Annotated in this window: 50 protein-coding genes, 1 tRNA gene and 1 riboswitch (1 of these 52 running past the window's edge); of the genes, 33 read left to right on the top strand and 18 right to left on the bottom strand. The window is 46.7% G+C overall.

Annotated elements, in window-relative coordinates:
* Positions 1–137: 137 nt before the first annotated feature.
* Positions 138–1,340 (top strand): VapE domain-containing protein, encoded by a 1,203-nt coding sequence (locus tag BLR73_RS07040; RefSeq protein ID WP_091860547.1) that lies wholly within the window; start codon positions 138–140, stop codon positions 1,338–1,340.
* 154 nt (positions 1,341–1,494) lie between these two features.
* The gene (locus BLR73_RS07035) at positions 1,495–1,935 is read left to right on the top strand and encodes a DUF6078 family protein (RefSeq protein ID WP_143010902.1); all 441 of its coding nucleotides are present in this window, start codon (positions 1,495–1,497) and stop codon (positions 1,933–1,935) included.
* Positions 1,936–1,995: 60 nt separating this feature from the next.
* Here the strand turns inward: BLR73_RS07035 and BLR73_RS07030 are convergent, their stop codons facing one another.
* The 3 genes from BLR73_RS07030 to BLR73_RS07020 are packed head-to-tail and all read right to left on the bottom strand — an operon-like array spanning position 1,996 to position 7,331.
* Positions 1,996–4,011 carry an alpha-L-arabinofuranosidase C-terminal domain-containing protein gene (locus BLR73_RS07030; RefSeq protein ID WP_091860542.1) on the bottom strand — a complete coding sequence of 672 codons (2,016 nt, stop codon included), beginning with the start codon at positions 4,009–4,011 and terminating at the stop codon, positions 1,996–1,998.
* A gap of 11 nt (positions 4,012–4,022) precedes the next feature.
* Complete coding sequence (locus BLR73_RS07025) at positions 4,023–6,434, bottom strand: glycoside hydrolase family 127 protein (protein WP_233456377.1); 2,412 nt, start codon at positions 6,432–6,434, stop codon at positions 4,023–4,025.
* Between the two features lie 12 nt (positions 6,435–6,446).
* On the bottom strand, positions 6,447–7,331 hold the full coding sequence (locus tag BLR73_RS07020; protein WP_091860536.1) for a PfkB family carbohydrate kinase: 885 nt from the start codon (positions 7,329–7,331) through the stop codon (positions 6,447–6,449).
* A gap of 168 nt (positions 7,332–7,499) precedes the next feature.
* On the opposite strand from BLR73_RS07020, the gene BLR73_RS07015 reads away from it, so the two are divergent.
* The 6 genes from BLR73_RS07015 to BLR73_RS06990 all read left to right on the top strand — a co-directional run bounded on the left by BLR73_RS07015 (position 7,500) and on the right by BLR73_RS06990 (position 17,866).
* Positions 7,500–8,783, top strand: coding sequence for a glycoside hydrolase family 28 protein (locus tag BLR73_RS07015; protein ID WP_369821142.1), 1,284 nt, complete (start codon positions 7,500–7,502; stop codon positions 8,781–8,783).
* 45 nt (positions 8,784–8,828) lie between these two features.
* Positions 8,829–11,822, top strand: a complete 2,994-nt coding sequence (locus BLR73_RS07010; protein ID WP_091861265.1) for a SusC/RagA family TonB-linked outer membrane protein — start codon at positions 8,829–8,831, stop codon at positions 11,820–11,822.
* Positions 11,823–11,842: 20 nt separating this feature from the next.
* On the top strand, positions 11,843–13,495 hold the full coding sequence (locus BLR73_RS07005) for a RagB/SusD family nutrient uptake outer membrane protein (RefSeq protein ID WP_091861262.1): 1,653 nt from the start codon (positions 11,843–11,845) through the stop codon (positions 13,493–13,495).
* A gap of 125 nt (positions 13,496–13,620) precedes the next feature.
* Positions 13,621–14,580 (top strand): ABC transporter substrate-binding protein, encoded by a 960-nt coding sequence (locus BLR73_RS07000; protein ID WP_028906722.1) that lies wholly within the window; start codon positions 13,621–13,623, stop codon positions 14,578–14,580.
* A 6-nt stretch (positions 14,581–14,586) separates the two neighbouring features.
* Positions 14,587–16,509, top strand: coding sequence for a SpoIIE family protein phosphatase (locus BLR73_RS06995; RefSeq protein ID WP_091860530.1), 1,923 nt, complete (start codon positions 14,587–14,589; stop codon positions 16,507–16,509).
* Between the two features lie 46 nt (positions 16,510–16,555).
* Positions 16,556–17,866: a histidine-type phosphatase gene (locus BLR73_RS06990; protein WP_233456376.1), complete on the top strand. Its 1,311-nt coding sequence runs from the start codon at positions 16,556–16,558 to the stop codon at positions 17,864–17,866.
* Positions 17,867–17,878: 12 nt separating this feature from the next.
* On the opposite strand, the gene BLR73_RS06985 is transcribed toward BLR73_RS06990, so the two are convergent.
* The gene (locus tag BLR73_RS06985; protein ID WP_233456375.1) at positions 17,879–18,880 is read right to left on the bottom strand and encodes a P1 family peptidase; all 1,002 of its coding nucleotides are present in this window, start codon (positions 18,878–18,880) and stop codon (positions 17,879–17,881) included.
* 383 nt (positions 18,881–19,263) lie between these two features.
* Between BLR73_RS06985 and BLR73_RS06980 the strand changes: the two genes are divergently transcribed.
* From BLR73_RS06980 to BLR73_RS06920, 13 genes are all read left to right on the top strand, one after another.
* Positions 19,264–20,760, top strand: a complete 1,497-nt coding sequence (locus BLR73_RS06980) for a tyrosine-type recombinase/integrase (RefSeq protein WP_233456374.1) — start codon at positions 19,264–19,266, stop codon at positions 20,758–20,760.
* Positions 20,761–20,862: 102 nt separating this feature from the next.
* On the top strand, positions 20,863–22,287 hold the full coding sequence (locus BLR73_RS06975; RefSeq protein ID WP_091860521.1) for an RNA-binding domain-containing protein: 1,425 nt from the start codon (positions 20,863–20,865) through the stop codon (positions 22,285–22,287).
* Between the two features lie 20 nt (positions 22,288–22,307).
* Entirely contained in the window at positions 22,308–23,195 is an 888-nt protein-coding gene (locus tag BLR73_RS06970) for a hypothetical protein (protein WP_091860518.1), read from the top strand.
* Positions 23,196–23,382: 187 nt separating this feature from the next.
* Entirely contained in the window at positions 23,383–23,682 is a 300-nt protein-coding gene (locus tag BLR73_RS06965; protein ID WP_028902846.1) for a helix-turn-helix domain-containing protein, read from the top strand.
* Positions 23,683–23,687: 5 nt separating this feature from the next.
* Positions 23,688–24,524, top strand: a complete 837-nt coding sequence (locus tag BLR73_RS14590) for a DUF6291 domain-containing protein (RefSeq protein WP_143010901.1) — start codon at positions 23,688–23,690, stop codon at positions 24,522–24,524.
* Positions 24,430–25,428 carry a DUF6633 family protein gene (locus BLR73_RS14760; RefSeq protein ID WP_317041175.1) on the top strand — a complete coding sequence of 333 codons (999 nt, stop codon included), beginning with the start codon at positions 24,430–24,432 and terminating at the stop codon, positions 25,426–25,428. Before BLR73_RS14590 ends, BLR73_RS14760 begins: the two co-directional genes overlap by 95 nt.
* A gap of 117 nt (positions 25,429–25,545) precedes the next feature.
* Positions 25,546–25,950, top strand: a complete 405-nt coding sequence (locus BLR73_RS06950) for a hypothetical protein (RefSeq protein WP_143010899.1) — start codon at positions 25,546–25,548, stop codon at positions 25,948–25,950.
* Between the two features lie 9 nt (positions 25,951–25,959).
* A complete protein-coding gene (locus BLR73_RS06945) occupies positions 25,960–26,433 on the top strand; it encodes a hypothetical protein (protein ID WP_091860509.1) in 474 nt (157 codons plus the stop codon).
* 262 nt (positions 26,434–26,695) lie between these two features.
* Positions 26,696–27,142, top strand: coding sequence for a plasmid mobilization protein (locus BLR73_RS06940; RefSeq protein ID WP_051522967.1), 447 nt, complete (start codon positions 26,696–26,698; stop codon positions 27,140–27,142).
* Complete coding sequence (locus BLR73_RS06935) at positions 27,139–28,452, top strand: hypothetical protein (protein WP_091860507.1); 1,314 nt, start codon at positions 27,139–27,141, stop codon at positions 28,450–28,452. Before BLR73_RS06940 ends, BLR73_RS06935 begins: the two co-directional genes overlap by 4 nt.
* A 9-nt stretch (positions 28,453–28,461) precedes the next feature.
* Entirely contained in the window at positions 28,462–28,983 is a 522-nt protein-coding gene (locus BLR73_RS06930; RefSeq protein ID WP_091860504.1) for a hypothetical protein, read from the top strand.
* A 342-nt stretch (positions 28,984–29,325) separates the two neighbouring features.
* Positions 29,326–32,394 (top strand): site-specific DNA-methyltransferase, encoded by a 3,069-nt coding sequence (locus tag BLR73_RS06925; RefSeq protein ID WP_091860501.1) that lies wholly within the window; start codon positions 29,326–29,328, stop codon positions 32,392–32,394.
* 3 nt (positions 32,395–32,397) lie between these two features.
* Positions 32,398–35,694: a DEAD/DEAH box helicase family protein gene (locus tag BLR73_RS06920; protein WP_091860499.1), complete on the top strand. Its 3,297-nt coding sequence runs from the start codon at positions 32,398–32,400 to the stop codon at positions 35,692–35,694.
* 80 nt (positions 35,695–35,774) lie between these two features.
* Here the strand turns inward: BLR73_RS06920 and BLR73_RS06915 are convergent, their stop codons facing one another.
* Entirely contained in the window at positions 35,775–36,032 is a 258-nt protein-coding gene (locus BLR73_RS06915; RefSeq protein WP_091860496.1) for a hypothetical protein, read from the bottom strand.
* Positions 36,031–36,143, bottom strand: a riboswitch (SAM-I-IV-variant riboswitch). (Overlaps the previous gene by 2 nt.)
* A 124-nt stretch (positions 36,144–36,267) precedes the next feature.
* Here BLR73_RS06915 and BLR73_RS06910 point away from each other — a divergent pair.
* The 4 genes from BLR73_RS06910 to BLR73_RS06890 all read left to right on the top strand — a co-directional run bounded on the left by BLR73_RS06910 (position 36,268) and on the right by BLR73_RS06890 (position 37,886).
* A complete protein-coding gene (locus BLR73_RS06910; protein ID WP_091860493.1) occupies positions 36,268–36,483 on the top strand; it encodes a hypothetical protein in 216 nt (71 codons plus the stop codon).
* Between the two features lie 24 nt (positions 36,484–36,507).
* The gene (locus tag BLR73_RS06905; protein WP_091860491.1) at positions 36,508–36,744 is read left to right on the top strand and encodes a hypothetical protein; all 237 of its coding nucleotides are present in this window, start codon (positions 36,508–36,510) and stop codon (positions 36,742–36,744) included.
* A gap of 28 nt (positions 36,745–36,772) precedes the next feature.
* Positions 36,773–36,976, top strand: coding sequence for a DUF1896 family protein (locus tag BLR73_RS06900; RefSeq protein ID WP_036915338.1), 204 nt, complete (start codon positions 36,773–36,775; stop codon positions 36,974–36,976).
* Between the two features lie 439 nt (positions 36,977–37,415).
* On the top strand, positions 37,416–37,886 hold the full coding sequence (locus BLR73_RS06890) for a DUF559 domain-containing protein (protein ID WP_091860483.1): 471 nt from the start codon (positions 37,416–37,418) through the stop codon (positions 37,884–37,886).
* Between the two features lie 337 nt (positions 37,887–38,223).
* Here BLR73_RS06890 and BLR73_RS06885 read toward each other — a convergent pair.
* Positions 38,224–38,297: transfer RNA gene (locus BLR73_RS06885), tRNA-Ile, on the bottom strand.
* A 135-nt stretch (positions 38,298–38,432) separates the two neighbouring features.
* Between BLR73_RS06885 and BLR73_RS06880 the strand changes: the two genes are divergently transcribed.
* Positions 38,433–39,380, top strand: a complete 948-nt coding sequence (locus tag BLR73_RS06880; RefSeq protein WP_091860480.1) for a bifunctional riboflavin kinase/FAD synthetase — start codon at positions 38,433–38,435, stop codon at positions 39,378–39,380.
* Positions 39,381–39,388: 8 nt separating this feature from the next.
* Complete coding sequence (locus tag BLR73_RS06875) at positions 39,389–40,159, top strand: CPBP family intramembrane glutamic endopeptidase (RefSeq protein WP_091860477.1); 771 nt, start codon at positions 39,389–39,391, stop codon at positions 40,157–40,159.
* A gap of 159 nt (positions 40,160–40,318) precedes the next feature.
* Here BLR73_RS06875 and BLR73_RS06870 read toward each other — a convergent pair whose 3' ends face one another.
* The 11 genes from BLR73_RS06870 to BLR73_RS06820 all read right to left on the bottom strand — a co-directional run bounded on the left by BLR73_RS06870 (position 40,319) and on the right by BLR73_RS06820 (position 50,933).
* Complete coding sequence (locus BLR73_RS06870; protein ID WP_041386297.1) at positions 40,319–40,798, bottom strand: hypothetical protein; 480 nt, start codon at positions 40,796–40,798, stop codon at positions 40,319–40,321.
* The gene (locus BLR73_RS06865) at positions 40,788–41,306 is read right to left on the bottom strand and encodes an RNA polymerase sigma factor (protein ID WP_013065037.1); all 519 of its coding nucleotides are present in this window, start codon (positions 41,304–41,306) and stop codon (positions 40,788–40,790) included. The genes BLR73_RS06870 and BLR73_RS06865 overlap by 11 nt, the downstream gene beginning before the upstream one ends.
* Positions 41,307–41,364: 58 nt before the next feature.
* Positions 41,365–42,138 (bottom strand): acetylglutamate kinase, encoded by a 774-nt coding sequence (gene argB / locus BLR73_RS06860; RefSeq protein WP_091860475.1) that lies wholly within the window; start codon positions 42,136–42,138, stop codon positions 41,365–41,367.
* 23 nt (positions 42,139–42,161) lie between these two features.
* Positions 42,162–43,211 carry a GTP pyrophosphokinase gene (locus tag BLR73_RS06855; RefSeq protein WP_052173505.1) on the bottom strand — a complete coding sequence of 350 codons (1,050 nt, stop codon included), beginning with the start codon at positions 43,209–43,211 and terminating at the stop codon, positions 42,162–42,164.
* Positions 43,211–43,513, bottom strand: a complete 303-nt coding sequence (locus tag BLR73_RS06850) for an STAS domain-containing protein (RefSeq protein ID WP_013063616.1) — start codon at positions 43,511–43,513, stop codon at positions 43,211–43,213. The genes BLR73_RS06855 and BLR73_RS06850 overlap by 1 nt, the downstream gene beginning before the upstream one ends.
* A gap of 6 nt (positions 43,514–43,519) precedes the next feature.
* Positions 43,520–43,939: an ATP-binding protein gene (locus BLR73_RS06845; protein WP_013065604.1), complete on the bottom strand. Its 420-nt coding sequence runs from the start codon at positions 43,937–43,939 to the stop codon at positions 43,520–43,522.
* Between the two features lie 72 nt (positions 43,940–44,011).
* Positions 44,012–45,904: a biosynthetic arginine decarboxylase gene (gene speA, locus BLR73_RS06840; RefSeq protein ID WP_013064814.1), complete on the bottom strand. Its 1,893-nt coding sequence runs from the start codon at positions 45,902–45,904 to the stop codon at positions 44,012–44,014.
* A gap of 23 nt (positions 45,905–45,927) precedes the next feature.
* Positions 45,928–46,455 carry a shikimate kinase gene (locus BLR73_RS06835; protein ID WP_013063930.1) on the bottom strand — a complete coding sequence of 176 codons (528 nt, stop codon included), beginning with the start codon at positions 46,453–46,455 and terminating at the stop codon, positions 45,928–45,930.
* On the bottom strand, positions 46,452–48,854 hold the full coding sequence (topA, locus tag BLR73_RS06830) for a type I DNA topoisomerase (protein WP_013064748.1): 2,403 nt from the start codon (positions 48,852–48,854) through the stop codon (positions 46,452–46,454). Before topA ends, BLR73_RS06835 begins: the two co-directional genes overlap by 4 nt.
* 87 nt (positions 48,855–48,941) lie before the next feature.
* On the bottom strand, positions 48,942–49,475 hold the full coding sequence (locus BLR73_RS06825) for an NUDIX domain-containing protein (protein ID WP_091860472.1): 534 nt from the start codon (positions 49,473–49,475) through the stop codon (positions 48,942–48,944).
* Positions 49,476–49,481: 6 nt separating this feature from the next.
* Positions 49,482–50,933 (bottom strand): sialate O-acetylesterase, encoded by a 1,452-nt coding sequence (locus BLR73_RS06820; RefSeq protein ID WP_091860469.1) that lies wholly within the window; start codon positions 50,931–50,933, stop codon positions 49,482–49,484.
* Between the two features lie 115 nt (positions 50,934–51,048).
* Here BLR73_RS06820 and BLR73_RS06815 point away from each other — a divergent pair, with 115 nt between their 5' ends.
* A complete protein-coding gene (locus tag BLR73_RS06815) occupies positions 51,049–51,897 on the top strand; it encodes an alpha/beta hydrolase (RefSeq protein ID WP_091860466.1) in 849 nt (282 codons plus the stop codon).
* A 10-nt stretch (positions 51,898–51,907) separates the two neighbouring features.
* Positions 51,908–52,195, top strand: a complete 288-nt coding sequence (locus BLR73_RS06810; RefSeq protein ID WP_013064403.1) for a DUF4491 family protein — start codon at positions 51,908–51,910, stop codon at positions 52,193–52,195.
* A gap of 39 nt (positions 52,196–52,234) precedes the next feature.
* Here BLR73_RS06810 and BLR73_RS06805 read toward each other — a convergent pair whose 3' ends face one another.
* Entirely contained in the window at positions 52,235–53,389 is a 1,155-nt protein-coding gene (locus tag BLR73_RS06805) for a TlpA disulfide reductase family protein (RefSeq protein ID WP_091860463.1), read from the bottom strand.
* A gap of 165 nt (positions 53,390–53,554) precedes the next feature.
* Between BLR73_RS06805 and pnp the strand changes: the two genes are divergently transcribed.
* The 4 genes from pnp to rpsB all read left to right on the top strand — a co-directional run.
* Complete coding sequence (gene pnp / locus BLR73_RS06800) at positions 53,555–55,897, top strand: polyribonucleotide nucleotidyltransferase (protein WP_033150323.1); 2,343 nt, start codon at positions 53,555–53,557, stop codon at positions 55,895–55,897.
* Between the two features lie 332 nt (positions 55,898–56,229).
* Positions 56,230–56,691 (top strand): 50S ribosomal protein L13, encoded by a 462-nt coding sequence (gene rplM / locus BLR73_RS06795; protein WP_013063360.1) that lies wholly within the window; start codon positions 56,230–56,232, stop codon positions 56,689–56,691.
* 9 nt (positions 56,692–56,700) lie between these two features.
* Positions 56,701–57,087: a 30S ribosomal protein S9 gene (gene rpsI / locus BLR73_RS06790; protein WP_013063558.1), complete on the top strand. Its 387-nt coding sequence runs from the start codon at positions 56,701–56,703 to the stop codon at positions 57,085–57,087.
* A gap of 120 nt (positions 57,088–57,207) precedes the next feature.
* Positions 57,208–57,671: the 5' portion of a 30S ribosomal protein S2 gene (rpsB, locus tag BLR73_RS06785; protein WP_013065523.1), read on the top strand. It continues 346 nt past the right edge of the window; the window shows 464 of its 810 coding nt (coding positions 1–464); its start codon is at positions 57,208–57,210; its stop codon lies beyond the right edge, outside the window.

The raw sequence follows: 57,671 nt of genomic DNA, 5'->3' as shown, positions 1-57,671 counted from the left end.
AATTGGGGAAACACTTGCAAATCGTGATTTTTTTTTGTATATTTGCACCATGAAACGCACGCTGTGGAAAGCGCGCCAAAAACCGGACCTAAGGAGAAAGACTAAAGGAAGAGGTTAAACATTAAAATTTTTTTCATATGTCAGAAAACTGTATTACTACCAGTGAGGCAAATAACGCTTCACAGGAGGCAACGCTCGCCATCGAGCTGTTCCTCAACGAGAATTACGTGTTCCGCCGAAACACCCTAAACGGCAAGGTGGAATATGCTGTGCTGCCTAAAGCAAATGTGTTCCGACCTCTAACCAAGGAGGCCCTGAACAGTATCGTGATTCGTGCCAAGCGCGAACAGATACTGGAAAAGGGCAGTCCTAAGACAGAGATAACGGAATATGTGGAATCTGAGGAGGTGTCTGAGTATAATCCTGCGCAGGCATTCCTGACTACTCTACCCAAATGGGATGGACAGAACCATATCGCCAGGATTTTTGGTCGCATACCTGGCATCAGTTCTGAGCAGCTAAACTATCTCACCATCTGGCTCCGCTCTGCCGTAGCCCACTGGCTGCAGATGGATATGCTGCATGGCAACGAGTGTGTACCTACGTTTATAGGCGCTCAGGGTTGTGGTAAGACCACCTTTGTGCGTCGACTGCTGCCCCTTGAACTGCGTGAGTATTATCTCGATCACCTGAACCTGAGTAATAAGTTCGATAAGGAGATGGCGCTTACCAACAATCTCATTGTGAATCTGGATGAGCTCGAGGCCATTGGCGTTAAACAGCAGTCAAAGCTTAAGCAGACGCTGTCGGTAAGTAAGGTGAATGGTCGTCCCATCTTTGGTCGTACCCAGCAGGATCGCCCTCGATTCGCATCGTTTGTGGCAACCACCAACAATCCTCACCCTCTGACCGACCCTACAGGCAGTCGCCGATACATCTGTATCCAGATTCCCGACGGGCACCTGATTAATAATGAGGGCGACATCGACTATCTGCAGCTATATGCTCAGGTGGTTTATGAGCTACAGGAGCTAAAGGCTCCCTACTGGTTCAGTAACGATGAGGTGGCCCGCATACAGCAGTTGAATCAGGACTTTATGGAACAGAAGGACCTGGGTGAGATGTTTGTGGCCTGTTTCCGCCATCCTGAAGAAGATGAGGTACCTAAGGCGATGAATTGCGACCAGATGATAGTTGTGATGCAGAAGAGCTATCCTTCGCTCACCAATACCATCGGCAATAAGGTGCGTCTGGGTAAAACCATCAAGGCGCTGGGTTTCAAGCATAGGGAGCGTGCTCATATCTCGTACTACGATGTGATGCCTATCAAGGTGGCATAGACATGTAGGGAGAGATGACATGAGAGATTAGGGAGAGATGAGGGAGGGATAAAAACCATCTCTCATCGCCCGAATCACCAGTGTTTATGCGGGTTTTGAGAGATTTGTTGAGAGATGAGAGATTTTTTGATTAATAACTAAAAAAAATATGAATATGGAAGAGAAAGAACTAAAAGCAGAAAACATCCCTGGGAGCTATGCCCTGTGTTTTAATGGCGAGTGTGGTAAAAAAGATACGTGCATGCACTATCAGGCCATGCTACTGAAGCGAGGCGAACGTGGTTGTGGCATGGCCATATATCCTACAGCCTGGCAGGATGGCGAGTGCTGCTACTATCGTGAGAAGAAACTGGTACGGAAGGCCTGGGGATTCAGTCAGCTGTACAAGAACGTGGACAAGTATCATAAGGCCGAGGCGCGCCAGAGTGTAAGCTCATTCTTTGGCCGTGGCAACGGACCATATTATCGTGCCCATCATGGCGAGCTACTGCTCACACCCGAGCAGCAGGAGGGCATTATGAACGTCATCGCCCAGTTCGGTCCTACCGACGATATTAAATTCGATCAGTACAAAACCGATTGGGATTTTGATTAGTAAAAAAAGGCTTGCTCAATATTCCAGAGCAAGCCTTTTGATTTTTATGTTTAGCTGATGTTACAGCTGGTACTGCAGCATAACCATTGAGTAGGGGGCCAGGTCGAGGGTGAACTTCTTCTGGGCCTTGATCTGCTCTTTCTTAGGAGCGATGGGCTGGGCGTCGAAGTTGTTCTCATCGTTAGGCTGACCTGCGAGGGTGGTCTTGGTGGCCAGCTTCTTGATGCCAAAGCGGCTCAGGTTGATGTTGGCCTTCTTGGCATCGGCACTGGCGTTAACCAGTTTCACGAACAGCTGGCGGGTCTTGGTGTTGAGAATCACGCTCTGACCGTAGTGCACACCCTCCATAGGCTGGATGGCATCGGCAGCATCGCCCTCAAACTTCACGCAGTCGCCATAGTAGTAGTTACCGCTCGACTGTCCGAACAGTTGCTGAACATAGTAGCTGCAGGTGAGGAATGGGCGCTCGTTGTCGTAGTAGATGAGGTCGGGATTCCACTGGGTGCCGTTCTTGCGGGCAAACAGGGGAGCGTAAGATGTCATGGCTACTACGTCACCATTGCGCTCTACGTGCAACAGATACAGACCTTCGGCCAGGGCGTCGATGAGTTTCTTGTCCTTAGCGGCATACTCGCCCAGATAGACCTTGGTCTTGCGGTCGCGGGGATAGCTGTCGTACTGGCGCTTGTTCAGGAAGTAGGTGTTGGGCTCGTAGTAGTGCTCGTCGAGGATAGGCATATTGAGTTCCTCGGCCAGCTTCCAACCGTTCTGGTAGTCGCCGTTATCGGCATGCGAGCCAGGACCGGCTGTGCCCACAATCACAATCTCAGGATGAGCCTTGGTAACACGCTCGTAGATGTATTTGAAGCGCTCGCAGAACTCGGGCGAGATGCGCTCCTCGTTACCAATACCAAGGTATTTGAGGTTGAAGGGGTTGGGATGACCTGCCTCGGCACGCATCTTGGCCCATTTGTTGGTGGCGGGATCACCATTGGCCCATTCGATCAGGTCGATGCACTCGTCAACCCACTCGTCCATCTCGCTCATGGGGACTACATCTTGAGCTTGGCCTTTCATGCCCCAACCACCGTTGGCACCCTGACAGCTTACACCAGCAGGCAGGATGGGCAGAGGCTCCATACCCAGATCCTCGCAGAACTGGAAGTACTCGAAATAGCCGAGACCTACACTCTGGTGATAACCCCAGGTGTTCTTGAGTTGGCGGCGTGTTTCCTTAGGTCCGATAGTGGTCTTCCAGCGATAGGTGTTCCAGAATCCGTCGCCACCACCGTGAACTACGCATCCGCCAGGGAAGCGCATGAACTTAGGATGCAGGTCGGCCAGTGCCTGAGCCAGATCCTTACGCAGGCCGTGGCCCTTATATGTATCTTCGGGCATAAGTGATACCACATCGATATCCATATCACCCTTGGTAAGTACCAGAATCTGCAGGGCAGCCTGCTTGCAGTCGGCATTAGGTGTGAGCACAGCCTCGAACTTCTTCCAATCGCCGTTGCTTACGTCGAAGGTTGTTTCGGCCAGCAGTTTGGGATCCTTTGGTGGCCAGCCCTTTACTGGCTCAATCAGTACCACACGTACCTGCTTGGCATCGCCTTTTACATTGCGCATAAAGGCCGAGAAATCGTACTTCTCGCCAGCCTTAACTGAGATGCCGTCGAAACCGTCGTTCTGGATACCGAAGCCAGTCCAACCTGTGTAATCGTAATACTGGTTGGCGCGCTCGCAGTGCAGGCGCATATAGGTGGCATTGTTGGCATGAACGGGGTTGTCCATGCGGGGCTGGATATAGCCGGTGGAGTGACCAGGACGGGTGATGCGCCAGGCGGTGCCGGGGCCCCATCCGTCGCGCTCAACGGGCGAGAACTCGAAGGCGCCGTTCTGAATAAGCTCGGCATAGAGTCCGCCATCGGCAGAGTTGTTAATGTCTTCAAAGAAGATACCAATGAGCTCGTTGCTGATGGCTTTGCCGCCAGCAGGGGCTTTCACTGGTTTCTGGGCGTTAAGACCCATGGTGGCTGCTGCAAGGGCAGCACAGAGAATTGAACGTTTGTACATAGTTGATAATATTATTGATTGTTACTAATTAGTCTCACTTCGTAAATCTCGCCAACTTGCTTGTGGGGCTTGGCTACGAATTTGATGCGCACCTGCTTCTTGCCCTTGAGCAACTGGGCGGGGATGGGATACTCCTCGAACTTGAACTGTGAGGTGCGATACTTGCCGACGAGATTAACGGTGGTTACCAGCGTGTCATCTACAAAGATATCGAACTCGGGATTCTTCCAATCGCCTACACCCCAGTATTTCAGGCGCAGACTCAGGTCGGTCTTGCCGCCTGTCTGCATCAGGTAGCTGAAATAGTGACCATCGCGGGCATCGCGGAAGAACACGTCGTTGGTATTGCCCATGGTCGATTGGTCAGTCTCCATAAAGTGGTCGCTCTCAGGCTGTTGCTCGCCTGGCTGCACCTTGTCGGTGGTGCGGGCCTCGAGTGCCTGGCGCTCCTGCTCCTGCTTGGTCAGGTTGGCCAGATAGTCCTTGTAGCTATCCTCGCTCAGGGCCAGCCAGTACATCATGTAACGGGCATCGTGCAGCTCGAAGAAAGGCATCAGCTCGCCCTCAATCTTATTTACCATCTTGGTGCTGAGGTTGAAGTGCAGGGGCTTGCCTGCTATGGGTTGCAGCTGGTTGGCGATGCTCTCCACATCCTTATTAACCAGGATAGGGGCCTGGTCGATAGGCAGTTTTTTGCCTGTGGCCAACTGGCCGAATCGGCTGTCGTCGGCTATCAGGTGTGCCAAATCCTCAGTACCCGTCTTCATAGCCAGCATGATAGGGCCGTGCATCAGGGCAATATACTGTGGCAGGTTGGGCAGATACTTCACGCTGTTGTACATGGGGAACAGGATATCAATCACATCGCCCTTTTTCCACTGGCGATTGATGGCTACATAGCTTGATGGACCAGTGACGATGCTCACAGGCTTGCCATTCACCTTAACGCTGAACTGGCCTGGCTTTACCCAGCCGGGGTAGCGCACCATGATGGGTGTTGGCTGTTTGGTGTTGGATGATTGCGTGATGGTGATACGGCTGCTCTCGCTATAAGGGAAACTGGTTTCCTGGCGCAGGGTGATGCCTTTGGCTTTCCAGTTAAGCTCTGAGGCCACAAACAGGTTCACAAACAGGGCATCGCCGCTGTGAGTGTAGATAAACTGGTTGTACTTGCCATGATTCTCCATGCCTGTGCCCACGCAGCACCACATGGCTTCGTTGGGAGCCGAATAGTTGCGGTAGTGGCGCGGACGGGCTGAAGTGAAATATACGTAGCCGCCATGCTCAGGGTGCTGGGTTGAGAGTATATGATTGAAGGTAGCCAGCTCGAAGAAGTCGGCATAGCGGGCTTCGGGGTTGCGACGATGCAGATCCTCGGTGAGCTTCAGCATATTGTTGGTGTTACAGCTCTCAGGACCGTCGATATCCTGCACAAAGTCCTGACAAGCCTCGCGACTGGGGAAGTGCTCACGACGACTGTTGCCGCCAAAGGCCAGTGTGCGCTCGCCTGTTACGATGTCCCAGAAGTAGGCGCCTGCAGTGTGGTAAGCCTCGTCGCCACTCAGCTCGGCTATACGCTCAAAACCTATCACCTTGGGCACCTGGGTGTTGGCATGCATGTTGTCGAGCACGTCGCGGCGCTGCATCAGCGGGTTCAGCAGGCGGCGATGCGAGAATCGACGGGCCACATCCAGATATTTCTGCTCGCCAGTGATGGCGTAGGCATCGGCCAGCACCTCGTTCATGCCACCATGCTCGGTATCCAGCGCGCGCTCCATCTGAGCATCGGTGAGATTGGCTGTCAGGTCGATGGCCCAGTCGCAGAAGTCCAGAAAGAGCTTCTTGGCCTGCTCGTTGCCACAGTAAACCCACGCGTCGCGAAGGCCGGCATACATCTTGTGTATATTATAGAAAGGAACCCACGCGCCAAAGTAGGGGCCGAAGTATCCTTTCTTAAAGTTGCTCCAGATACGGTCGCTGCCGGGCACACCGCCCACATAGCCACGGCCCCAGTCGGGGTGGTTCTTGGCATTGGCATCGGCACAGGCCTGCAGCTCGCTAATCCAGTATTCCATGCGCTCGCGGCACTCTTGGCTGCCAGTAGCAGCATTGATGGCCATCGCAGTCAGATAGTGGCCGCCCACGTGTCCGTCCAATCCGTCCCAATTAGGGTACGACTGGCCTTTCGGTGTTAGTCCGGCCTCTTTCAGATAAGGTGCCAGCAGGCGGTCGTTGTCGTACTTCAGCAGCGTCTCGATGTTCAAGTCGCGCGCATGCTTCAGCGGACCGTTTAGCAGGGTTACATCCCCTAAGGGAAACTCGTTGGCATACAGCCTGTCTTGGGCTTGACTACTGCCAGCTGCCAATGTCAGCAGCACAGTTAGTAGCAGGCCTCGTGAATGGTTGTTAAATAGGTACATCATTTGTTATAGTTGTTATTGATTGTTCTTGATGATTTGGTGCACATCGTCGATGCTATGGGTAAAGGGGCCTGTGTGTTCCAGCTTCAGCGTGCACATGGCGGCTGCAAACTGACCGCTTTCTATATAGCTCATCCCCCTGGCACGGGCATACAGATAGCCAGCGCTGTAGGTGTCGCCACAGCCTGTGGCATCAACTAACTTGGTTGGTGGGTAGGCAGGTGTTTCGTAGAACTTGCCCTCGGCATAGATCACCGATCCGCCACCACCTAAGGTGATAATCACCTCGCGTACACCCCAGTCGTTAATCTGCTGGGCGGCCTCGTAAGGGTCGGTCATGTTCGTCAGCGTCTGGCACTCCCACTCGTTTACCTTCAGGATAGCTGTGTGCTTCAGCAGTCGCAGCTTATCGGTCCACTCGCAGGCGCGCACCTCCTCGCCAACCACCTCGCGCAGATAGCCCTGCACATCGATGCTCACATCGCCCTTGGTGGCCAGATATTCTACTATTTCGGGTGCAAAGTCGTCGGCCAGCAGCGTGCCTAAATGGAACACACGGGCCTGCTCGTCGTTCAGTTCGTTAAGTGTGAATGGAGCCGACTTGGCCAGTACTCGCTGTGTGCGGTTGTCCATGTTGGCACCATACTTATTCTCGAAAAACACGTTGGTATCGCTCTCAAAGGCCGTTACCCGCACGCCAGCCTGGCGCAGTTTCTCAACTTCGGGCATCACCTCACGACTTACCGAGGTGATAAGGTGGAAATTAACGTCATGGGGCAAAGCCTGGATGGCCCATGCCATATAATAGGCCGAACCGCCTGCACAGTGCGTAGTTACGGGCGGAACCTGAGTGATGATCCTGTCACGAGTGATATGTCCAATACAGCAAATATCTGTCATTTTGTCGACTTTTGATTGAATATTATCTTTATTTCGGTTGCAAAGATAACATTTTTTTCTAAATATTTTGTTTTATTCGAGAAATATACTATCTTTGCAACGAATTATTCGTTACTACTAAGATAATTAATGGCGAAAAAAACATTATTGCAGTTAATTCTGCTTTGGATGATAGTGATGTCGGCAGCGGCACAATCGGTTTACGATGTGACGGCAGCTGGCGCTATTGGTAACGGTATCGTAGATGATGCCCAGGCCATTCAGCGTGCTATAGACCGTTGTTCGGCTGAGGGTGGCGGCCGTGTGCTGTTACCTCGTAATCATACCTTCATGGCTGGTCCTATTCAGCTTAAGAGCAATGTTGAGCTTTATCTGGAAGCTACTGCCACCCTGAAGGCAAACCCCAATGAAAGTATTTACCACCTGAGCGCCTTTGGTGAGAATCGAGGTGAAGGTATGCTGTGGCTCTGGGCTGAGCATGCTGAGAACATCAGCGTCTGTGGTAAGGGCACCATTCATGGTAATGGTATCGCCTTTATGGGTGCTGAGCTGAGCGACAGCTACGAGCTGAAACCATTGAAGGATCAGACTTTCGACCCACGTCCACATGTACTCACACTTACCGATGTGAAGAATCTTACCATTCGCGATGTAACCATCATGGAAGGCGCCTACTGGACGGTGCACCTGATTGGTTGCGATGAGGCTGTGATTGATGGTATCAATCTGCTGAATAATCTAAAGATCCGTAATGGCGATGGTATCGATATCGATCACTCTAAGCATGTACGTATCGCCAACTGCCATATTACCAGTGGCGATGACTGCATTTGTTTGAAGAACCGTCGTGAGTTCGAGCAGTATGGCTCGTGCCACGATATTACTGTTACCAACTGTGTGATGTCGAGCCGCTCGTGCGCCATCAAGATTGGTAGCGAGAATATGGACTCTATCTATAACGTGGTGTTTGATAACTGCATTATCACAGGTTCGAACCGTGGTTTGGGCATCCAGAATCGCGACGAGGGAACCGTTACCGATGTGGTATTCTCGAACATCCAGTTGGATTGCCGCCTGTGGAGCGATGTGTGGTGGGGTAAGGCCGAGCCTATCTATGTTACCAGCTATCCACGTGCCAACGGTAATCATAAGGATGCCAACTGGCGATTCCCCAAGGGGCAGATTGAGGGCCGTTGCGGCGAGGTGAGTCGTATCTACTTTAACAACATTACCAGCACCAGCGAGAATGGCTGCTTTGTAGGTGGCGACGTGCCTGGCAAGGTAAAGGATATCTATTTTAGTAATGTACGCGTACGACTTCAGGGCGAAGGTTCGCGTAGTATGGATAAGAGGCCTTGCAAAGGCGAGGGCTTTATCAAGGCCGACCTGAAAGCTATGAAGGCCATGCAGGTGCCCCTGATAACTGAAAATGCTACTGTAGAGATCAAATAAAAACTTTTAATAAACTCTTTTTATACTAACTTTTAATTAATGATTATGCAAAAGATCCTAAATCTCAAGCAAGGAACTCAGAAGGCCATGTTCTTCGTGTTCTTTCTGTTGTGCAGTACAGTGATGCTGGCACAGAACAAGGTGTCGGGAACTGTACTGGACGCAACCGGTGAGCCTCTCATTGGCGTAAGCGTTCTGGAAACGGGCACCAACAATGGTGTAGTGACCGATTTCAATGGTGACTTTACGCTGACTGTAAAGCAGGGTGCCAAGCTCACATTCTCTTACGTAGGCTACACCTCAAAGACCCTGGCTGCCGCCAACGGCATGAAGGTAACTCTCGAAGAGGACAACAAGGTACTGAACGAGGTTGTTGTAGTAGGTTATGGTACCATGCGCCGTAAGGATGTTACCTCATCTATCACAACTGTTAAGGCCGAAGACCTGAACCGTGGTGTATTCACCGACCCCGCTTCTATGCTGCAGGGAAAGGTGGCTGGTTTGGTTGTTACCTCTAATGGCGACCCCAACGGTGGTGCTTCTATCACTCTGCGTGGTGCTTCTTCACTGCGTAGCGGTGCTATGTCTCCTTACTATGTAATCGATGGTATCCCTGGAGTAGATATCTCAATGGTAGCTCCCGATGATATCGAGAGTATCGACGTGCTCCGCGATGCTACAGCAACCGCCATCTACGGCTCGAAGGCTGCTAACGGTGTGATCATTATCACTACTAAGAGCGGTGGCAAAAGCGATCGCACCAATGTAAGCTATAACGGTTATGTGGCTTTCGACAATGTTCTCAAAACTCTCGACATGGCTTCTGCAAATGATATCCGCAACTATGTAAAGAAGAACAACATCAACTACATGTACGATGGCAATGGCAATACAGATTGGCAGGATGAAGTGCTCCGTACAGGTGTCAGCCACAACCATAACGTAGGTATCAATGGTGGTAATGGCAAGACCAAATACATGGCTTCTATCAACTATGCAAACCGTCAGGGCGTTATTGTTGGTTCTGAGAACCAGCGCGCAAACCTCCGTTCACTCCTTTCTACAAAGATTCTCAAAGATCGTCTTGACCTTTCTATAAGTGTCAACGGTATGACAGGTAAGTATGTTGGTGTTCCAATGGGTGACGAAGGTCGTTCTGTTCTTGACGCTATGAACTACTTCAACCCAACACTCTCTACAAGAGATGCTGATGGTAACTGGACAAAGGGTGATGGTTCAAGCAACTATAACCCACTCTCACTCATCAACGAGAACAAGTCGCAGACTGAGTGGAAGCGTTTGCAGTTCATCGCTAAGGCTACAGCAAACATTTGTGAGGGCTTCACATGGAATGTAAACTACTCTTATAATACACACCAGCGTACATATAGTGCTTACGACTCACATAATTCTCAGGTCATTGAGAAGTATGGTTCTACAAGCCCTGATTTCAATGGTGTAGCACATCGTAGCACATATTTCGGTCACGAAACAACATTCGAAACATACGGCAACTTCGATAAGACTTTCAATGATGTTCACAAACTTAGTGCCATGATTGGTTACTCATGGGAGGAGAAGGTAAACAATGACGGTTTCGGCCTTCGCGTTAACAACTTCTTCGATGATACAATCGGTTGGAACAACCTCACTTATGCAGGTGAAATGAAGAATGGTATGAAGTGGGTTGAGTCTGGTACTATCGAGACTATTCGCAACATTTCATTCTATGGTCGTGTAGCTTATTCTTACAATAGTAAGTATATGGCTCAGGCAACTATTCGTCGTGACGGTTCCTCAGTATTCGGTGATGGCCATCGATGGGGTACATTCCCATCAATCTCTTTGGCATGGAACATCACAGAGGAAGAATTCATGAAGAATCAGAAAATCTTCTCTAACTTGAAGCTTCGTGCAGGTTATGGTGTATCTGGTAACGCTATGGGCTTCGGTGCTTATACAGCTGTTCCTACATACGGTTCAACAGGCGATGTTAAGGATGGTTATGTAATGCTTAGCGCTACAAAGCTGGCCAACCCTGATCTGAAGTGGGAGTCAACAGGTATGCTGAACATCGGTCTTGACTACGCAATTCTCAAGGGTCGTATCAACGGATCTATCGAGTTCTACCACAAGAAGACAAAGGATCTTATCTGGGATTATCCAGTATCTTCATACATCTACCCATTCAACTCAATTGCTGCTAACGTAGGTGAAATCACAAACAAGGGTATTGAGTTCACTATCAATGCTGTTCCTGTTCAGACCAAGAACTTTACTTGGACTACAACTCTCAACCTCTCACACAACAAGAATGTTGTAGATAAGCTCTCTAACGATATGTATAAGACTTCTACATTCGCACAGGGCGATCCAATGGTTGCTGGTGTTTCTGCTAACGGTTGGACACAGCGTGTTATGGAAGGTGAGCCTCTTGGAACATTCTACACATACGAATGGGCAGGCTATAACGAAAAAGGAATCTCTGTATACTACACACGCGACGAGAATGGCAACCGCGATGGTGGCACAACAACTGACCCGGATTATAAGGATCGTACTATCACAGGTTGTGCACAGCCTAAGTTGAACCTCGGTTGGAACAACACCGTGAACTATAAGAACTGGGACTTCTCTTGTTTCTTCACAGGTGTATTCGGACATAAGGTTTACAATGGTCTCCGTGCTCACTATACAGCGCCTGACTTCTTCGCTGGTGGCAAGAACGTCATGACGGAATTCGTTAATGAGCGTTCTCCTAAAGATACAGGTTCTAACATCCCATCTGACAAGTTCATCGAGAAGGGTGACTATATCCGTCTCCAGAGCCTTACTGTAGGTTATACATTCAACAACTTCGGTGGTTGGATTAAGAGCCTCCAACTCTATGCTACAATGAACAACGTATTCACCATCACAAGCTACAAGGGTCTTGACCCAGAGGTTAACCTCGGTGGTATTGATCCGGGTGTTGACTATCGTTGGTCAAATTACCCACATACTCGTACTACTATGGTCGGTGCTAAGATTAACTTCTAAAATATTAAGCGAATATGAATATGAAAACAAATAAAATAATCCTTTCAGCTGCCCTTTTGGGTCTGGTTTTTAGCAGCTGTACAGATTTGGATGTTGATGTAGATTCTCAGTACACCCAGATGCCTGGTACCGAGGCTGCTGTCAACGCGAACATGAACGACCTTTTCATTAAATTCAGAGGTACTCTTGGTCGCCGCTATATGGAGGCTACATGTCTCTCTTCTGACGAATATACTGCAGTGTCATATTCTGGTAACTGGGTTGATGGCTATACGTATGCTCACTCAGCATATCATAACTATAACTACGAGGATGCCGTTCTTGACTGGATGTCAGAATTGGGTAAGGCTAATGTGCTCGCTAGCGAGATTGCCGGCTCTTCTTATCCTGAGCAGAACCGTTATGAGGCTCGCCTTATGCGTGCTTTCCATACATTCCTTGAAATGGATATGTGGGGCGATGTGCCCATCGCTGATGGTGACTATGTAACTGAGCACGGGCTCGATCCAAACAATCGTCACCCACGTGCTGAGGTAGCAAAGTACATCGAGAAGGAACTTCTTGAAATCATTGCTGCCGACAAGCTCTCTACCGATGTATTCGGCGACTATTATGGCAAGCCAACCAAGTACATGGCTCAGGCTCTCCTCGTTAAGCTCTACATCAACTGGCCAGTTTATACTGCTGCTGCTGTGGAAAGCTACGATGCAGCTACTGCTAAGAATGAGAAGCTGAATGATTGTATCGCTCTTTGTGATGAACTCATCAAGAGTGGCAAGTTCGCTCTCGGTCCAGACGAGTATCGTTTCAAGTTCAATTGGGACAACACAGAGCGTGTAAAGGCTGGTACTATCAAGGACTTCATCTATGCTATGGAGTATGACACCAGCACAGCACAGGGTATGCAGTGGGGCCGTTCACACTCTTACAAGGATATCAAGAAGCTTGACCCATCTATGTTCGGTGAGTTCCTCAACAACTCTGGTGGTGCTTACATGACTCTTACCCCTGAATGCGTAAGTCGTTTCAATCTTAAGGGCGACCAGCGTAACTGGATGGTTTTCGGTCTTGAGGACAAGGATCACAACCCTGCAAATGGCCAGGTTTATGTATATGATAACAAAACGTTGCTCCCAACAGATGTTAAGTGTCTTGACCGTAACGGCAATCCTCTCGTGCTCACAAAGGACATCGCTGTCCCAGGTGAACTTGCATCTGTTGATGTAGGTGATGACCTCGAAGGTTGGCGTCAGGGTTATCGTTCTTCAAAGTGGTTTGTTTGCAACAACGACTACTCTAATGGACGTAACCAGTCAAACGACGTTCCCATTTTCCGTTATGCAGATATTCTCTTGACAAAGGCTGAGGCTATGGTGCGTGCTGGTCAGAGCGGTTCAAAGGAGCTCTTCAACCAGATTCGTACATATGTAGGTGCTCCTACACTCGATAATGACCCAACTCTTGACGATATCTATATGGAGCGTGGTCGTGAGTTCTTCGATGAGCTCTGGCGTCGTAACGATATGATCCGTTTCGGTCACTATGAGGATGAGTGGTTCCCACACTACAAGAACAATCCAAATGCAAACTTCGAGAAGACTCGCCGTATCTTCCCAATCAAGAAGGGTGACCTTGATGTTAACGATGGTTGGTCTCAGAATGCAGGCTATTAATCCGAAGTTAAGTTTTATACAATCTTTATACGTCTGGGCGGGCACTACGGTGGCTGCCCAGATTTTTATGGTATTTTAATGGCCAATAGTTTTGGAAGTTAGATAATTTTTCGTATCTTTGCGGCGTGAAACCAAAGGTAAAATTATTTATTACTGCTATAACGCTTGCTGTTTGCTTGCCGTTGCTGGCGCAGAAGAAATACACTGGAAAGTTCGTCTTTACGCCACAGTGGACTGCCCATGCGCAGTTTGCTGGTTATTATGTGGCCCAGGAAAAAGGCTTCTATAAGGCCGAAGGCCTGGATGTGGATATAGTGCACCCATCGGTATCCGAAACGGCTATGCATCGCATTCAGGAGGCTGAGAGTCATGCCACCACGCTGCCACTCTGCTTGGCGATGGAGATTATGGACAAAGGTGTGCCTTTGGTGAACATCCTGCAAACATCGATGAACAACTCTACGGTTATCGTATCGCGCCGTGGTAAGAATCCGCTCACGCAGAAGGGTGCCCGTGTGGGTATTTGGCATGCCGGATTCGGACAGGTGGCCATCTGCATGAGTCGCAAGGAGCATCTGAATTACCAGTGGATACAGTTTACATCGAACTTCGACTTGTTTATAAAAGGCGCCATCGATGCTACGCTGGCCATGAGCTACAACGAGTACTACCAGCTGATGCAGATGGGCTTTACATTTACCAAGGATAATGTTTATCGCTTTAGCGACCACGGTTACAATATTCAGGACGATGGTCTGTATATGCGCCGCGACTACTACGAGACCCATAAGGCCAAGGCAGAGAAGTTTGCCCGTGCCAGCCGTAAGGGTTGGGAATGGGCCAGCGAGCATCCTGAGGAAACGCTGGATATTGTGATGAAATATGTACAGCAGAACCACGTGACAACCAATCGCACGCTGCAGCGCCTGATGCTGAAAGAGATACTGCGCCTGCAGGTGGACCGCGACTCGAAGAAACGTGAGTTCCGTTTGCGCCCTGATATGGTGAAGAAGGCCAATATGCTGATGCGCTCGAATGGGATGCTGAAGCGCGACATTACTTACAAAGAATTATTAGATCGTTAATACCACATGAAGAATCCAAGAGACTATATCCGAACTTCCCTGTCACGTCGCCTTAGTATTATCATTGTACTGATGGCCTCGGTATTTTTTCTGGGATCGCTTGGATTCTTGTTTGTAGAGTCGCGTAAGGCTGTGCGCGAGGAGGCGCTGAACGGTGCGGCTCAGGTGTTGGATAACACGGTGCAGCGTGTAAACGTGCTGATGCAGCGTGTAGAGATAGCATCCGATAACTTTATGTGGTTGCCATTGCGACATCTGGATGTGGCCGACTCGATGTTTGTGTATTCGCGTCGAATCCTGACTTGCAACCCTGATCTGAATGGCTGCTCGATAGCTTTCGAACCCAACTATTTTCCCGATAAGGGCCATTATTTCTCGGCCTATACCCTTAACGACGATGGTAAATTTGATACTACCCAGGAGGGTAACCCTGCCTACGACTATCATTATATGGATTGGTATCAGGCTCCCAAACTGCTGGATGAGCCAGTGTGGATTGAGCCGTTTGCAGATTTCAACCCTGAGGATGTCTATGCCGAGGAGATTATTGCATCGTACTGCCGACCAATGAAGGATTCGAAGGGACGCTACGTGGGTACATTCTCTACTGATATCTCGATGGAGTGGATATCTAAAACCATATCCGAAGTAAAGCCCTATCCCAACTCGTACTGCATTATGATTGGTCAGAGTGGTACTTTCTTTGTACACCCCGATACCACCAAACTGCTGCGCGAGAGCATTTTTACGCCTACACTGGAGCATCCTGATACGGCACTTACCAACCTGGGACATGCCATGCAGCGTGGCGAAACAGGTGTACGCAAACTGGTATTTGAGGGTAAGGAGAGCTATGTGTTCTACAAGCCACTTGGCATTACAGGCTGGAGCGTGGCTATGGTTTGTCCTGAGAGCGATATTTTTGGCGGTTACATGCGTCTGTATAAGATAGTTATCTTTATCGTTATCGCCGGATTGATACTGATGCGTCTGGCCTTCAGTCGTATCATCAAGCGCGAGTTGAAGCCACTGAACACGCTGGCACAGCAGGCCGAGACGATTGCATCGGGACAGTTTGACAAAACGCTGCCACGCGATAACCGTATCGACGAGATTGGTAAACTCACGCATTCGTTCAGCGACATGCAGCACTCGTTGGTTAACTACATCAGCGAGCTGAAGCGCACCACAGCTGTTAAAGCCTCTATCGAGAGTGAGCTGAAGGTGGCCAGCGACATACAGATGGGTATGATTCCACGTGTGTTCCCACCATTCCCTGAGCGCCAGGATATCGACCTGTATGCACTGATGACTCCAGCCAAGGTGGTTGGTGGCGATCTGTACGACTACTTCCTGCAGAACGAGCGCCTTTACTTCTGTGTGGGCGACGTATCGGGTAAGGGTATTCCTGCTGCGATGTTTATGGCGATTACACGCGACCTGTTCCGCATTATTGCCCAGCAGAACCGTTCGCCATGGGAGATTGCTACGATGATGAACAACTTCCTGGTAAAGGACAACGACCAGAGCATGTTTGTAACCATGTTTATTGGTATGGTTGACCTGCCTAAGGGCCGATTGGAGTACTGTAACTGCGGTCATAATGTGCCTATACTGGATGGTAAGTTCCTGGAGATGGGCAGCACAAACCAGCCATTGGGCTTGTGGGAGTGCAAGGCCTTTGAGGGCGAGGTGATAGAGGATATTCGCAACCGACAGCTGCTGGTTTATACCGACGGACTGAACGAGGCCGAGAACGACCGTCAGGACCGTTTGGGCGACGAACGTCTGCTGGAGGCTATGCAGGGTACTGAGCAACTGACATCCGAGGAGGTTATACACCGTCTGCAGGTAGTGGTTAACAACCATCGTGCAGGTGCAGAACCAAACGACGACCTGACGCTGCTGTGCCTCTCGATCCGTAAATAACAAATATGATATAATCCATTTTATCAACCATTTTATTATCAACTGTATGAAAAAGTTTTTTATTTGCCTGATGATGGCAAGTGCGATGACTGCTCAGGCACAAATCGCACGTTTTTCAGGAAAGACAGCACTCGAAGAGATTGCTGCCGACAAGTTCTTGGCTGCTGGTAACATGACCGACTACGATCATTTGCCACGTACATCTCTAACACCTGCCCCTAAGGGCTACGAGCCTTACTATCTGTCGCACTATGGTCGCCATGGTGCCCGCTACTTGCTTGAGGAGAACGATTATGCCATGCCAGTACAGACGCTGCGCAAGGCCAAGTATGCCGGTAAGCTTACGCCGTTGGGCGATAAGGTGCTGGCTAAGCTCGACTCGATGCAGAAGACTACTAAGGACCGACTGGGCGATCTGACAGCTACTGGTCAGCGTCAGCACCATGGCATCGCTAAGCGCATGGCACAGAACTTCCCGGAGATTTTCAAGACACCGAATCTGCCTATCCACTCAGTTTCTACTACCTCTATCCGTGCCATTATATCTATGATGGCTGAGTGTGAGGAGTTGCAGGCTGCTAATCCATCGGCCCGTATCTTTAACGATGCCAGCAAGGCCGATATGCACTATATGAACTACTCGCCATCGCGCCAGGAGCGCGGCATGGGCATGCCACAGATGAACGTGATGCGTGCCATGCAGAAGCAGCAGGCCATGAGCGACAGTCTGAAGCACCCTGAGCGCCTGATGCAGCAGCTGTTTAACGATCAGCACTGGGTATATCTGAATGTAACAACCGGTTCGCTGATGAGCAAGATTGCTGATGTGGCGCTGAACATGCAAAGTCATGACGGCGATACATGGCTGTTGGATCTCTTTACTCCAGAGGAACTGCGTGACTTGTGGCGTAGCAACAACTTGTACTGGTATCTGCTTTATAGCAATGCACCACAAACAGGTGGCCGCATGCCTTGGAACCAGAAAAACCTGCTGAAGAATATCATCGAAACTGCCGATACCGTTACCCAGACACAGGTATCGCTGCGTTTTGGTCATGATACCGTGGTACTGCCCCTGCTGTGTATGCTGGATCTGGATGGATCGGCTGTACAGGTTGATAACCTCGACGAGCTCGAAAACTCGTTCCGCACCTACTACCTCATCCCTACAGGCAGTAACGTGCAGTTTATCTTCTATCGCCCCAAGAAAGGCAAAACAGGCGATATCCTAGTAAAGGTACTGTTTAACGAGCGCGAGGCCCACATGCCGCTTAAAACCGACACCTGGCCCTACTACAAATGGCAGGATGTTCGCGAGTACTACTTAGCTAAGCTGGCCGAGCAGGAGAAGAAATAAAAACAAACATGTTTAGATATTATGCAGATATTCCTCGTTGGCAATCTTGCTGGCGAGGATTGCATCTGCAATGGCTTTCTCCATCACCAGCGAGGCCAGCACGCCAACAGTGTTGACGTCCGACAAAATCATACCGCCGCTAAGGGAAATGGCATAAACGGTATCGCCATCAGCCATGGTAAACACTGGCCGTATGCTGCGTGCCATGCCGGTAGAGGCGATATTTGCCACCTTCTGTAGGTCGGCGACACTCAGATGGGCGTTGGTAAACACGGCTGCGATGGTGGTATTGCCTGCTATCAGATCGGAATACTGGTTCTTGAGCACTGCCTGTTCGGCACTTACAAAGCCCTTGCGGTCGATGGTGGTCATGCCTGCTATCTTAACACCATCCTGGAAGATGTCGCCTAAGGCATTGACAACAACGGCTACACCTACCTCCAATTGTCCAAGACGTGCTGCAGCATAACCAATGCCACTCTTCTGGGCTGTGGCCATGCCGCCAGGTTTACCTACAGTAGCACCTGTGCCGGCACCTACATTGCCGCTGAGTGGTGAGTTGCTGGCAATGGCATTCTGACAAGCTTTATAACCCATTTTGCGGTCGGGGCGGATGTTACTTTTGCCGTATGAAAGGTCGAAGATGCAACTCTGACATACAATGGGTACCAGTCCGTAGCCTGTGTTATAGCCATAGCCATGTTCTTCAAGGCAGGTTACCACGCCGTCGGAAGCTGCCAAGCCATAAGCAGAACCACCACTGAAAACCAGAGCGTTGAGAGGCTGTGTGTTGCGCTGAGGGTCTAATACTGGTACCTCGCGCGATGCAGGTCCACCACCCAGGACTACCGCTGAGGCCATGGATGCCTCTGGGAAAAAGAATACAGTTACACCTGTTTGGGCATCATTGTCTTGTGCATTTCCAACGCTTATGCCTTGAAGTTCTGAAAAAGGAAGGGATTCTACCAAATTATCCATGTCGCTATAGTTATCGACACGGTTTGTTGTATCCACTCCTAACATCTTTTTATCATTGTTCTTTGAACATGATGTAAATATGCTTAAGCTGCAAATATGAATAGCGGCGAAGAGCCCTAAAAAGATCTTCTTTTTCATGTCGTTCAAAAGTTTAATAGGAATTGCAAATATAGTGTTTTTTGATTTTGTGGACCAGCCTGGGCTTGAACCAGGGACCTCCAGATTATGAGTCTGTTTTGGATATGTTTCAGGAAATTACAAATAATGTTAAACCCCGATAAATAAAGGGTTTTCTGTTATTGTACATTGCTAAAGATTTCGTAAATTTGCACCAGTTTTCAGTCAAAAAGGTCACCTGAAGGTCACCATTATGACTGACGGAGTATTTAATAAATATCCTATAAATGGAGGTTTTGAGCATGAGGAAAGATAATACAAAGGTCACCAAAGGTCACCAATCTGACAATTCTGGCACTAACAATAGTGTTAGGGGCGAGAAATGTCTTGCTAAATTTACATCTTCCAACGGAAGCGTGTATGGCTCTATAACGGTTGATATACGTAAAGCTGGAGATTATAGTAAGCCTTTACCTGTTGCCATTAGAATATGTCATGATGGCAAGAAAGCGTTCCTAAGACTTGGAGAGAAATACATGATGGATGATTGGATCCAATTATGTGAATATGAGAAGAGTGGGCGTAGAGTCCATTTGGCGGAACGAGAAGAGATGAAAGCGATAATGAACAAGGTCAAAGACTTGACCAATCAACTTATCAGTGAAGGTAGTTTCTCCCTCCAAAAACTCCAAGAACGTTATCAAGGTAAAAAGGATGATAGTACAAGTATTTATAAAATTTGGGATGAATACATTCAGGAGAAAACAGAAAAAGACTATATAGGTACTGCAAGTGTGGGTAGAGACTGTAGAAATAGGTTCATAAAAGACAATGGTGAGAATGTAGAATTTGCAGACATTGACCATACGTTCATACAGGAGTGGGAGACAAAGATGAAAAATGACCCAAACGTTAGTGTGTCATACGCAGGAATTAATTTGCGCACATTTCGAACTATCGTTAACATTGCCATCAAACGGAATCTAATAAATGGCAGTACAAAAGAAATGTTTAAGGGGACTGGCTATAACAAGAAAGCAAGTCGAAAGCATCAATTCTTGGATGTTACATCAATGCGCCTGCTCTATGATTTCTGGAAAAAAGGCGATGTAAAGGATAAGAATGGTAAGTCGCTCTATCCTAAAAGGGTCAAGGATGCTTTGTTTCGTGACCTTGGATTGTTTCTTTTCATGTACCTTGGTGACGGGCAGAACTTAGCTGATACGTTACGCTTGAAATATGGCGATTGGTACTACGCTACTCATGGTAAACAATTTCAATTCTTTCGTTATAAGACCGAAGAACGTAATGAGGATGCGAGTGAGGTTATCTTCCCAGTTATGCCTGAGATTAAGATGATTCTCGACCGACATGCAAACGAGCCCAAACATAATCAACGTGTTTTCCCTTTTATGAGGGAAAATATTACTAAGAAACAAGAAAAGTGGGTGATACAGCGTTATAACAAGAATATCCGCAAGCACATTAGAATGGTTGCAGAATTGCTTGGTATGGAACAAAGTCCATCTCCAACATGGGCACGTCATAGTTTTGCTACAAACCTCAACAATTCAGGATGCGTACCTTATAAATATATAAGTGACAGTATGGGACATAGCAATAGCAGTGATATAACGTCGGCCTATATTGGCGATTATCCACTGAAGAAGATGTTGGAATATAATGGATATCTGCTAAAAGAGAGTGAGCCTGACGATAGCAGGGCTGCTCTTCTTGAACTCCTGAAAAGTATGAGCTCAGAAGAACGTAAGGCATTAATGAAAGAAGTAGAAAAGTAAGTGTTAATTTCGCCTATTTTTTGAGTATAGTAATCATAATACGACAATTATTGTGTAATTTTGCAACAGAAAAGTCAAATGGAGCCTATAATATAATAAGGTATGAATAAAGACGAGCTGAAGAATAAGATACGCTGTGGCGAGACAAGCCAAGTACAGTTTAAGCAACAGTTTTCCACACAGAAGGAGATTGCTGCAGAAATGGTGGCCTTTGCCAACAGTGAAGGTGGAGAATTGTTGTTTGGAGTGAAAGACAAGACTGGCGAGATTCTTGGTCTCGACTACGATGCTATCCAACAGATAAGCCGCGAACTGGGCAATACCGCCAACGAACAGGTACGCCCAACCATCTACATCCAGACAGACGTGGTGGATGTGGATGGGAAAATGATTCTGGTGGCTACTGTGCAAAGAGGGCGTAACAAACCCTACAAAGACTTGGCTGGTCACATTTGGGTGAAGCAAGGAGCCGACAAACGTCGGGTGACTGAGAACAGCGAACTGTTAAGCCTCTTTCAAGACTCTGGCGAGTATCACGCTGACGAAGCCAGTGTGAAAGATTCATCGGTGAGAGACATTGACACGCTGGCACTTGACCGCTTTTTCCAAAATGTATATGGCAAGCCCATGACAGAGTTTGACGTGCCGCAAGACCAGTTGCTGCACAATCTTCATATCACGGATTCGGAAGGAAGGCTTACCACAGCGGGACTGCTGTTTTTCGGCCAACGCCCGCAACAGTTCAAGCCAATGTTTGTTATAAAGGCCGTCTGGTTTTATGGAAACAGCATCGCAGGAACAGAATACCGTGACAGTCGCGATATAGAAGGTACCATTCCTGAAATGTTCGAGCAAGCAATGATGTGGTTGAAGTCATGCCTTCGCCGAACACAGAACGGACAGTCGTTTAACTCTATCGGACAGCTGGAGATTCCTGAAACTGTGCTGGAAGAGCTGCTTCAGAACGCTCTGGTACATATTGACCTGCTTAAAACAGCTGCTATCCGTCTGATGGTGTTCGATGATAGAGTAGAGATAGTGAATCCCGGCTGTGTGATGGGTGGCCATACGATAGACGAGGTAAAAGTGGGCAACTCATATGCCCGTAACCCATTGATGGCCAACTTCTGTTCCAAGACGATGCCTTACCGTGGTTTAGGTTCAGGCATACCACGCGTATTGGCCGAAGACAGCCACGTGGAGTTTATTGATAGCAAGGAAGGAAACCAGTTTACAGTACGTATAAACCGTCCACTTACTGCCTCAGAAGCAGGGAGTAACGCAGATTTGGCAGTAAGTAAAGGAGAAAAAGCAGTAAGTAAGCAGGGAGTAGCAGTAAGTAAAGAACAGATGATTCTTGCTTTTTGTGTAGAGCCAAAGTCATTGTCTGAAATCTGCAAGCATCTGGGACTGAAGGATAGATATAAGGTAAAGAAGAAGTATATAGACCCACTTCTAAACAAGACGCTTCGTATGACAGAGCCAGAGTCGCCAAATAGTCCCACTCAGAAGTATGTAACCATTTAACAGAAGAGGATGTAATTATTATGGAAGCATATAATTTTATCGATGAGTGGTTGAAACCCTTGTTCAAGGGCGACTATCAGGATTTTAGCTCAAAGAAAGTTGAGGGATATTCTCTATTTGTCTCTGAAAAACAAAAAACACCTGTACAAGCGATGGTTAGAGAAAATATCATGGAATTACTTCAAAACATAGAACTCAAATACAGGGAGATTTCAAAAAAAGAAGCTAATCTGTACAAGTCCCAAATTAGCCGTTGGTATGTCAACGGATTTACTGAAACATACAATGCTTGTCGTAGAAATGATTTGCGGCATCCTCTTGAACATCAGGATTATTTGATCCTGGCAGACAAGTTTAAGCTTGTAGAGGATTTGAATAGTGGTAGCTGGAGTAATGATAAGTTTCGCAAATACACAATAAACCTCGGACAACGTGAGGGCATTCTATTTTATATTGCAGAAAGAGACTTAACTCTTTCCATGAATGACAGCCCCCATAAAAAGAAGAAAGTTCCTATAGACGACGAGAACAGCTTACCTGAAGATAATGTTGTTTCAAATCCAGATTCCCCCAGTGATTACTCAACAATGCCCAGTTATCAGTCAATAAGAAATGATGGGCCAGATTTACACCGATTATATAGTTATCTTCGTGAAAAAAAAGTTGTTACTCATGCTGACGAGAATAAGTTTATTCAAGATGTTACACATGCAGTTTTTTCCCCAATGTACGTTAATGGCAATAGAATCAAAGTTCTATATGTCATAAGGAAATTAAAAGATTATTATGAAAAGGGGTGGTTGACTGCTGTTTGCAAAGATCTTGATATCACGTCTGCTCGCATCACTAAGCGAATGCCAACAGATGATTTTACAAAAAATTTCCCTTCCCTAAATTTCAAAAAGTAAAAAACCACACTCCACACCACACTTTTTCCACACCTCAAAAGGGTGTGGATTTTTGTTATGTTGTTCATTGTTAGGTGGTTACGACACAAATCAAAAACCACACCTCCACACCTCAATATACCAGCTGAAATGCCGAAATTTGCAGAAAAATTCAAGAAATATCAGTAAACTAAAATACAATTGGTATATGGAAAATTTAATAGTATTAAAAGAGAGTCAGTTAGCAGAGATGATCTATGAGACTCTATGCCGATGTTTCGACGAGAGGAATATCGGCAAACTTGAAAAGCCCGTTGAACATGGCTTTTATGAGCGCGACGAGCTGTGTGAATATGGACACATCTCGTTAACCACTCTGTGGCGTTTAGAGAAGGCTGGTGTTTTGAATAGTGTAAAGGTTGGCAGAAGAAAACTTTATGCCAAACAGGATGTAAACCAGTTAATAGAATCAGGACAACTTGCTAATTTTAATGATAAAAATAAGTAAGGTATATGCAAAGAGATACATGTATATTTTACCGATCTTTCCTTACAGCAGTTGATATGCTTCCTGACATGGGAGAAAGATTTGAGTTATTAATGGCGATTATAAGATACTCGCTCGATCAACAAGCCCCTTCTTTTTCTTCCGTTACCTGCTCTATCGCATGGGAGTTAATTAAACCTATCATCGACAAAGAGTGGATGTGTTACGTAAATGGGAAAAAGGGTGGCTGCCCACGTGGCACAAAGAAACCTTCTATGCTTGGCAACAAGAATGCGGCAAAGAAATCTACTCCAAACCCAAACAAAACCCAAACAAAAGCAGATAAGGATAAAGATTACGATAAGGATAAAGATTGTGATGGGGATGAAGAGTGCGATAAGAAAGAAACACACTCTGGGAGTGTGGTAATTCGCCCACGCGAAGCTGATAATGGTAGTAGGCATTGGTCTCAGGAGGACCTGATGGCGTACGACGATGTTGACGAAGAGGTTGAGATGATGCTTAAAAATCCCTCGTGGAAGGAGCAGGTTTTCGTGCGCTTCAAGTTCCTAAATTGCAGTGATAAGCTCCTTAACGAGTATTTGGAGCGTTTCGCTGGCGAACAGAAGATAGGCAGTAAGCATCACCTGCATCTTGGGGATGCCAAAAAACATTTCGTGAATTGGATGATTATCCAGGAGGAAAAATTAAACAAAATAAATAAATCAGATGGAACAGACAGACAATTTACAGCTCAGCAACGCATTGATGCAGAAATCCGACGAAGTGTCGACCATTACAACAGCATTGATGTCACAGGAGGAGTTGAAGTACGTGGCAAAGTACCGGAAAAAGTATGGTAGTCTTGATGGAGTGGTTAAAATGCTCTCATTTTCAGATATTATGCTTGTGACCTCAGATCCTTGTACTCCCCTTACTGCAGACGTGCCTTCATTTGCTCTGCTAAACAAAACTTTTGGCGAAAATGCAAGCGTGAAGTGGCTGTACGTTCATTTGAAGAATCTTTTTGTAAGGCTCCTTGTGGATGAAAAAAGAATCTCCAATTCTCAGATTGATTTCTTAGCAGGTATCATAGTAAGCAATTATCCAGGGATGAAGCTAACTGAGTTCATGTTATTCGAGAGCAGTTTCCTTAGTGGCAAGTACGGGGTTTTCTATGGGGAGACGAGTTACATCCTTTCCATTACCAGTTCTCTACGTCAGTTTTGGAAAGATTTAATAATTCTCTACCAGCAAATTGAACGTAAACAAGAAGATGGACGAAAAAGTGAACAGGATGAGTATCAACAGCGATTAAAGTCTCGTTGGAAAGATTGTTGTGCAGATTTAATAGCAGCATGTCCAGATAAAAAAGGAAAAGAAATGTTTTCGCATCTTGGTCCAGCTTTTTATAATGAAGAACAGTGTGAACTGATGCTATATGTTACTCGTGAAGAGTCTATGGCCCTTGAAGGAGACTATTTTGAGCTTTTCTCCACTATTCTTCTCCGGCACTACCCAAAAGTCTATCTACGTTATCGACTATACGATCGTATAACACTTTTGGGGAAAGGAATTACTTCTCAAAGAGAAATTGAAACAGCAAAAAAAAGTGCTATTCGTATTATAGAGAATCCAATGGGGTGGCCTAAGGATATTATTGGTAATGCAGAATATTGTTTCAGAAGGCGTTATGGTAAGACTCCCGAGGATTATCTGTCTGAGTTTAGTCGAACTTCCGAGTTTTTAGGTAAACAAAATATTTAAGTAATTATTTTTATGGCACAAGAGAACATTTACAATCGTCAGGACAACAAGGTTGTCGCTGTCGCAGACTCCACAAGGAAGGAGTCAACAGGTAAGGTATCAAAAACCCTTAGTGACATGGAAGCCAAGGTCATTCGCAGGTTTCTACAGAATCTCGGTCCATACGAGGCCGATGCACTGAGAATAGCGATAGCCATGGCTGATGGTAAGGTTGATATCACAACCCTTACAAGTGATGAACAACTTGCTCTTAATCGCTATATGAATAGCGGCATGAATAAAGGGCAGAGTGACTCTTGGGAGGTGGAAATTCACCGTAGTCATCGGGCTTTGCAGTTGTGCAAGCGTATGGAAGATTATTGCAACGAGCTACAGCTGCTTGCTATCTTTGTAGATCTGACGGAATTTGCATTTAACACCGCTCACGTTGAAGAGGCACGGGCAGGCTTGGAGAAGATTGTGGGCACTCGAACTGGGCAGTCGATATTAACGTCTGTGGCAGGAAATAGTGTTACTAAATAGTGTTATAGCATGAATAATGTAATGGCATCGAACAAGGAACGCTATCAGTTCCGCACACTGACAGGGTATGATGAACTCATCATACACCTGTCAGGGCAGGCTGGTGAATGGCTCGTAGGAACAACGAACACAAGTGATGGTTTTATTGTTGGTAATCGTACTCTATTTTGTGATCTGCTTTCGCGTATGCAGTTGACTCCCACAACTGGCAACGGATTTCGTAGGCCTCTGTCGCTTAATGCTGGGCAGGCTCAGTATTCAGAGTTACAGCTTCAGGCTGAGTGGAGGATTGGTCGCAAGGTTATCCGACGCATACTCGACGAGATGGAGCAGGTGGGACTTATAAAAGTGGAGAAGTCAACTGTCGCTTCAACCCTTACATTTCCTTGTATAAGAAAATGGCGATTTGGCGATACAGTAATCGTCAATCCATATCGCGGATCACTATACACTGACGAATGCGGTGGAGTGAAAGGAGAATAGCAATGATTCAAAGAAAATTCTGTAACATGATTAGTAGTCATTGTCTTCACGTGTTATTTCATGTTCAGCCAACTTGGTACTATGATGCCTCTGGCAGAGTTAGAACGTTTTTTACAGAGCGAGATATGCCAAGGTAGCACCAGCCCTAAAGGGGCTGTCTACTTGGCACTCTCGCTTGACTCCCAAAAGGTCGCAGGGAAGGATAGTGCTCCTTGACTCGCACTATATATATTAATAAGGTATAAAAATTAAAGTAATTGATATGAACAACTGGAATAAGGAAAAAAAAACTCGCAAGGCTTTAGACCCAAAGGACAAACGAAGTGAAGTGGTCCATTTTAAGGTGAATCCACGTGAGAATCATGAAATCTACACGACAGCCAAGAAGTGTGGAATGACGGTGAGTGAATATGTTCGTTCGCGTGCATTAGGTTATGAGCCAATAGCACGCATGGCTACTGATGAGAAAGATCTCATCACTAAGTTGGCTCAGACTCGTTCAGACATCGCCAACTTCATAAACGCCATCAATGGTCTGACCTCTGAGGAAAAACGCAAACTTTTCCGCAACCGTCAGCTGATGGAGAAATGGTACAGCGAGGTAAAACCAATTTCCGATGCTGTAAGTGAGTTTATCCGTGACATTAGGAACAAGAAAATGCTTCGTCCACGAACAACGAACAATACAGAAAAGGAGGTTATTTCATGATAGGAAAAGCAAAAGCAATATCCCACGGAATAAACAATCTTCGTTACATCATGGGGGAATCTGAGAACAAGAAACACCCAGAGAAGATTGACTTAATTTGCACCCAGCATCTTCCACTGGGGCTGGATGCGATGGGGGTATGGGAATCTATGCAGGCTTCGTTGGCTGGTCATGACAAACTTAAAAATACCCTTATTCAAGTAGAACTAAGCCCTGCTAAGGAACATACGGAGCATTTCACTATCGAAGATTGGAAACAGTTGTGGCTGGATTTTGTTGAGGAATTCGACAAACAAACAATCAAAGATAATAGTGACAAGGTAAAGTCTAAGCCAACCAACCTTGCCGGAAGTAAGAGCGTTGTTTACCTACATCGAGAATCCAAGGGTGAGATACCTCATCTGCATGGTGGTGTCTGTCGCGTAGATGAAGATGGTAATGTAAACAATGACCACGAGATTCATCTCCGCGCACAGCGAGCAGCTGAAGCGGTAGCTATTAAGAGAGGCTGGAATACTGCGATGGATGTTCGTGCTTCTAATGCTGAACATATAGCTTCTGTTTGTATGAATGTTTTGAAAGACATGCCGAAATGGTCATGGGAAGACTATGTCACCCGTATCGAACATGCCGAAGGTGCAAACCTCAAAGTTAAAGCAAGGACAGACAGCCAAGGTAATGTCAAAGGCTATGCTATCATCTGTGGCAAGGCAAAGTATAAAGCATCTGAACTGGGCAAGAATCGCTCGCTTACCTGTTCTAAACTCGCAGCTACCTGGTGGAAACTTCACTCTGCGTCTGTCGCCAAACAAGAAGAAACTCGTTCTTCAACATCACGTTCTTTCCATAAGGTCAACGACACTCCTACAGTAATACCTGTTACTCCTAAACCAAAGGTGATAGAGGAAGACAAGCGTAATGATAGAGCAAAGAGAGATGATTACAGAGAACAGAACTCATCTTTTAATGTAGATTATACCACATGGACGCCTGACCGGAGCCCAGTTGACATTGATATAGAAGGTTCTGTCTATAAGCGATATCTGCCTACGGAAGTCCTTAATCTTTTCGATGATATCTTCGATTATCGAGAGGTGGATAACTGGAAACCGCTGATCAACCTCGCGTGTGCATACTTTGCTGCTTTACTTGCGCCTGATGGCAATGTCTCTGCCGGAGGTGGTCCAACCAACAACACAGGTTGGAGAGACAAAAAAGATGAAAATGAACTTGATTTCGCCCGGTGTTGTGCTCAAATGGCCAAGTCCAAGTTGGGTGTGAAGAAAAAAACATTTGGCTTAAGTAGATGATAATGTATTATGAATAATGATAAGATAACAACTGATGATCTTAGAGGGATGCTTGACGATTATTCGCCAGAACAGCAGATGGAGATTGATGCCCAAACTATCAGAGATGGCGCGAAAACCATGTCTGATACTGCGGCATTACTTGAAAGTAGTCTGGCAAAGATTCAACAGGTTGCCGAGATATTTAATCAGGCAACTAAGATTGACCTGTCTGAGGAAACGAAGAACGAGATAATAACTATAGGTAAGCTCACTGGAAAGGAAGCTGCTGATGCATTTCGAGAAGAAGTCGAACCTGTCATTGCGAAAGCTCAGAGAAGAATAGATTACATTTCAATTCCAGCCCCAGCCTACTATTGCCTAATACTGTTACTCCTTGCCTTGTTTGGCTTTGCTGTGGCCATCTGCATAGTTAACTATGGATATTGGAATAATCATTTCATATGGAGGATAACAAGGATCGTTTCAGGAGCGTTTGTCTTATTTTCCATCTTAACCCTATTCCTTTTTAATAAAGGATGGCTATCATAGAAGTACCCCGACTGCGGTTATGTAACAATCACAGTCGGGGAATATATAAGTGTTCGATTGATATTCGTCTACCTTCACCCTTTTTTCTACTTTGAGTCTAATATTATCTATCAATTCTATGAAACCTTTACAATTGGTTTTATGGTGCAACTTCAAATGCTGATTTGTCAGTAAGTTATTTGTTTTGTTGAATTCCAAAATATCAATGATTTTATGTGCTTTTTGTCTTAATCATCCATAATTTTCAGCAAGTTTTTAACATTAGACAGTCAATTTACAAACATAATTTGTAATTTTGTAGCCAAAAAGACAAGCAAAGATATACCCAGTTGTTACATAGTTATGACAGAGCAATTTGAGAAATTCGTGAAGGTTCTTCGTGAGATGTTTATGATAGACGATGCTGCCGATTTGGACTTCGGTATCTATAAAGTGATGCATCAGAAACAGGAGGATATAGAAAAATATCTGAAAGTAGATCTGCAGAAGAGCGTGCTGGAAGAAATAAGCAAGAATGAAGAAGGAAAGCGACAGTTGCTGGAAGAGCAGTTGAGGATAGCTAAACAGGATGCCCAGGAAATGGGGTTCTCAATGAAAGACCTCATGAGCGTCCCCAAGGTGAAAGCTTTAGCTGAGGAATTAAAGGGACTCACTCCAACAGACGATTTGGAGAATATGGTTTATGACCACCTGACAAAGTTCTTCAGTCGCTATTATGATGAAGGCGACTTTATTAGCAAACGCAGGTACAGCAGCATCCACGATGATAGCAAGTATGCAATCCCTTATGGGGGTGAAGAAGTTATGATGTATTGGGCTAATAATGACCAGTACTACATCAAATCGAGTGCATATTTAAAAAATTACTCTTTCAAACTTGATGGAGACAAAAAAGTGGTGTTCAGAGTGGTGAATGCCGTTCAAGATGAAGTAAATAGCGTTAAGGTAGACAAGAATGCAGTGCGTTGTTTTGCCCTTGCAGAAAACGAGGGGGCAGATTATGTATATGCCGAAGGTGATGTACTGACTATTCAGTTTACCTACGAACTGATGAAGAAAGAAAAAGACTTGCAGAAAAAACTTATCGCCGATGCTTCCTCCAAGATAACAGAGAGAATAGCAAAAGATTTTTCCGCTTTCTCATCCTTGCTTTCTCATGCGGTGTTAGGCGTGGATGATTCGCCCTCCTGCTTAGATAAGCACCTCAAATCATTCGTCGCTCGTAATACTTGTGATTTCTTCATTCATAAGAATCTGCGTGCATTCCTTAAAAAAGAACTGGATTTCTACATCAAGAATGAAATCCTACATATTGATGATATCGACTCTGACGAGAACAGAATACGCAGATATCTGACTCTTGTAAAGGCGGTGAAGCATGTCGGCTATAGCATCATCGACTTTCTTGCCGGTATAGAGAATTTTCAAAGAAAGCTTTGGCTGAAAAAGAAGTTTGTAACTGAGAGTAACTATTGCATTACACTTGATCGTGTATCGCGTGATCTATACCCGGAAATCCTCGCAAATGATGCACAACGTCAGGAATGGGTTCGTCTCTTTGCTATTGATGACATCAAGAGCAAAGACATGTTTACAGAAGCTTACAGTGAACCCCTAACCATGAAGTTCTTAGAGGACAACCAATATTTGGTACTTGATACACGCTTCTTTGATACAAACTTTAAGCATCGTCTCATATCAAGCATTAAGAAACTGGACGAGCAGACCAACGGACTGCTTATACATAGCGACAATTTCCAGGCTCTGAACCTCATTCGCAACAAATTCCAGAATAAGGCCAAATGCATCTACGCAGATCCACCATACAACACATCGGCCAGTGAGATACTTTATAAGAATTCCTATCGTGATGCTTCGTGGCTTTCGTTACTGAACGACCGCGTTCTTCTTGGTAAGGAAATACTTAGCGAAGATGGCATTCAATGTACCACTATCGACGACGTGGAGGAAAGCAAACTGAAAATGCTTCTTACAAGCATCTATGGCGAGCAACCTTATTCGGTAAGCATACGCATCAAGCCGTCTGGGCGTCCTATCCCCAAAGGCTTTGCCATCTCTCATGAGTATGCTCTTTTTGACAAGAAGAGTCCAGATACATCTATTGCACGTTTGGAACACTCTGATGAACAAATGAAGCGTTATAATGAAGAAGATGAAAAGGGCAAATTTATGTGGGAGCTCCTACGTAAGGCTGGCTCTAATTCTTTCAGAGGCAACCGTCCGACTATGTATTTCCCTATTTATCTGAATCCTGAGACAGGCAAAATGCGAGTTCCTGAAATGGAATATGATGAAGAAAGGGAGGTTTATGACATTCTCGAAGAAACTAAATCTGGTGAAGTTGCTGTATACCCCATTAAGGATGATGGCAAAACTGAGGGATGTTGGTACTTTGGTAAAGATAGGACCATAGAGGAAGTTGATGAATTTAAGGCCGAGAAGCAATCCAATGGTCTGTACTTCATTTATCGTCGCCGTCGCAAGAACGAAGGTGTTCAGCCCACGACTTTCTGGGAAGATTCCAAATATTCTGCTACCGAGCATGGAACCGACCTCCTGAAAAAACTCTTTGGCAAGCAAGAATCATTTTCCTACCCCAAGTCCATCTATGCAGTAGAGGAATGTCTCAATGTGATGGGCTTTGGAGAAAACGATCTTGTGCTTGACTATTTCGGAGGAAGTGCAACAACGGGACATGCTGTAATAAATTTCAATCGTAATGGAGGTGACAGAAAATACATTCTCATAGAACAAGAGAACTACTTCGATACCATTACCAAGCCAAGAATAGAGAAAGTGGTCTATTCTAAAGACTGGAGCAAGGGTAAGCCCCGTAGCCGAGAAACGGGTGTTAGCCACTGCTTCAAGTATATCACACTGGAACAATACGAGGACACGCTGAACAACCTCGTTGTTAAGAGCAATAACGGTGGCTTGTTCGGGACCTATTCTGAGAGTTATCTTGGCTATATGCTCGACTTCGAGACTCGCGACTCGCTCTTCTCAATAGAGAAATTTGACAGACCATTTGACTATAAGATGCAAATTACACGCCGCAATGAGACCAGCGAGCAGACTGTTGACTTGGTAGAAACCTTCAACTATCTGATTGGCCTCTATGTAGAACATGAAGAATGGCCTGACGAAAACCTCTGCATCGTGAAGGGTACAACCCGCGATGGAGAGCGCACCCTCATCATTTGGCGCAATGTAGCCGAGGTGGATAGCGAAAAGTTGAATACTCTTTTTGCCGGAATGGAGGACAAGTCTTTTGACCGTATATATGTGAATGGTGACAACAACCTGGATAACCTTCGCACTGACGCTGACATTTGGAAGGTGAGCCTTACGGAAGAAACGTTCAAGCACAAAATGTTTGAGGAGGAATAAAATATGCCTGAGAGAATAAGAACAAAACTGGCCAAACTCCGCCACTCATTGGTGCTGAACCAATATATGTTCAGCTTATTGGGACCAGATGCCGACATTGAGCGCATGAGCGAGATGCTAAAGGCACCCGTTCTTGAAGGATGGGATGAAGAGAACCATTCTCGCTATTCGCTGGTACTGAAGCAATATTTCCGTAACAGCCCAATAGTTGAGAAACTGGAAGAATACGATGAACATATATTCCGGCATACTGAGCGCATCAACAAACTGCGCAAGGAGGCAATTCAATGGAAATACTTCCAATATCTATCCCTGCTTTTCACAGAAGTTTACCTTGATCGCTATTTCAACGGTAGGGAGCAACTGCTCACTGACCTTAACCTGTTCCTATTTGGCGACCGGGATCATCATACCTGCTTTAACTCCAATCCGAAAAACTATAACGGACTGGAACCATTTACAGAGAAAGAACTGAACAAACTGGCCTACTGGAATGCTACAGGCAGTGGCAAAACATTACTCATGCATGTGAATATCCTGCAATATCTGTGGTATTATGAGCGTAGTGACAAACGACAGGGACGGTTAAACCGCATTATTCTTCTTACTCCAAACGAGGGACTTTCCAACCAACACCTGGAAGAACTGGCTATGAGCGGTATTGATGCAGTGGGCTTCAACAAGGATGTCACAAACCATCTCTACAAAGGCTCTCATGTAGAAGTGATGGAAATAACCAAGCTTAGTGACGACAAAGAGAAGAACAATGTAACGCGCGTTGACCCACACGCTTTTGAGGGCAACAATCTCATTATCGTCGATGAAGGACATCGCGGTTCATCGGGTGACTCATGGAAGGACTATCGAAACACACTTGCCGACGGAGGGTTTACCTTCGAGTATAGTGCCACTTTCGGTCAAAGTGTATCAGCAGGAAGTGATCCACAGAAAAAAAAGCAACTTCTGAACGAATACGGAAAAGCAACTATCTTTGACTATAGCTATAAACATTTCTATGAAGATGGCTACGGCAAAGACTACAATATTCTTAATCTTACCGAGTCGCTACAGTCTTCCGGTCAGCTTGACCGCTATCTCACGGCTTGTCTGCTGAGTTTCTATGAGCAGATGCGTCTTTATGAAGAAGAAGCTGACCAAATGCGCCCCTTCAATGTAGAGAAGCCGTTGGCTATATTCGTAGGAACAACGGTACTAAAATCTAACAACAAATCGAGCGCTTCTTATAAGGAAAGTGTGAGTGATGTAATATCTATCCTGCGTTTCTTCTACTATTTCATTTCCAACCACAATGCTGCTGTCGAGGACATACGCCTTCTGATGACAGGCCAAGCAGGGCTGCGCGATGAAGAGAATCGAGAGATATTTGAGGATTCATTCCGTTATTTGCGAGCCTCGAATCTCGAAGCCCAGTCCATTTATGGTGATATGCTTCAGCGCTTGTTCAAAGCACCTACGCTGGGAGCGAATATCTATGTGGATAATTTGAAAGGTAAAGAAGGCGAGATAGGACTTCGTATAGGCAACGGAGCATACTTCGGTGTCATAAACGTTGGCGATTCCGATGGATTGATGAAGAAGATTCGTGAGGAGAAGGATGCTGAAGGTAATGCACTCTTTATGTGTACCGATGTGGACTTCACCAACAAGTCACCCTTTGCTACTATCAACGAGAAAAACAGCAGCGTCAATATACTTATAGGCTCTAAGAAATTTACCGAGGGATGGAACTCGTGGCGCGTATCGACGATGGGACTTATGAACATAGGTCGTGGTGAGGGAAGTCAGATTATTCAGCTCTTTGGTCGTGGTGTCCGTTTGAAAGGATATGGATTCAGTCTGAAACGAAGTAATAAATTGGAAGGGTATGAGCATCCCAAGCTTCCTGCCTTCATCAACCTGCTCGAAACGCTTAATATCTTCGGTGTTCGTGCTGACTATATGCAGAAGTTCCGCGACTATCTGGAGAGCGAGGGCATCAACAAGGGCCCTGAGATGGAACCTATAGAGTTGCCTATTTTCCCTACGGTCGATTTGGAAAAAACAAAGTTGAAATATATTAAGGTAAAAGACGGAAAAGACTTTAAGACCGACTATCCCCATATTGAACTAAAAGCCGAGGAGAAGTTGAAAGTAACGCTCAACTATTACCCTCGCTTACAACGATTGCCCAGTCAAGAAGTAGGAGCCAATGTGACTCATGATTATCATAAGGAGGTGCTGGAAAACGCCTATTGGCCCTATATCAATTGGGATGAGGTGTATTTCGAGTTGGAGCAGTATAAACGGTCACGAAAATGGTCGAACCTTTCCTTCACACGACAATCGTTGAAAGACTTATTCTGTGACACCAGGTGGTATACCTTGTATATCTTAGAAGATGATATGCATCCACTTGACTTCATGACCTCTGTGAGCTTATGGCAATCGCTGGCCATAAAGCTCCTGAAACTATACGTGGATGCTTTCTATAATCATTGTAGGCACGAATGGGAAGCTGAGAATTTGGAAACAACGTGGTTAACTCCTGGCGATGAGAACTTCATCTCTGTTTATAATATTCTTGTAGATAAGAGTAAAGAAGAGATTGTGGGTAAGCTCAAAGCCCTTAAAGTAATGCTCGATAATGCTAAGGAAGAAGGGAATATTATGGATCTGGTGAAAGAGTATCAGGAACAGCCATATGCATTTGACCGTACAAATCCATTCAAGGCGCTTTTCCTGGAACAGCATCTATATCAACCGCTCATTTATTTGAAGGGCGATGAATATGAAGATGCGGAAAAAGGTCCACTTGTAGTAGTAAAGCCTGCCGCTCTGGTTCAGAGTGAAAAAGACTTTATCGATTCGCTTTTGAAGTTTATCCAGAACGATGACGGACTGCTAAATGGAAAGTCGATGTATCTGCTTCGTAATCGAAGCAAGAAAGGGATTGGTTTCTTCGATTCGCTCTATTTCTATCCAGACTTCATCCTTTGGATTATTGATGGTGAGCACCAATATGTCACCTTCATTGAGCCTCATGGAATGTTGCATGAAAAGGGTTACAAGAGTGCCAAGATTGACTTCTTCAACAAACTGAAAACAGAAATCGAACAGAAACTCAATGACGATGATATCTCTCTTGATGGTTACATCATCACGCCTACTCAGGCAGTTGCTTTGGAGCATTGGGGAGGTTCTATTTTAGAGATGAATGAGCACCATATCTATTTCCAACATGAAGAAGGCGAACGTTATATGGAAATGATTGTAAGAAATATATTGGGGAAAAATAAATAATTAGCTATTAAGATTATCGAGTTACTCCACTCATGCCAAGAGCAGACGGCAAGGGTGGAGTTTTTATATAGGGATAACCTTCAGCAGATGGTGGCCAGTCGATTATCCGCAAAATCGTACTTAACGGGATGAGCGAAGCTGATGGCTTTACCATCATAAACGTTAGACACATCGATGCCGCGATTCTTAAATTCATCAATAAGTGCCTTGTCGTGATAGACTCGCATACTTGACCATGCACGGCTTTGTACCGATGCATTGAACTCGTTAACTAACTCTGGAATCTGCATGTCTGCGAACTGCAGGGCATACTTCGTGTAATAAATGTGCTGTTGCATAACTTTTTGTTTTTGAAGTGAATACTAATCTTCCGCATCGTACTGACCACCGTGGCTAAGCTAAAGCTCGGTTGGCGAGTTACCTTTCAGGCACTGCTCTTGATGCTTCGGGTGCAAAGGTACGCAAATGTTCTGAAACGACCAAATTTTATAGTCAAATGATTATCTTTGATTATTTTGTTAACGTTAACAGAATTATTGTACCTATCTCCATAAATCTTTGTATATTTGCAACATGGAGAAAGAGCATACCATCACAGAAGAGCAGAAGCAGCTACTTCAGCAGACGAAGTTAGAGAACGGCACGAACGCTTGGGATTGGGTGCTTTCGCAAAGGGAGGAAGAACAATACTGGGCGATCGCTGGGATACTATCGTGTATGAAGAAGGGCTACAACCTCAATGTTCTGACGATTTGTTGGGAAGCTCGTGACATTCGATATTCAAAGTAACTAATTAACATAAGCTTTATAACAATGGAAAAAATGACACTCGAAAACAGATTTTACAATCCAAGCGAACTCGCTCGGATGTTGTATGACGGAAAGATATCTGGCTTTGATTATGTAACACATCAATCCGAAGAGACAACGCATGATTTCAAGGAGTACTGCGCTCGACGTGCTGTTCCTGAGAACGAAGAGTCTGCAGGGAACTATCTGAACCACCTTCTACGTGAAGAGGGAAGAAGTCATACAGAAGGCTTGGATTGATTATTAACACGTGAAGAAAGAGGTTTATATGGCAAAAGTAGATTTCAACTATTATGCACTTTATCTGAAAAAGTATCTTGTTGATAACGATGATCCAAGGGCCAATGATGCCGAATTTATCAATGACCGTGCCGATTTGGCTGGCCAAGAGTATGAGAATAACCGACTTAGTGGCCTTGAAGTATTCCAGGCAGAGGAACTGGCCATGGAAGTACTGATGTCAGGTTTATAGTAGGGCAGGTTATTCCTGGGTATTTTTATAGAGTGTCTTTCTAATGAAGAATGGCACTCTTTTTTGATGGCTATATCCTTGATAGTCGAATAAATAGCGTTCCATAGCGGGTAGCCAGCAATGGACTGCTATGTCCATATATACATTATTATATATTAGCGATACGGTTGTATCGAACTTGATAGAAGGGAGAGTTGATCCCAACTCATGCAGGGCAAATGTCATCTGACCTAAATTTCTATGCAAAGGTACGAGCGACCGTCTTATGTGCAAGGCCAAGCCTGTGGTTTGCTTCGAAAATCTCCACACCTGCGGGTAGTATTTTCGATCAAAGTCTTGCGCTAAAGCCTGTCTTTCCTCGTCCTTTCTGCAACGAAATTTTGGTTAGATGCCCTTTACCCCCTGTGGCGGGTGGGGGATAAATTTTAGTTTTTGAGCGATGGAAAGTATATACAGAAATTTGACTGCATGCGATAAAATGCATGAAAAGAAACAGAAAGTCTGCCGAACAAAGAGTGAGCGGGCCGCATATAAACTCCTGCCTGATAGTATGAAAGCAAGGGTGGAACGCAATCCTCCTATTGCTTTTAAGGATTGCAAGACAGCTTTCTTCCCAGATTTATTCTTCAGAGAGGAGAAGATTTGTGTTGAAATTGATGGTGAATACCATCGTAGGCGTTTACAAAAAGACATGTTACGCGATGAGGTTTTTGCAAAACATGGGTTCGTAACTATCCGTATTAATAATTGCGATACCTATATCAATGTGTCTTTTTGGGAAAGGCTGGTGGAGGGAATGGATAAGATAAATAATAGAACCGCATCGGTAAATGCTTTTATCGATGAATTACGTAAAATGATAGACGATGAGATTAAACACTGGATAATAATTGATGATGAATGCGAATAATGGTTGAAAGAATTAGTAACAAATAAAAAATAAACTTATGACATTTATTATTTTAATGATGATTATTGTCGCGCTCTTTGATGATCATGATAAGAAGCCAAAGCATAAAAAGAAGTCTCGTAGGAACAAAAAGGATAAATCATGGCTTGACAATGCCTGGTTTCATGATCATGGTCAGCATATTTAATTGTGATTAATATTTCATGAGAATTCACGAAATTTTCATTCATTTCAGATTGCTGAAACGACCCAGTTTGGACTTGAAAAGGTCACCTGAAGGTCACCATGAAAGAAAAAGAGAGTCACGAAATTCTCGTAACTCTCTGATTTTCAGGGGTGGACCAGCCTGGGCTTGAACCAGGGACCTCCAGATTATGAGTCTGTTGCTCTAACCAACTGAGCTACAAGTCCGATGCCTTTGCTTTGAAAAGCGAGTGCAAAGGTACGGCAATTTCTTTAAATATCCAAATTATTAAGAGAAAATAACTAAAAATGATTGATTGGCAGGGGTAAATTGCGGATTTTTGAGTACCTTTGCAGCCTAATATGGAGATATTCTACGATATAAAAGATACGATGATAGTGCCCGAGTGCGCTGCTACGATAGGCGTGTTTGATGGCGTTCATGCTGGGCATCGCCAGGTTATCAAGCAGATGATGGACGAAGCACAGCAGCATGGCTACAAATCAATGGTAATCACCTTCGATAAGTTGCCACAACAGCTGTTTGTGCCTGGTTTCCAGGCGCAGCTGATTACCACACTCGACGAGAAAATACAGTTGCTTGGCGAACTTGGCATCGACTACTTGGTGGTGCTGCCTTTTGATATGCAGATAGCACAGCTCACAGCGCGTGAGTTTATGGCTCAGATACTGCACGAGCGCCTGAATGTAAAAGCGCTGTGTATAGGCTACGATAACCAGTTTGGTCGTGGTCGCATGGAAACATTCGGCGACTATGTGGAATATGGTAAAGCGCTTAATATACACGTATTTAAGGCTATGGAGGTATGCCCTGATGGGTTTGATGTGCCTGTAAGCTCGTCGCTGATAAGACATCTGATAACCGAAGAGGGCAAGGTGTTTGAAGCCTCGCAGATGCTTAATTACTATTATACGCTTACTGGTCGGGTGGTGACAGGTGAACATATCGGTACAGGGTTAGGCTATCCTACGGCTAATGTAATGTCTGACAATGCAGAAAAGCTGATACCTGCCGACGGTGTTTATGCTGTGTTGGCCAGTATTGATGGGAGCGAACCTATGCAGGCGATGATGAACATAGGCAAACGTCCTACTTTTGATGGGAAGCAGCGCACTCTTGAGGTGAATATTCTTGATTTTAAGGGTGACCTGTATGGCAAGCAAGTTGCCATCAGTTTTGTAAAACTTGTGCGCTTGGAGCAACACTTTTCGTCGGCTGACGAGTTAAAACGTCAGATAGAGAAAGACGAGGTATTAATTAGAGATATATTTGAAAAGATAATAAAGTAAATAAGGATATGAAGAATGCGATTATTTATACCGTGCTGTTTGCTGCCCTTCAGGTAGTGGTGTCGATAGTTACCCAGCTGGTTTGGAACCGGTTATTAGGGAATAGCGGCGTTATGGGTACTGAGTTTATGATTGGCACGCTGATAGCATTTAACGTGCTGGGACTGATACTGTTTTTAGCAACCAAGTGGGCTGTGGTTAGCAGAAATTGGATACGTACGCGCCCTTGGATGGTGCTGTTCTGGGCAGCAATGGCGTCGGTGGGGTGTATCGTTCCATCTATGTGGCTGCAAGAAGTGATGCCCGAACTGCCAAATTTGATGCAGGAGGGATTGGAAGAACTGATGGGTAGTCGCTTAGGTTATGTGGTAGTGGGACTGTTGGCACCACTGGTTGAGGAAGTTGTGTTTCGTGGTGCTATCTTGCGTGCCTTGCTTAAGTGGAACCAGAATCACTGGTTGTGCATAGCCATATCGGCAGCATTGTTCGGTCTGTCGCATTTTAACCCTGCACAGATGCCCCATGCTTTCTTAGCTGGCTTGCTGTTAGGTTGGATGTATTACCGCACAGGTAGTATTGTACCTGGTATTGTAGTGCATTGGGTGAACAACTCGGTGGCTTATGCCATGTATAACGTATCGATGGCAGCCTATGGTACAGGCGACCCAACGATGGCGCAGGTGTTTGGCGAACAGCGCGTGCTGCTGGCTGTGCTCTTCTCGCTGTGCATACTGATACCAGCTATCTACCAGCTTAAACTGAGAATGAAGAGAGCTTAAACCATATAACATTGAAGAAGGCTGCACGTTTGTGCAGCCTTTAACTTCAGCGTTAGTATTTCCTGAAAATTTGAGAGAAACAAACCGGAGCTTCACAGCTTTCGGCGTCTTAATTGTTTTACTTGTTTTATTTATAAAGAAAGCATAGAAAAAAATATCTTATTCGTATAAGGCGGGCGTATCCGTGGCACTTACCTTAGTGGTGTCGGCCATATTCTCGGCCTGCATAGTGCCGAGGGTGTTAACGGAGTCGGCTTGATGCTGCTGGTGGAACTTAGCATATGCATCCTTCGGGTCGTCCCATCCGCGGTCCCAAGGGGCCTGTGCGGCGTTACCCAGTGTAAGGATGATGGCTACCACGGCTGCAGCACGGAAAAGCGGCATGAGGCGTGTGGTAAGAGTTACCATCTTGGCCTTTGGCGCTTCGGTGTTCTCGCCTACCATTTCGAGTATTCGGGCATCAAAGTCATCGCCCAGTTCAGGCTTCTCCTGCTCGAGAGTAAACAGCGCTTTGTACTGCATCAGACTGGCTGGTACATCCTCCTGACTGAAGAATGTGCGCAGAATTGACTCTTCCTGTAGTGTGGTTTCACACTGCCAGTAGCGCTCCAGTAACTGTTCGATATACTTATAATCCATATTTCTCGGTTTCAATATATTTTTGTCGGATGGCTTGGCGAGCGCGGAAGATGTTTACCTTTACCTGCTCTTCGCTGACAGCCATAATCGACGCTATTTCTTTATAACTCTTGCCTTCGAATTCGCGCAACTGCATAGCGCTTCGCTGTTTCTCAGGCAGTTCATTAATAAGTTGGCGTATCAGCTCGATGCGATCGCGCTGCATAGCCTGCTCTTCAGGGTTCGAGGCGTAGCTCTGGTCGGCTTTGTCGTGGTCGCCTTCTTCCAGACTCTGGTTCTGGTTTTCCAAGTGTCGCATTCTGTCGAGTGCCAGGTTGCGGCAGATGGTAAGGCAAAAGGCTTCAATCGATTCGATGTCGTCCCATGCCTCGCGGCGATTCCACACCTTTATCATCGTGTCCTGTACTACATCCTCTGCCTCTGCAGGGTTGAGGGTGATGCGGAGGGCAAGCCTGTAGAGCTCGTTCTTCAGCGGCAAGATGTCAGTTTTAAAACTTATCTTTTTCATCCTCTCTTATTATATGACGAATAACCTGGGGCAAAAGTTACAAGTAAAACAAAAAAAATTAGAAAATTTTTGTGCCGCTCTCTCCATCGATGGCAGTGGCCAGGGTAATGATAACCCGACTAACGCCAGCATCGATGGCGCTCAGGGCGTTTTCGATCTTAGGCAGCATGCCACCACTGATGGTGCCATCGGCCTTGTACTGCTCGAAATCGGCGCGGGTGATGGTGGGGATAACCGAATCGTCGTCGTCGGGATTGCGCAGTACGCCTTTCTTCTCGAAACTGTAGATGAGCGTTACATCGTAATAGGGAGCTAAAGCTTTGGCTGTTTCGCTGGCAATGGTGTCGGCATTGGTGTTCAGGATGTGTCCCTGACCATCGTGGGTGAGTGGGGCCATCACGGGGGTGATGCCTGCCTTAATCAGTCGGCTCAGCATCTCACCGTCGGCACGATCAACATCGCCCACAAAACCAAAATCCACACCATCCTTAATGGGGCGCTTATGGCTGCGAATCACATCCATATCGGCACCAGTAAGGCCCAAGGCGTTTACACCATTAGCCTGCAGGCGGGCCACCAGGTTCTTGTTAACCAGGCCGCCGTAAACCATGGCTACCACGCTTAGCATGTCGGCATCAGTAATGCGGCGTCCGCCAACCATCTTCGACTCGATGCCCAGGCTTGCTGCTACCTGAGTGGCACGACGGCCACCGCCATGAATGAGCACTTTGTTGCCCTCGATGGCACTGAAATCCTTGAGCAGCTGACTGAGTTGGGCCTCGTCTTCGACCACGGCGCCACCTACTTTTACAATTGTTAGTTTCTCTTTCATTTTTTATAATATGTGTATGAGTGTTACTGCTTTTGTCCGATAGCCTTGTATTGGCGTATCATGGCATCGGCCAGTATAGCGTTACTCTCGTTGGCACCGTACAGGGTGTCGTAAATCATCTTCACATCATCGCGACCGCCGCCATGCTTCAAGGCGTAAACCACGCACAGGTTCTGCAGACCAACCGACTCAGACAGGATATCAAGGTCGGTAACAGCCAACTGCGACAGGGCCAGCTGATAGGCTGTGTCGCTCAAATCGTCGACCATAGCTTGTACATCGCCTAACGATTCCATGCCAAAATGCTCCAGAACGCGCAGGAAAGGCATCAGCGAGGCGGGGAACAGCTCGGCCTGGTTAACAGCAGCAATACGCTGGTTAAGACGCTCGAATGGGTGCAATTCAAGATAGCTGCGGAACGAGTCGGTAGAGAGTGTTACCTCGCTTAGGTTGCCTGATTTTACCAGCGTTTGTATCTGTCGGCGGTATTCGGTCATAGTGGTGCGCAGACGGCTGAACTCATCGTCGGCCAACTCTAACATACCGGCCAGGCGACTGAACTGTCGGCGATACTGTGGGGGCAGTTTAACGGCACCCTTGTAGCCGATGTCGTGCTCGATGGCCGACCACGTGTGCTGCAGTGCTGTACGTATCTGTATCTCGAAGGGAATGCTACCCTCGTGCAGCTGGCAGATGTAGTGCAGCGAGTTATAGCCAAAGCTGTTGAAATCGTGCAGCTTGCGCTTATCAACAGAGTTGCTCCAGTCGATATCGAACAACTGACTGACAATGGCTGCTACCTTATCCACATCATCGGTATAGAAGGTAACAATGCGCAGGCCAATCAGGTCGGTAATGTCGCTTAGCGAGTGATATTTCTCGCCTTTGCGCTCTAACTTACCAGCCAACGACTCAACACCCTTGATGCGGTGCTCGATGCTGTTAAGTTCGATGCCCTGCTGCTGCATGGTGGTCTGTAACAGCTCGAAAACCTTGTTGTCAAGCTGTATCAGTTGTGGCCGCAGGTCGATGAACTCCTGCAGCAACGCTTCGCAATGTGGCGACAGGCGCATTAGATAAACTCAAAAAGATTAATAAAACCAGTCATGGCAAACACCTGGCGCAGATCCTCGTTCATGTTGCGCAGATAAACATGGCTGCCTTTGGGCTTTGCGGCCTTAAGCAGACCAAGGAACAGGCGCAGACCACTTGATGAGATATACTCGAGTGCTGTGCAATCAAGAATGATATCGTGACCAGAGCATTCGTAAAGTGGAGCCATGCTCTTTTCAACCTCTGCTGATGCAGCCGTATCCAAACGACCTTCGAAGTACATCACGAAATTTTTCTCTTCTTCTTTGAATGTTGTTTTCATAACTATTTATTTTTTAGTGATAATTTTGCTGAGTGTGAGTAGATTCTTATTATCTACACGCTCGTAGTTAATGGTATCCATTATTTGTCGTATCAGGTGAATGCCTAATCCGCCGATACTACGCTGTTCGGCTGAAAGCGTAGTATCGACCTCGGCTTTGACCGTTGGGTCGAAGGGGGTACCGCTGTCGCTGATGACAAACTTAAGATGCTCATCGTTTATCTGGGCATCGATATCCACATCGCCCTTACCATTAGGATAGGCATAGTTCATGACGTTAACCACAGCCTCTTCGATGGCCAGGTTAATCTTCATCGTTGTGCTCATGTCGAGACCTGCCGTCTCGCACACCTCATCTACAAATGCATTGAGTTGGGGCACTTCCTGCACATCGTTGGGCAGTGTAAGATGATTTTGGTAACGCACGTCGAATTGTTATTTAGTGTATTGAAGTACGACTTGTATCATCTGATAGATGATGGCATGAGAAGAAACTGCCTACTCAAGATAGGTATATCCATAGAGTCCTGAGCGGTAGTTAGAGAGGAATTCCTTACCCTCGTCCAAACTGATCTTGCCCTGCTTTACGCTCTTGGCAACCCAAACCTCCAGCTGGCGAACCAGCTTCTTGGGGTTGTACTGCACGTATTCCAGAACCTCTTCGACGGTCTCACCATCGATAATCTGGTCGATGTGGTAGGTGCCGTCTTTCTCAGAGATATGAACGGCATTGGTATCGCCGAACAGGTTGTGCATATCGCCTAAGATTTCCTGATAAGCACCTACCAGGAACACACCTAAGTAGTAAGGCTCGTTCTTTTTGAGTGCATGAACAGGCAGCGAGTGCGAGTTGTTGCGATTGGTGGTAAAGTTGGCTATCTTACCATCACTGTCGCAGGTAATGTCCTGAATGGTAGCATTACGTGTGGGACGCTCGTCCAAACGCTGGATAGGCATGATGGGGAATACCTGGTCGATGGCCCATGAGTCGCTCAGACTCTGGAACAAAGAGAAGTTACAGAAGTACTTGTCGGCCAGGAGCTTGTCAATCTTCATGAGCTCCTCGGGAATATGCTTCAGACTCTTGGCCAGGGCATGAATCTCGTGGCATACACTCCAGTACATAGCCTCTACCTCAGCACGGGTTCTCAGGTCGACGATACCATGACTGAACAGGTCGAGAACTTCTTCGCGAATCTGCTCGGCATCGTGCCAGTCCTCCAGGACATTACGTGGACTCAGGTTGTCCCAAATCTCATACAGGTCCTTAACCAGCTGGTGGCTGTTGGCATCTGGCTCGAACTCCTCGGGCATCTCGGGCAGTGAGGCTGTCTCAAGTACATCGATAACCAGCACTGAGTGGTGGGCAGCCAATGAGCGACCGCTCTCGGTAATGATATTGGGGTGAGGCAGTCCGTTCTTGTTGGCTGCTTCTACAAAGGTGTAGATACAGTCGTTAACGTACTCCTGAATTGAATAGTTTACAGAGCTCTCGCTGGATGGAGAACGGGTTCCGTCGTAGTCAACGCCCAGACCGCCACCACAGTCAACAAAATCTACGTTGTAGCCCATCTTATGCAGCTGGATGTAGAACTGCGAAGCCTCGCGAAGGGCTGTCTGGATACGGCGGATCTTGGTAATCTGGCTACCAATGTGGAAGTGGATGAGGCGCAGACAGTCGTTCAGTCCTTTCTTCTCCAGAAAGTCGAGTGCTTCGAGCAACTCGGCACTGGTAAGTCCGAACTTGCTGGCGTCGCCACCGCTCTCTTCCCATTTGCCTGAGCCGCTTGAGGCCAGCTTGATGCGGATACCGATGTTTGGACGGATATTCATCTTCTTAGCCTCGCGAGCGATAATCTCAAGCTCGTTCATCTTCTCGACTACGATGAAGATCTGCTTGCCCATCTTCTGTGCCAGCAGGGCCAGTTCGATATAACTCTGATCCTTATATCCGTTACAGATGATGATTGAGTCGCTTTGGCATTGCATGGCGATAACGGCATGCAACTCGGGTTTTGAACCAGCCTCAAGGCCAAGGTTGAACTTGCGGCCGTGCGAGATAATCTCCTCGACCACAGGCTGCATCTGGTTTACCTTGATGGGATAAACCACGTAGTTCTCGCCTTTGTAGTCGTACTCCTCGGATGCCTTTTTAAAGCAGCTCCACGTTTTCTCGATACGATTATCAAGAATATCGGGGAAACGCAACAGTACTGGTGGCGTAACATCACGCAGTGCCAGTTCGTCCATTACCTCGCGCAAGTCAATCTGTGTGCTGTTCTTGCTGGGGGTAACGTAAACATCGCCCTTGTCGTTGATACCAAAATAAGAAGTGCCCCAACCGTTGATGTTGTACAACTCCTTTGAATCCTCAATCGTCCATTTCTTCATTTTCTAAACGGATATGAATTTTATTATAAATCTAATAGTTCTTTTATTTTATCGACGCTAATCTTGATTTTCTCGTAGTTGTCCATCAGACTTACGTCGAGTGTATACTTAGCCTTTGTGTAGAAAGGTTCGCGCTTTTCGAGCTGCTGGCGAATAAAGGTGATTAGCTCCTCGGGGCTTTTGCCTTTAATCAGCGGGCGCTCAACCTTGCCCATCAGCAGGTGGTTGTATAGAACCTCGGGATCGGCCTTCAGGTAAACCGTCAGTCCCTGCTGGTTCAGATAGTCCATATTGTCAAAGAAGCAGGGCGTGCCGCCGCCACAGCTAATGATTACATTCTCAAACTCTGCCACCTCGTGCAGCATGCTGTGCTCCATTTTTCGGAACCCCTCTTCGCCACGTTCGGCAAATATCTGTGCCACTGTTTTGCGCATGCGGCTCTCGATATACCAGTCGAGGTCGTAGAAGGTGGCACCTAACTCCTTTGAGAGAGCCTTACCGATGGTGGTTTTGCCAGCTCCCATATAGCCTATCAGAATGATGCGCTTCATGCCTCTGCCTCTGCTTTTGTGGTTGTCTTCTTAGTGGCGGCCTTTCTGCCAGCACCTTTTCTTGCACCTCGCTTGGCGGTTTTCTTATCACCCTCCTCGCTCTTCATCTGCTCGATAATCTTCATGCACTCGTCGTAGGTGAGATCCTTGGCGTTCTCGTGCAGGTTCTTTGGCAGACGATAGTTCTGTCCGTCGTAGGCCAGGTAAGGACCGTAGATACCGTTCATAATCTCCAACTTGGGATCCTCAAGGAAGAACTTCATGTGCTTGGCTGCTTCCTGTCGGCGCTTCTCCTGGATGAGCACAATGGCCTCGTCGAGTGTGATAGCCATTGGATCGGCATCCTTTGGCAGCGATGCAAACATGCGGTCGTGCTTAACGTAAGGACCGAATCTACCAGCACCAACGCTTACGGGCAGACCTTCGAACTCACCCAAGTCGCGTGGCAGCTTAAACAGCTCCATAGCCTCTTCCAAGGTGATTGTTTCCATACTCAACTCCTTAGGTAACTGGGCAAACTGAGGCTTGTCCTTATCCTCTGACGAGCCAATCTGTACTACAGGTCCGAAGCGGCCAATCTTTACAAATACTGGGCGACCAGTCTTGGGGTCGTTACCCAACTCGCGCTCACCAGCCTTGAACTTCTGACGGCTGTTAAGAGTTTCCTCAACCGTTGGCTCAAAGTCCTTGTAGAAGTGTTTCATCATATCCTTCCACTTCTCGTCGCCCTCGGCAATCTTATCAAAGTCCTGCTCTACCTTGGCAGTAAAGTTATAGTCCATGATGCCAGGGAAGTTTTCCATCAGGAAGTCGTTTACTACAGTACCAATGTCGGTTGGCAACAGCTTGCCGCGCTCTGAGCCAGCCATCTCCTTACGGGTTTTCTGGGTAATCTGCTTACCCTTCAGCTGGTAGATAGAGTAGAAACGCTCTTCGCCTTTCTTATCACCCTTCATCACATACTCGCGCTGCTGGATGGTAGAGATGGTTGGGGCGTATGTTGATGGACGACCGATACCTAACTCTTCCATCTTGTGTACCAGACTGGCCTCGGTGTAGCGCTGAGGACCGGCACTGAAACGCTCGGTGGTAAGGATTTCGCGACGTGTGAGCTCCTGTCCTTTCTTGATAACAGGCAGTGAGTGGCTGTAATCCTCGCCATTCTCATCATCATCGGATGATTCACGATATACTTTCAGGAAACCATCAAACTTGATAACCTCGCCCTGAGCTGTGAATACCTCCTCGATACCATCGCTCTTGATGGTTATAGTGGTCTTCTCAATCTCCGCATCGGCCATCTGACTGGCGATGGTACGCTTCCAAATCAAATCGTAGAGTTTACGCTCCTGGGCACTGCCTTCAATCTCAGTCATATTCATGTATGATGGACGGATGGCCTCGTGTGCTTCCTGAGCGCCCTTTGAGTTGGTGTGATACTTGCGAAGTTTGCTATAGTTCTCGCCATAGAGGTTTACAATCTCGCTCTTGCTGGCGTTCAAACAAAGTTGCGACAGGTTTACAGAGTCGGTACGCATGTAAGTAATACGTCCGCTCTCGTACAGGTGCTGGGCCACCATCATTGTCTGACTAACGGTGAAGCCGAGCTTGCGGGCTGCTTCCTGTTGCAGGGTAGATGTGGTGAATGGGGGCGCAGGTGTACGCTTTGATGGCTTTTTGGTGATGGCATCGGCATAGAAAGTGGCTGTTTTGCACTTCTCCAGGAATTCCATCACTTCATCCTCGGTGCTGAAACGCTTGCTCAGCTGGGCTTTAACCTCCGAGGCTGAGCCATCGGGGTTAACAACAGCAAACACACCGCTGACACTATAATAAGGCTCGCTCTTAAAGTTCTGTATCTCGCGCTCGCGCTCTACAATCAGTCGCACAGCAACACTCTGTACACGACCAGCCGACAGGGCGGGCTTAACCTTACGCCAAAGTACTGGTGAGAGTTTGAAACCTACCAGACGGTCGAGCACGCGGCGGGCCTGCTGCGCGTTAACCAAATCCATGTTGATATGGCGTGGATGCTCGATGGCATCGAGAATAGCCGATTCAGTAATCTCGTGGAATACAATACGGTTAGTCTTCTGTTCGTCTAATCCTAAAACCTCGCAAAGGTGCCATGAGATGGCTTCTCCTTCGCGGTCCTCATCGGATGCCAGCCATACAGTCTCTGCCTTGCCGGCTTTTGATCGTAAATCCTCTACCAGACTAACCTTCTCTTCGGGAATCTCGTATTCTGGTTCCAGCGTCTTTTCGTCGATGCTGATTTCTCTTTTCTTTAAGTCGCGGATGTGTCCGTAGCTCGACATGACCTTGTAATCCTTTCCCAGGAATTTCTCAATAGTCTTTGCCTTTGCGGGCGACTCCACTATCACTAAGTTCTTTTGCATATTCTGTCGCGTTATATTTCTTTCGGGCTGCAAAAGTAAGCAAAAAACTCTCTTCCACCTTATTTATATAGAGGATTTTCAGATTTATTAACAATTCTGTGCTAAGAAACGGTGTACGGCTTGGCGTATGGAGCGCAGTCCGAAACGCTCTACATACACCTCTCTGAGGGATACCCACTGCAGTTCGGCGGCATCGTCGTCGGCTTTTACTACAGCCTCGCCTGTTACGTGGCACAGGAAGAAGAGGTCGAGCGTGTGTATGTCCATACCCGAGTAGTGATAAACGTTGGGGATAGAGAACTGGTATTCGACGGTGTCGGGATCGATGTCGAGTCCGGTTTCTTCCTTGATTTCCCTCACCATGCCCTCTTCGGCGTTCTCGTCGTTATCTATAAATCCGCCAGGCAGGTCGAGGGTGCCTTTGGCAGGTTCCTTGCCTCGTGTGGCTACTAGCAGTTCGCCTTTATCGTTCAGGATAAAAGCGGCTGTTGATGCGCGTGGGTTCTGATAGAATGTAAACCCACAATTGGCACAATGGCGGCTCAGTGCGTTATGAATCTTAAAATCCTGACTGCCACACTTAGGGCAGAATCGGAATACTTCTAATGGATGCTCTGTCATAAGCGTTTACCAGTTATCTGTTCTGAATGGGAATAATGGCAGATTGGCGCCGTTTTTTACGTTGCCTATCTGGAAATTTTTAAAGCAGTATCGTATAGCCACGGGCTTTTTAACCTGAGGCGACGACAGCTTGATGGCCTCGTCCCAATAACCGCCGCCGGGCTGCCAGAAGTGCTGGGCCTGAGCGGGGTAGAATACCTTGTCGTCGCCTGCAATCTCAAAGCCTTGGATGTCTTCGAATGGGGCGTCGGTGTGGTAGTTGTTGTCTAAGTGGATGTAGATGGCATCGCCCTTGATGTTCATGTCCTTAAAGGTTGAACTCTGGTAGAGGATGCCCTCAAAGCCATAGTCGCGAGCCAGTGCCGTGTAAGCCAGTCGCTCACCTACCTGTTGTTTTTGTGCAGGGTGAATCTGGCTGTATTCGTAGGGGTAAACCAGGTCGTTGATGCATATCAGCGAGCTGTTGGGAATTATTTGTTGTGCTTTGAACTGCTGTTCGCGCAGCAAGGCACCGCTGATGGCGTTGTTGTCATCGTCGTAGCGATAGGGGGCTATCTGCACAAAATAGAAAGGAATTTCGCCCAAACCGAACTGACTGCGCCACTGATCTACCAACAGCTTCAAACGCTGAGAATATTGGTCGCCAGGATCGCCTACGTTCGAACATCCCTGATAGAACAGAATTCCCTTGACGGTATAGTTCAGGATAGGGTTGAACGTACCGTTACCCCATAGCAGTGAGCGGTGGTAGTCGTACTGTGCCCATTTCTTGCAGATTTCAACAGAGTCGGTAGGATCGTTGGTGTATTTCTCCAGATTCTCTTTGGTGAGCCAGCTTTCTACACGTGAGCCACCTTTGTTAGCCTCGATGAGTGCGATGGGGATGTCGAGTGCCTGATGCATGGTGTGTGCAAAGAAATAACCCGTGGCAGAGAAGTCGCCAACGGTCTTAGGTGTACATTCGCGCCACTCGCACTGGGCGTCGTTCTGGGGGGTGGCTGCCATTACGCTAGGTATCTTGATGCTTCGTACACCTTTGTGGTTCTTGGCATCAATCACCACCTGATTGTAATCTTTGACCGGGCACATCCAGAAACCTTTTACAGGCATCTCCATGTTCGATTGTCCGGCACAAACCCATACTTCGCCACTTAGCACATTGCTGATGGTGAGCTTGTCGCCATCGTCGAATGTGATGGATAGTGGGGTATAGCTGGCCTTGGGTGTCTTTACCTTTACCAGCCATTCGCCGTTTTTGTCGGCTTTGGCAGTGACCGCTTCGCTGCTCCACGAGGTCGTTACTTTTACGGTTTTTCCAGGCTTTGCCCATCCCCAAAGGCGGGCATCGGTTTGCTGTTGTAAAACCATATTGTCACCAATTAGGTGTGGCAATTTTACTTTGGCCTGAGAGCCAAATGCAAGTACTGTAAGAGCTGTAATAGCTAAGATTTTCTTCATAATTTATCGTAAAGTTTCAAGTTTCTGCTTGCAAAGATAATAAAAATCCGTAAAAACCACGTAATCCGTAGCTTTTTTTTAGTACCTTTGCGCCAAAATTAAAAATATTAAAACAATGAAGTACGTAAGAAACATATTAACAACGGCGTTGCTGACTCTCTCGGCAACTATTTTTGCACAGAAACCTACCACCATGCCACTCTGGCCAAATGGACCAGAAGTAGTGAGCTCGGATGGTAATGATCAGGCGGAACTAACTGTTTATCTGCCCGATGCCAACAAGGCTACCGGTCGTGCTGTAGTGTGCTGTCCTGGTGGCGGTTATAGTCATCTGGCTATGGATCACGAGGGGCATCAGTGGGCGCCTTTCTTTAATACGCAGGGCATCGCTCTGATTGTACTGAAATATCGTATGCCTTATGGTAACCGTATGGTGCCTGTCTCTGATGCTGAGGAGGCTATCAAAACGGTTCGTAGTCATGCTACCGAGTGGCATATCAACCCTAACGATGTAGGCATCATGGGTTTCTCGGCAGGTGGTCATCTGGCTTCTACCATCGCCACCCATGCCAAGGACAATGCTGCACCGAATTTCCAGATACTCTTCTATCCGGTTGTAACGATGGATCCGGGCTTTACACATAAGGGCTCGCACGATAACTTCTTGGGAAAGGCACCTGAGGACAAGAAGGCGCTGAAGGAGTATAAGAAGTTGGAGCTTGAGTTTAGTAACGACTTGCAGGTGAATCGTACCACACCGCGTGCTTTCTTGGCGCTGAGCGACGATGATAAGGCTGTGCCTGCGGCTAATGGCTTTAACTACTATCAGCAGCTGTATAAGCACGATGTACCAGCATCAATTCATATTTATCCTACAGGTGGTCATGGTTGGGGTTATCGCGAAACCTTTGCCTATCACTACGAGATGGTTTTTGAGTTGAAAGCCTGGTTAAAAAGTTTCTAAATTGTAGCGTATGTATTTTACAGGTATTATTATAGCTGCCAGTACTTTCCTGGCTATTGGCGTGTGGCATCCGATTGTTATTAAAACCGAGTATTATTGGGGCACACGTCCCTGGATTGTATATCTCATTGTGGGGTTGGCTTGCATCGCGGGCGCCCTGTTTATCGAGAATGCTATCCTTTCGTCTATCGTAGGTGTGTTTGGCGCCTCCGCCTTGTGGGGCATCGGTGAGCTGTTTGCTCAAAAGAAACGTGTAGAGAAAGGTTGGTTCCCCAAGAATCCTAAGCGCAAGTACTAAAAAGAAAAATCCCTTCCAGAATCGGAAGGGATTATTTGTTTACAAAAGCTTTTTGATTTCAGCTTCAAGTTCTGCTATCTGAGCAGCTCGCTTAACCAGATTGTTGCCGCGGTCGATAACAAAGAAGTCGGGAACAGCCTGAATGTTGTAGAGTGTCAGACGCTGTGAACCTGCGCCATCCTCGTCGCGAACGCTGATCCAAGGCAGTGCTGCTGTCTGCTGTTTCCAGAAGTGCTCGTCGCTGTCGAGACTTACCTGGTAAATCTCCAATCCCTGAGCGTGATATTTATTATACAATTCGCGCAGCTGAATGATACGTGCTGGAGAATCCTTGAGAGCGAATACATGGAAGTCGAGCAGTACAACCTGACCCTTCAAATCAGTCAGATGACGCATGTTACCTTTGTTATCGAGTAGAGCGATATCCAGTACACCAGCCTCCTGAACCTTGCTGGCCTCAATCTGAATGTCGGCATTCTGAGCCTCTACGATACGCTGGTTCTTCATGCCTTCGATGGCAATGTTGTGCAGGTTCTGTCCGCGCTCAGCGTGTGGGTAATAAGTGTCCCAGCTGGTAGCAACGGCTGCAAAAGCCTTGATATCTTCCTTGTTGGCACGAGGATTGAAAATCAGGTAGTTGCCGATAGCCTGGAACAGAGCGAAGTAGGCATATGCCTTGTAAGGCTCTTTGTAGATATAGTTGCGCTTAACCTCTTCCTTGTAAGCGTTAATCATGCTCTGGATGCTGTCGTTGGCTTTGGCAATGCCTAACTCGGTGTTGCTCTGCAGCGCGATGGCCTTAGCCTGCAGGTCGATCTGCTTAAGTGCCAACTCGCGAATCTTCTCACAGTTCTCAGAACCGCTGATGGTGTAGTTTGATGCCATACCAGGATACTGACCCTTAACCTGAACAGTCTCGGTAGAATCGATGCTTACGTTGATAATCTGGTCGGCAATGCGCAAACGATAGAACTCAGGGGCTGTAGTAGCATCCTGACTGAACGAGAAGTCGCCATTGTCGTTAAGCTTTACAGAGTCGAGCACGTTAATGCCCTCCAAACCTACGTTTTCGAAGTAGAGCACAGAGTCCTTAGCGCCGGCAATCTGGCCCTCGACGGTAAACTTATTGTTGTTGCACGAGGCAATCGATAATGCAGCCAGAACTACGGCTGCTGCTTTACAAATATGTTTCATTTTTTCTAATTAGAATTTCGTTTTGCGGGTGCAAAGATATAATTTTTTTAGTGAATAGTGAAGAGGAATAGTGAAAAATTAAAAAAAATATTGAGTTTTCTCGTTTATTAATATAATTATGTGTATCTTTGCGGCTGTTTTTTATATTTTAGATGTTTTATTAAGATGAACGTAATTACAAAGACCCTTCAATTGGCTGATGGACGTACCATCACCATTGAAACCGGGAAAGTGGCAAAACAGACCGACGGCTCTGTTGTTCTGCGTATGAACAACACCGTATTGCTCGCCACTGTTTGTGCCGCAAAAGATGCAGTTCCCGGAACAGATTTTATGCCTTTGCAGGTAGATTATCGTGAACAGTACAGCGCAGCCGGACGTTTCCCCGGTGGATTTACCAAGCGCGAAGGCAAAGCCAGCGACAACGAAATCCTGACATCACGACTGGTGGACCGTGTTCTTCGTCCACTCTTCCCTTCGAACTATCACGCTGAGGTATTTGTGAATGTAATGCTGCTCTCAGCCGATGGTGTTGATCAGCCCGACGCCCTTGCAGGTTTTGCTGCTTCGGCTGCTCTGGCTTGCTCGGATATCCCATTCGAGTGCCCCATCAGTGAGGTTCGCGTAGCCCGTGTCAACGGTGAGTATGTTATCGATCCTACCTTCGAGCAGATGAAGGATGCCGATATGGACATCATGGTTGGTGCATCGGCCGAGAACATTATGATGGTAGAGGGAGAGATGAAAGAGGTGTCAGAACAGGATATGATCGGCGCTCTGAAGGCTGCTATGGCTGCTATCAAGCCAATGTGTGAGCTTCAGGCTGAACTCTCAAAGGAACTTGGTAAGGATGTTAAGCGTGAGTACGACCACGAGGTGAACGATGAGGAGCTGCGTGAGCGTATGAACAAGGAGCTGTATCAGCCCGCTTACGATGTTACCAAGCAGGCTCTGCCCAAGCAGGACCGTGCTGATGCCTTCGAGAAGATCCTGACAGACTTCAAGGAGAAGTATGCTGCTGAGCATGCCGACCTGACTGAGGATGAGATGGAAGAGAAGTATGCCATGATGGATCGTTACTATCATGACGTTGAGCGCGACGCTATGCGCCGTTGTATCCTCGACGAGGGTATCCGTCTCGATGGTCGTAAGACCGACGAGATCCGTCCTATCTGGTGCGAGGTTTCACCTCTGCCAATGCCTCACGGAAGTTCAATCTTTACTCGTGGTGAGACACAGTCGCTTTCTACCTGTACTCTGGGTACTAAGCTTGATGAAAAGATGGTTGACGACGTGCTTGAGCACGGTTATCAGCGCTTCTTGCTGCACTATAACTTCCCTCCATTCTGTACTGGTGAGGCCAAGGCCCAGCGTGGCGTAGGTCGTCGTGAGATTGGTCACGGTCACCTGGCATGGCGTGGACTGAAGGGCCAGATTCCTGAGGACTTCCCTTACACAGTTCGTCTGGTAAGCCAGATCCTTGAGTCTAACGGTTCTTCATCAATGGCTACCGTATGTGCTGGTACACTCGCCCTGATGGACGCCGGTGTTCCTATGAAGAAGCCTGTTTCGGGTATTGCCATGGGTCTGATCAAGAATCCTGGAGAAGATAAGTACGCTGTATTGAGCGATATCCTCGGCGACGAGGACCACCTGGGTGATATGGACTTCAAGACCACTGGTACAAAGGATGGTCTGACCGCTACTCAGATGGATATCAAGTGTGATGGTTTGAGCTTCGACATTCTCGAGAAGGCTCTGATGCAGGCTAAGGCCGGTCGTGAGCACATCCTGAAGTGCCTGACCGATACTATCGCTGAGCCACGTGCTGAGATGAAGCCTCAGGTTCCTCGCATCGTTCAGATGGAGATTCCTAAGGAGTTCATCGGTGCTGTAATCGGCCCTGGTGGTAAGATTATCCAGCAGATGCAGGAGGATACTGGTGCTACTATCACTATCGACGAGGTTGACGGTGTAGGTAAGGTCCAGGTATCAGCTCCTAACAAGGAGAGCATCGATGCCGCTATCGGTAAGATTAAGGCTATCGTAGCTATTCCTGAGGTAGGCGAGGTTTACGACGGTGTGGTTCGTTCTATCATGCCTTACGGATGCTTCGTTGAGATTATGCCTGGTAAGGACGGTCTGTTGCACATCAGCGAGATCGACTGGAAGCGCCTTGAGACCGTTGAAGAGGCTGGTATTAAGGAGGGCGACCACATTCAGGTTAAGCTCCTGGAGATTGATCCTAAGACAGGTAAGTACAAGCTCTCTCATCGTGTACTGATTGAGAAGCCTGCCGATTATGTTGAGCGTCCTGCCCGTGGTGAGCGTCGTGAGCGCCCAGAGCGTAATGGCGAGCGTCGTGACCGTCGTCCCGACCGTGGCGATCGTCGCAACGGTGAGCGTCATGGTGAGCGCCGCCCACGTCCTGAGCAGCAGCAGACTGAGGCTCCAAAAGAGGAACAGCCAAAGGACTTCAGTGACTCGTTAGATAACATGGATTTCTAAGAAAGAAATCTTAAAAATAAAGAAAAGCGTTAAATTTGTCTAAATTTGGCGCTTTTTTCTTTTGCGCGTACCTTATATAATAAAAATAGTTAGTACCTTTGCACACCGATTTAGGGGAGAGACTTAGAATCCCCGTGAAATGTTGTGTGAATAGCGGTGTCTTTGGCCGGGCATGGCGGTTCGTGAATCAGCGTTTCAATGATCCCCGTCAGGGAATCAACCCCTACGGGTGCGACGTTAGACTGACAACCGGGAGTTAGACCCTGGGAGTGAGTTTATGCGCGTACATATTTAATTATAAGTTAAACTGTTTTTTAGTAGTAAATTTAAAAATGAACACTTTGAGTTACAAGACACTTTCTGTAAACAAGGAAACAGCAAAGAAGGAGTGGGTGGTAATCGATGCCACAGACCAGGTTGTTGGTCGTCTCGCTTCAAAGGTAGCTAAGCTGATCCGCGGAAAGTACAAGCCAACTTTCACTCCACACGTTGACTGTGGTGACAATGTAATCCTTATCAACGCCGATAAGGTAGTTTTCACTGGTAAGAAAGAGACCGATAAGGTTTATACCCGCTACACAGGTTATCCTGGTGGTCAGCGCTTCAATACTCCTGCTGAGCTTCGCAAGAAGAACGGTGGTGTTGACAAGATGCTGCGTCATGCCGTTAAGGGTATGCTGCCAAAGGGTCCTCTGGGCCGCAGCCTGCTGAACAACCTCTTTATCTATGAGGGTACCGAGCATCCACATGCCGCTCAGCAGCCAAAGACTATTGATATTAACCAGTATAAATAATAAGGAAAGATGGAAGTAATTAACGCAATAGGTCGTCGTAAGAGCTCTGTAGCCCGTGTATACGTAACAGAGGGTACTGGTAAGATTACGATCAACAAGAAAGATTTAGAGGTATATTTCCCATCAGCTATCCTGCAGTATGTGGTTAAGCAGCCACTCGCACTGCTCGAAGTAGCTGAGAAGTATGACATCAAGGCAAACCTCGACGGAGGTGGTTTCACAGGTCAGAGTCAGGCTCTGCGTCTCGCAATTGCCCGCGCTCTGGTGAAGATCAACGAAGAGGATAAGAAGAAGCTGAAGGATGCAGGTTTCATGACACGTGATAGCCGTGAGGTTGAGCGTAAGAAGCCTGGTCGTCCAAAGGCACGTCGTCGCTTCCAGTTCAGTAAGCGTTAATCCCGCTGAAGAACTTAGCGCAAGTTTAGTATCTAAACCCGCTGGATTCCTTTGGACTACCGTCGGGCTGATTCTAAGAAGAATTAAAAAGAAAGTAAACAATTTAAAAGAAGTAAGAAAATGTCAAGAACAAATTTTGATCAGTTGCTGCAGGCTGGCTGTCATTTCGGTCACCTGAAGCGTAAGTGGAACCCCGCTATGGCTCCTTATATTTACACAGAGCGTAACGGTATTCACATCATCGACCTGCATAAGACAGTAGCCAAGGTTGACGAGGCTGCTGAGGCCCTGAAGCAGATTGCCAAGAGTGGCAAGAAAATCCTGTTCGTCGCTACTAAAAAACAGACAAAGGAAGTGGTTGCTGAGAAGGCTGCAAGCATCAACATGCCATACGTTATCGAGCGTTGGCCAGGTGGTATGCTCACAAACTTCCCCACAATCCGTAAGGCCGTTAAGAAAATGGCGAACATCGACCGTCTGATGCAGGATGGAACCTACTCAAACCTCTCAAAGCGTGAGCTGCTGCAGATCACACGTCAGCGTGCTAAGCTCGAGAAGAACCTGGGTTCTATCGCCGATCTGAC

Source organism: Prevotella sp. khp1 (assembly GCF_900102205.1).
GTDB classification, from domain to species: domain Bacteria; phylum Bacteroidota; class Bacteroidia; order Bacteroidales; family Bacteroidaceae; genus Prevotella; species Prevotella ruminicola.
This window is presented reverse-complemented; position numbering and strand designations above follow the sequence as displayed.

Bases quoted from the DNA above. Each gene is read 5' to 3' on its own strand.
- BLR73_RS06940 (WP_051522967.1), top strand. From the start codon at position 26,696: ATGAACAACTGGAATAAGGAAAAAAAAACTCGCAAGGCTTTAGACCCA.
- BLR73_RS06950 (WP_143010899.1), top strand. From the start codon at position 25,546: ATGGAAGCCAAGGTCATTCGCAGGTTTCTACAGAATCTCGGTCCATAC.
- BLR73_RS06965 (WP_028902846.1), top strand. From the start codon at position 23,383: ATGGAAAATTTAATAGTATTAAAAGAGAGTCAGTTAGCAGAGATGATC.
- BLR73_RS06900 (WP_036915338.1), top strand. From the start codon at position 36,773: ATGGCAAAAGTAGATTTCAACTATTATGCACTTTATCTGAAAAAGTAT.
- BLR73_RS06990 (WP_233456376.1), top strand. From the start codon at position 16,556: ATGAAAAAGTTTTTTATTTGCCTGATGATGGCAAGTGCGATGACTGCT.
- BLR73_RS06905 (WP_091860491.1), top strand. From the start codon at position 36,508: ATGGAAAAAATGACACTCGAAAACAGATTTTACAATCCAAGCGAACTC.
- BLR73_RS07035 (WP_143010902.1), top strand. From the start codon at position 1,495: ATGGAAGAGAAAGAACTAAAAGCAGAAAACATCCCTGGGAGCTATGCC.
- BLR73_RS06970 (WP_091860518.1), top strand. From the start codon at position 22,308: ATGGAAGCATATAATTTTATCGATGAGTGGTTGAAACCCTTGTTCAAG.
- BLR73_RS06810 (WP_013064403.1), top strand. From the start codon at position 51,908: ATGTATTTTACAGGTATTATTATAGCTGCCAGTACTTTCCTGGCTATT.
- rplM (WP_013063360.1), top strand. From the start codon at position 56,230: ATGAACACTTTGAGTTACAAGACACTTTCTGTAAACAAGGAAACAGCA.
- BLR73_RS07030 (WP_091860542.1), bottom strand. From the start codon at position 4,011: ATGTACAAACGTTCAATTCTCTGTGCTGCCCTTGCAGCAGCCACCATG.
- BLR73_RS06805 (WP_091860463.1), bottom strand. From the start codon at position 53,389: ATGAAACATATTTGTAAAGCAGCAGCCGTAGTTCTGGCTGCATTATCG.
- rpsI (WP_013063558.1), top strand. From the start codon at position 56,701: ATGGAAGTAATTAACGCAATAGGTCGTCGTAAGAGCTCTGTAGCCCGT.
- BLR73_RS07015 (WP_369821142.1), top strand. From the start codon at position 7,500: ATGATAGTGATGTCGGCAGCGGCACAATCGGTTTACGATGTGACGGCA.
- speA (WP_013064814.1), bottom strand. From the start codon at position 45,904: ATGAAGAAATGGACGATTGAGGATTCAAAGGAGTTGTACAACATCAAC.
- BLR73_RS06850 (WP_013063616.1), bottom strand. From the start codon at position 43,513: ATGAAAACAACATTCAAAGAAGAAGAGAAAAATTTCGTGATGTACTTC.
- BLR73_RS06875 (WP_091860477.1), top strand. From the start codon at position 39,389: ATGAAGAATGCGATTATTTATACCGTGCTGTTTGCTGCCCTTCAGGTA.
- BLR73_RS07025 (WP_233456377.1), bottom strand. From the start codon at position 6,434: ATGATGTACCTATTTAACAACCATTCACGAGGCCTGCTACTAACTGTG.
- BLR73_RS06865 (WP_013065037.1), bottom strand. From the start codon at position 41,306: ATGAAAAAGATAAGTTTTAAAACTGACATCTTGCCGCTGAAGAACGAG.
- BLR73_RS06910 (WP_091860493.1), top strand. From the start codon at position 36,268: ATGGAGAAAGAGCATACCATCACAGAAGAGCAGAAGCAGCTACTTCAG.
- topA (WP_013064748.1), bottom strand. From the start codon at position 48,854: ATGCAAAAGAACTTAGTGATAGTGGAGTCGCCCGCAAAGGCAAAGACT.
- BLR73_RS06870 (WP_041386297.1), bottom strand. From the start codon at position 40,798: ATGGATTATAAGTATATCGAACAGTTACTGGAGCGCTACTGGCAGTGT.
- BLR73_RS06980 (WP_233456374.1), top strand. From the start codon at position 19,264: ATGAGGAAAGATAATACAAAGGTCACCAAAGGTCACCAATCTGACAAT.
- BLR73_RS06935 (WP_091860507.1), top strand. From the start codon at position 27,139: ATGATAGGAAAAGCAAAAGCAATATCCCACGGAATAAACAATCTTCGT.
- BLR73_RS06820 (WP_091860469.1), bottom strand. From the start codon at position 50,933: ATGAAGAAAATCTTAGCTATTACAGCTCTTACAGTACTTGCATTTGGC.
- BLR73_RS06825 (WP_091860472.1), bottom strand. From the start codon at position 49,475: ATGACAGAGCATCCATTAGAAGTATTCCGATTCTGCCCTAAGTGTGGC.
- BLR73_RS06930 (WP_091860504.1), top strand. From the start codon at position 28,462: ATGAATAATGATAAGATAACAACTGATGATCTTAGAGGGATGCTTGAC.
- BLR73_RS14590 (WP_143010901.1), top strand. From the start codon at position 23,688: ATGCAAAGAGATACATGTATATTTTACCGATCTTTCCTTACAGCAGTT.
- BLR73_RS06920 (WP_091860499.1), top strand. From the start codon at position 32,398: ATGCCTGAGAGAATAAGAACAAAACTGGCCAAACTCCGCCACTCATTG.
- BLR73_RS06835 (WP_013063930.1), bottom strand. From the start codon at position 46,455: ATGAAGCGCATCATTCTGATAGGCTATATGGGAGCTGGCAAAACCACC.
- BLR73_RS07020 (WP_091860536.1), bottom strand. From the start codon at position 7,331: ATGACAGATATTTGCTGTATTGGACATATCACTCGTGACAGGATCATC.
- BLR73_RS07040 (WP_091860547.1), top strand. From the start codon at position 138: ATGTCAGAAAACTGTATTACTACCAGTGAGGCAAATAACGCTTCACAG.
- pnp (WP_033150323.1), top strand. From the start codon at position 53,555: ATGAACGTAATTACAAAGACCCTTCAATTGGCTGATGGACGTACCATC.
- BLR73_RS06880 (WP_091860480.1), top strand. From the start codon at position 38,433: ATGGAGATATTCTACGATATAAAAGATACGATGATAGTGCCCGAGTGC.
- BLR73_RS06855 (WP_052173505.1), bottom strand. From the start codon at position 43,211: ATGCGCCTGTCGCCACATTGCGAAGCGTTGCTGCAGGAGTTCATCGAC.
- BLR73_RS07010 (WP_091861265.1), top strand. From the start codon at position 8,829: ATGCAAAAGATCCTAAATCTCAAGCAAGGAACTCAGAAGGCCATGTTC.
- BLR73_RS06890 (WP_091860483.1), top strand. From the start codon at position 37,416: ATGGAAAGTATATACAGAAATTTGACTGCATGCGATAAAATGCATGAA.
- BLR73_RS06815 (WP_091860466.1), top strand. From the start codon at position 51,049: ATGAAGTACGTAAGAAACATATTAACAACGGCGTTGCTGACTCTCTCG.
- argB (WP_091860475.1), bottom strand. From the start codon at position 42,138: ATGAAAGAGAAACTAACAATTGTAAAAGTAGGTGGCGCCGTGGTCGAA.
- BLR73_RS14760 (WP_317041175.1), top strand. From the start codon at position 24,430: ATGCAGAAATCCGACGAAGTGTCGACCATTACAACAGCATTGATGTCA.
- BLR73_RS07005 (WP_091861262.1), top strand. From the start codon at position 11,843: ATGAAAACAAATAAAATAATCCTTTCAGCTGCCCTTTTGGGTCTGGTT.
- BLR73_RS06915 (WP_091860496.1), bottom strand. From the start codon at position 36,032: ATGCAACAGCACATTTATTACACGAAGTATGCCCTGCAGTTCGCAGAC.
- BLR73_RS06925 (WP_091860501.1), top strand. From the start codon at position 29,326: ATGACAGAGCAATTTGAGAAATTCGTGAAGGTTCTTCGTGAGATGTTT.
- BLR73_RS06945 (WP_091860509.1), top strand. From the start codon at position 25,960: ATGAATAATGTAATGGCATCGAACAAGGAACGCTATCAGTTCCGCACA.
- BLR73_RS06975 (WP_091860521.1), top strand. From the start codon at position 20,863: ATGAATAAAGACGAGCTGAAGAATAAGATACGCTGTGGCGAGACAAGC.
- BLR73_RS06995 (WP_091860530.1), top strand. From the start codon at position 14,587: ATGAAGAATCCAAGAGACTATATCCGAACTTCCCTGTCACGTCGCCTT.